Origin of the sequence: Halopseudomonas pachastrellae, assembly GCF_900114765.1 — a bacterium.
Taxonomy (GTDB): domain Bacteria; phylum Pseudomonadota; class Gammaproteobacteria; order Pseudomonadales; family Pseudomonadaceae; genus Halopseudomonas; species Halopseudomonas pachastrellae.
Genome location: NZ_FOUD01000024.1, coordinates 1 through 56,602 on the forward strand (window position 1 = coordinate 1; position 56,602 = coordinate 56,602).

Consider the following 56,602-nt stretch of genomic DNA (forward strand, 5'->3'; position numbering starts at 1 on the left):
CGCAAGGAAACCGTCGAGCGCAGCTTTGCGGACGCCAAGGAGCTGCACGGGCACCGTTATGCCCGATTCCGTGGACTGCGCAAGGTAATGAAACAGTGCCTGCTGGCAGCCGCCTGCCAAAACATGAAGAAGATTGCCCGCCTGCTGGCGATGCTTTTACGCCTGCAATCCGGGATAAGGCGCGGCACTTGCCTGCGAGGCTGGAAATGGAGCTGCTCGGACGGTTTTTAGCGGTTAGCAGGCTAAATTACCCGACACCTGCAAAATCATTACAAACACCCCAGAAAAACGAAACCCCGCGAAAACGCGGGGTTCGTCAGCAGTCTGGGACACGGCAAGCCGTGTCCCTGAGTTTGAGAGGAGAGCCCGGGACCTAGGGCCACGACATGTCGTGTCCGGTGACCGGCCCTCCCGAAACATCAATCCAGCGCTTGCAGGATCTTGTCAGCCAGTACACGGGAGCCGGCGGCGGTCGGGTGGATACCGTCGCTGATGATGTACTGAGCCTCCTTGCCGGCAAATGCAGCGCGCACATCAACAAACTTCACACCCATGCCCGGATAGGCCACGGCCTTGTAGTTCATGCTGTAGTTGTTGATGTCGTGCAGATCGATGGCGCTGCCAACGGCGTTGTAGTAGCCGAGGAAGATGATCTCTTCGATGCCGTCGTTGCGCATCTTCTGCACCAGCGCGGCGATGCGGTTTTCCAGGTCGTTGAGCAGTGGCATGCAGGCGCTCAGCGACGGACGGCAGCTGTTGAGCTGAATGTCGTTGCCGCCGCCGTTGAAGATCACCGTGCGGATGCCGCTCTTGTCGGCGCGGGCGTACTGGTTTTCGACCGAGTAGAGGCGTGAACAGAGAATGTTGCCGCCGGTCAGCTGGCAGCCCGAGCGGGCGTAGGTGTCGATGTTTTCATCCAGGTCCGCTTCCAGGTTTTCGTGGATATCGCCGGACAGGGCGAAGATCGAGTCGCCGAGGATCATGGTGTCGGGGGAGCTGATCGGGTTGGTTGCCAGCGCTGGCAGGCTGAACAGGGTGCTGAGGGTCAGGGCCGCAAGGCCGCGTTTGAACATGATGTGCATGGAAGTCCCTTCTTGTTGTTGTGCTTATGGGTCTCCAATAAGGCTGAATTCAATAGTGAAACAATTGGAGACATTTGTGCGTTATGCATCGCGCATCTTAGGCAGCACTGCCCCCTGATCAAGCACCCATACGGGCGATCAGGCGCGCTGGTTCTGTGCACCATTGCGGACGCATATGCGGCTTTTTGCACTGAGCTGGGTCGATTTGGCGGGGCTGGTGAAGTCGCTATCTGGCTGGGCTGTTAGGTAAAAAGGTTTTTAATATCAATTGGTTGTGTTGTTTGTTCGGCTTTTTTTGAAAAGGTGGCACCGGTTTTGCTGAAGTGAGTCAACGGCCAGCTCAGACAGCGTGGCCGACTGCTCGGACATGCAACGCAAGGCGGCAGAGTCGAGCAACACAATTCGAGAATCCAAGGCAAAGGCGCCTGCAACTGGAGACAGTTGCAGGTGCCTTTTTTGTTGTCTGCGAAAAAGCAGACCCGTGACAGAGGACTGGCCATGAATGCGTTCGTCGCCCCGATCAAGAAAGAAACGCTGATCATCATCGGCAATGGCATGGTGGGTCACCATTGCATCGAGCAGCTCGTCGAGCAGGGTGCGCTTGCCCATTATCAGGTGCACGTGTTCGGCGAAGAGCGCCAGCGGGCCTACGACCGCGTTCACCTGTCGGAGTACTTCGGCGGGCGCGATGCCGAGTCGCTGGCGCTCTGCGCTGCGGACTATTACAGCGAGCACGGCGTGCATGCGCATCTGCACGAGGCGGTGCTGGAGATTGACCGCGAGCAGCAAGAGGTGGTCACCGCCAACGGCCGTATTGCCTATGACAAGCTGATCCTGGCGACCGGCTCTTACCCGTTTGTGCCGCCGATTCCGGGTGCCGATGGCAACTCGCGACTGGTGTACCGCACGCTGGATGATCTGGATGCGATTCGCGCGGCAGCGGCTGGTGCACGCCGCGGTGTGGTGGTTGGCGGCGGCCTGCTCGGGCTGGAAGCGGCTAACGCACTCAAGTCACTGGGGCTGGAAGCGCACGTGGTCGAGTTTGCGCCGCGATTGATGCCGGTGCAGCTGGATGAAGACGGCGGCGCGGCGCTGAAGGCGCGGATTGAAGCGCTGGGTGTTGGCGTGCACCTGTCACGGGCGACCAGCGACATCGTCGCCGGAGAGGACTATGCCTACCGCATGAACTTCGCCGACGGCGAATCGCTGGAAACCGACCTGATCGTGTTCTCTGCCGGTATCCGCCCGCAGGATACGCTGGCGCGGGCCGCAGGTCTGACCGTTGCCGAGCGCGGCGGGGTGGTGATCGACGACGGCTTCTGTACCAATGATCCGGCGATCTTCGCGATTGGCGAATGTGCCTCCTGGCAGGGCCGGGTGTTCGGTCTGGTCGCACCGGGTTACAGCATGGCGCGCAACCTGGCCGCGCTGCTGGTCGGCCGCCCGCACGAGGCGTTCTCCGGTGCCGACATGTCGACCAAACTCAAGCTGCTGGGCGTTGACGTGGGCTCCATTGGCGACGCCCACGGTGCCACCGAAGGCGCGCGCAGCTACCGCTATATCGATGACATCAACCACAGCTACCGCCGTCTGGTCGTATCTGCCGATGGCAAGCGGGTGATTGGCGCGGTACTGGTCGGCGACAACAGCTATTACGACACCCTGCTGCAATATGCGCTGAACGGTATCAAGCTGCCGGCCGATCCGGCCAGTCTGATTTTGCCGGTGGGCGAGGGCGCGCCGACGCTGGGCGCTGATGCGTTGCCGGATACCGCGACCATCTGCTCCTGCCACAACGTCAGCAAGGGCGCGGTCTGCTGTCAGGTCGATGCCGGTTGCACTGATCTGGGCGAACTCAAGGCCAATACCAAGGCGGCGACCGGTTGCGGTGGTTGTGCTGCGCTGCTCAAGCAGGTGTTCGAGCACGAGCTGTCGGCCCGCGGCGTTGAAGTCGACAAGAGCCTGTGCGAGCACTTTGCGCACACCCGTCAGGAGCTGTACGGCATTGTCCGCGTCGAGGGCATCGAGAGCTTTGAGGCGCTGCTGAGCAAGCACGGCCGTGGTCAGCATGGCTGCGACATCTGCAAGCCGGCAGTCGGCTCGATTCTCGCCTCCTGCTGGAACCAGCCGATCACCGATCCGGGCCTGATTCCGCTGCAGGACACCAATGACACCTTCATGGCGAACATGCAGAAGAACGGCACCTACTCGATTGTGCCGCGTATCGCCGGCGGTGAAATCACCCCGGACAAGCTGATCGTGCTCGGTCAGGTGGCCAAGAAATACGACTTGTACACCAAGATCACCGGCGGCCAGCGGATCGACTTGTTCGGCGCAGAACTGCACGAGCTGCCGGATATCTGGGCTGAGTTGATTGAAGCAGGCTTCGAGACGGGCCACGCCTACGGCAAGTCGCTGCGGACCGTGAAGTCCTGCGTTGGCAGCACCTGGTGCCGCTACGGCGTGCAGGACAGCGTGGGCATGGCGCTGACCCTGGAAGATCGCTACAAGGGCCTGCGTTCACCGCACAAGATCAAGTTTGCCGTCTCCGGTTGCACCCGCGAATGTGCCGAGGCGCAGAGCAAGGACGTGGGCGTGATCGCGACCGACAAGGGCTGGAACCTGTATGTGGCCGGCAACGGCGGCATGCGCCCGCGCCACGCCGAGCTGTTCGCTACCGACCTTGATGACGCGACGCTGATCAAATACATCGACCGCTTCCTGATGTTCTACGTGCGCACCGCCGATCGCCTGCAGCGCACCTCGGTCTGGCGCGAAAGTCTGGAAGGCGGGCTGGAGTACCTGCAGGACGTGATCATCAACGACAGCCTGGGCCTCGGCGCCGAGCTGGAAAGCCAGATGCAACTGGTGATCGACCGCTACGAGTGCGAGTGGGCCAACGCCATCAGCGACCCGGAAAAACTCAAGCGTTTCCGCACCTTCGTCAACGACGAGCGTAAGGACCCGGATATTCACTTCGTCAGGGAGCGCGGCCAGCGTCGTCCGGTCAAGGCGTCCGAACTGCACCTGATTCCCGTCGCCGAGGAGGCCGCACAATGACTACTTTCAGCACATCTTCGCAAACCGCTACCCAATGGCGTGCGCTCTGCGCCCGTGACGATCTGGTTGCCAACTCCGGTGTGGTGGCCTGGCTCGACGGTGAGCAGGTCGCCCTGTTTCACCTGCCGAGCGAGGATCAGCTGTTCGCCATCGCCAATCGCGACCCCAAGTCCGGTGCCAACGTGATTGGTCGCGGCATTGTCGGCCAGCTCAAGGGCGAGCTGGTGATTGCTTCGCCGTTGTACAAGCAGCACTTCCGTCTGAGCGACGGCCAGTGCGTCGAATACCCCGATCAGCAGCTGCAGGTGTGGCCCGTCCGCCTGCAGGGCGATCAGGTCGAGATCGGATTGGCGGGCTGAAACCGCCAACCACACTGCGTTTCACTAACTGGAGAGTTGAATCATGTCTTACCTGATCCCGAATGAGTTTGTGACCAAGATGGTCGACTCCGGTGAGTCGAAAATCTTCATGTCTACCCGCGACACCCTGATCCGCGCCTACATGGCCGGGGCGATTCTGGCGCTGGCGGCGGTATTTGCCATCACCATCACAGTGCAGACGGGCTCGCCGCTGGTCGGTGCGGCCTTCTTTCCGGTCGGCTTCATCATGCTGTATCTGATGGGGTTTGACCTGCTTACCGGGGTCTTTGTGCTCTGCCCGCTGGCGCTACTGGATCGCCGTCCGGGAGTGACCGTACAAGGCGTGCTGCGCAACTGGGGGCTGGTATTTGTCGGTAACTTTGCTGGCGCCCTGACGGTGGCGGTGATGATGGCCTTTGTCTTTACCTACGGATTTTCTGCTGCGGCAGGTGAGGTGGGCGAGAAGATCTCCCACATCGGTGAGAGCCGCACCCTGGGCTACGCCGAGTACGGCCTGGCCGGCTGGTTGACTATCTTCCTGCGCGGCATGCTGTGCAACTGGATGGTATCGATGGGGGTGGTTGGCGCGATGATCTCCACCACGGTTGGCGGTAAGGCCATCGCCATGTGGATGCCCATCATGCTGTTCTTTTACATGGGCTTTGAGCACTCCGTCGTCAACATGTTTCTGTTCCCCTTCGGCATGATCATGGGCGGTGACTTCTCCGTCATGGATTACATGATCTGGAACGAAATCCCCACGGCGCTGGGTAACCTGGTTGGCGGTTTGGCATTCACCGGTCTGACGCTGTACACCACCCATGTCCGCACTGCACCTAGCCGCGCGCTCTGATCCGGCGCCGCAGGTGGCGACCTTGCAGCTGACGCTGGGGCAGTGCTCCAGTGCCGGCCGCAAGGTTTTGAATCAGGATCGCTGCGCGGCGCGGATTCCTGACGGGCCGCAACTGGCAGTCAAAGGCGCGGTGCTGGCGCTGGCCGATGGCATCAGCTCCAGTGTGGTCAGTCACGAGGCCGCGCAGGCGGCGGTGAACGGCTTTGTGCAGGATTACTACTGCACGGCCGATCCTTGGTCGGTCAAACAGGCGGGGGAGCGCGTGATCAGCGCGCTCAACTCCTGGCTGTATGCGCAAAGCAGGCGCAGCCAGTATCGCTACGACCGTGACCGTGGCTACGTCTGTACCTTCAGCGCGCTGGTGGTCAAATCCACCACGGCGCATCTCTTTCACGTTGGCGACGCGCGCATCTATCGGGTACACCAGCGCTCGCTTGAACAACTCACTGTTGATCACCGCGCCTGGCTTGGTGAGCAGAGCCAACTGACTCGGGCCCTCGGCGTTAACGAGCGGCTGGATATCGACTATCAGTCACTGGCGCTGGAACCGGGTGAGGTGTTTCTGCTGGCGACCGACGGGGTCTATGAGTTCATCGACCCGGCGCGGGTAGCTGAGCTGATTGGCGCCAGCGGCGGCGACCTGCAGCAGGCTGCCGAAGCCTTGGTTGCCGAGGCGCTGGCCAACGGCAGTGACGACAACCTCACCGTACAACTGCTGCGCATCGACAGCCTGCCCAGCGGGCAGGCGGCCGAGTTGCACCGCCAGTTTGCCGATCTGCCGCTGCCGCCAGTGCTGGAGCCGGGCAAGGTTATTGATGGCCTGCGGGTGATCCGTCAGCTGCATGCTAGCGCTCGCAGCCACGTCTACCTGGTGCAGGATCAGGCGAGCGGTGCGCAGATGGTGCTCAAGGCTCCCTCGATTGAGCAACAGCAGCACCGGGTGCAGCTGGAGCGACTGCTGACCGAAGAGTGGGTCGCACGCCGCATTGATAACCCGCACGTGATGAAGGCCGCGGCGGCGGGGCGGCCGCGCAGCTATCTCTACTGCCTGTGTGAGTACATCGAAGGCCAGACCCTGGCCCAATGGATGCGCGATAACCCGCAACCCTCGCTGGAGCGGGTGCGCGACATCGTCGAACAGATTGCCCGCGGCCTGCGCGCCTTCCACCGGTTGGAAATGCTGCATCAGGACCTGCGCCCGGCCAACATCATGCTCGATGCCGATGGCTGCGTGCGGCTGATCGACTTTGGCGCGGTGCAGGTGGCTGGCTTGCTTGAGGCAGGTGTGCAGCACCCGAGCGAGCGCCTTGGCACTGCTCAGTACAGCGCGCCGGAGTGTTTTGTCGGCGAGCAGGGCACCGTGCGCTCCGATCAGTTTGCGCTCGCGGTGATCACCTACCAGCTGCTCAGTGGCGAGCTGCCCTACGGCGCTGACTTGGCCCGAGCCCAGAGCCGGGCGGCGCAGCATCGGCTGCGTTATCGATCGGTGCTTGACCCGCAGCGCAGCCTGCCCGCGTGGCTGGACCCGGTCTTGCGCCGCGCGCTGAGTCTGGACCCGTACAAGCGCTATGAAGATCTGTCTGAATTCGTCTTCGAACTGCGTCAGCCCAGCGCTGCGTCGCTGGCGGTGGGCCGCGCGCCATTGCTGGAGCGCAACCCGGTGCTGTTTTGGCAGCTCACCTCACTGGGGTTGGGGCTGGCATTGCTGTGCAGCCTGCTGCGCTGAGCCTGCGCGCCTGAGGCTCTGGTCCCATGCCAGCACCGCCAGTGCAGCCAGCCCGAACCCCACGCCGACCGCGCAGGTGCCGGCCCAGCCAGCGTGGCTCCAGTCGCTGACACCTAGCCCCGAGTCGCTTGAAGCGCCGGTGAAGTAGCAGGTCATGTAGACGGCGTTGACCCGTGCGCGGGCCTGCGGCGCAAGCTGATAGATCACGCTCTGGTTGCTGATGTGGACAGCGGGCAGGGCAACATCCAGTACCAGCAGCGCGAGCAGAAAGGTGAGTAAGCTGCCGCTGCCGAGATGCAACCCCATCCAGCCAAGCAGCAGGATAGCGATGGCGATCAGCGACACCGGTTGCCCCAGCCCGCGATCAGACAACCGGCCAGCCAGACTGGCAGTGATAACGCCCGCCACGCCGATCAACCCGATCAGGCCGATTTGGCTGTCACGCAAGCCAAAGGGTGGTGCCGACAGCAGCAGCGCCATGGCGCGAAAACAGCGCGCTGACCGAGCCGAATACCAGGCCGCCAAGCAAGGCGCGGCTGCGCAGCCGTGGGTGCTATGCGGCCGGCCTGAATAACGAGCGCAGCGTTGCGCCATAGCTCTGCGGCGCCGGGTTGCGCGCCTGCGGCAGCACCCGCAACAAGGCGCCGGCCAGCAGCACCATCAACACCGCGCTGACCTGGTACACCGTCTCCCAACCGCCGATCTCCGACAGTAGCCCGGCAGCCGTTCGCGCGAGCAGAATCCCGGCCAGCAGGCCGCTCATCACCAAGCCGACGGCACGCCCGCTGCGCAGTGGGTCAGACAGGTTAGCAGCCATCGGTACCAGCGTTTGTGCGGCAACCGAGAACACGCCGGTGATCAGCGTGCCGACAATCAAGGCCGTAAACCTGCCGCCCCAGCCGCTGATTGCCAGCCCGGCCGCGGCTAGCAGAATCAGGCCAACGGCCAGTGCGCGCTGCTCCAGCTTGTCACCGAGCGGTACCAGAAGCAGCAGACCGAACGCGTACGCCACTTGTGAGAGGGTAACCGTCGCGGCGGCCAGGCCCTCGCTGATATTCAGCGCGCTGGCCATCGATGACAGCAGTGGTTGATTGAAGTAGTTGGCACCGGCGCACAGCCCGGTCGCCGTCGCCATCATCAGTAGCGTGGCGGTGGAGAGATAGTTCTGGGGGTTTGGTTTCACGCCGCGTGCTCCTCGCTGGCGGGCAAGCAAGCGGCAGCGTCGATCTCGATCAGCATGCCCTCCGGCGCCAGTCGCGGTACCGGAATCAGCGTGCAGGCTGGCGCAGGGTTGTTACCCGCTGCCTTGGCCAGGGCGGCGCTGATTAACGCCAGCCGCGCCTCAATGTGATCCACCACAAGCATGGTCAGTTTGGCGACCTGATCAAAGCGCGCTCCACCGACGGTCAGCGCGTACTCAAGGTTTTTCATGCACCGGGTCAGCTGGTCGGCAAACTCGGCGGGCAATACGCCGTTTGTGTCTTCGCCGCCCTCTCCGGCAACGAACAGCAGCGCGCGTTGGCCGGTGTGATCATCAGGTTGGAATAGCAGTTGGGCGCAGGGCCATACAGGCCGGGCGGGTTGATCGCCTGCAGTTGTGGCGCGGAGCGTTGATCGGGCATGACCGAGAGTCCTCGTACTGGGGCAGGGCGCAAGACCTGCGCACTCTAAAACTTCAGGTTAACTTGAGGTAAAGCATAAACAGTGTGAATCATGCACCAAGTTGGCGCGTTGGAGACGGCCAGCTACACTCGCTCGATACCTACAAGAACAATGATGGCCGCAGCGGTGTGCTGCGGGGCAAGGAATGCAATGGCTCAAGACCTATTTCTGTATGAAACCCTGTGCGAACAGCTGGCGGTGCGCATTCGCCGTGGCGGCTTTGCCCCGGGCGAGCGCCTGCCCTCGGTGCGGGCATTGAGCAAAGCCTTTGGGGTTAGTATCAACACCACGGTTCAGTCGCTGCGCAAGCTCGAACTGGACGGTTATATAGAGGTGCGCGAGCGCTCCGGGGCCTATGTGCGCGAGTGTTTGCCGGCAAATGAGAGCACTGGCGTTGTCAGCCATTTCCCGCTGCTGCCTGTCGAGGTCTCGCTCAGCGAAGACATTCTGCGCTACATGGAGCCGCATACCCTGGAGCAGACGCTGCATCTGGGGATCGCCTTACCCGATGCCAGCCTGATGCCCGTTGACCGCCTGATGCGGTTGTGGCGCGACAGCAGTCGCCGGCAGCCCCAGGTGCTCTGGGACTACAGCCATCCGAACGGCCTGCCGAGACTGACGAAGCAGCTGTCCCAGCGCAGTATCGGCTACCCCTCAGCCATTCAGGAGCAGGACATTCTGGTCACCAATGGCTGCATGGAAGCCATGGAGCTGGCGCTGCGCGCGGTCAGCCGGCCCGGCGATGTGGTGGCTGTGGAGTCGCCAACCTACTACGGCACCTTGCTGGCGCTGGGGGTGTTGAACCGGCGAGTGCTGGAGGTATCCACCCATCATCGTGACGGTATCTGCCTGTATACCCTGGAGCAGGCGTTTCGGCGAGGGCAGGTCAAGGCCTGCATTGTGTCGTGCAACGGGCAGAATCCGCTCGGGTATGTCATGTCGGCTGAGCGCAAGCAGCGTCTGGTTGAGCTGGCGGTGCGCTATCAGGTGCCGCTGATCGAGAATGACATTTGGGGCGATACTGCCTATGCCGGTGATGCGCTGCCGGCCAAGGCCTTTGATCAGCAGGGCATGGTTATCTACTGCACCTCTTTTTCAAAAACATTGATGCCCGGCCTGCGCCTTGGCTGGGTGGCAGGTGGGCGGTTTCATGATCGGTTGCGCGAACTCAAGCAGATCAGCAGTATCACCACCGCGGCGGCGCCGCAGCTGGTCATGGCGCGCTTTCTGGAGAGCGGTGCCTATGCCCAGCATCTGTTGCGCTTGCGCGGCCAACTGCAGCAGCAGGCGCTGGATGCGCTGGCGCTGGTGCGCCAGTCATTTCCGCCCGGCACCTGGGTGCAGCCGCCCGAGGGCGGTTGCGTGCTGTGGGTCAGGCTGCCGGAGCGGCGTGATTCCCGGGACCTGTTTCAGCAGGCCCTGAATGACGGCATTCATATCTTTCCTGGCAGTGTGTTTTCCGTAGGCCCCCGGCATTTCGATTTTCTGCGCGTCAATGTTGGTAGTCCGCTGACGCCGCTAGTGCGGGAGAAGCTGCTGCGTCTGGGCGAGTTGGCTACTGCGCTGAGGTAGGGGTGGGCGTCTGTACCAGTCAGATGCACCAATCTGTACCTGTTTTCGAGAAGGCGGGCCGCACTAGCATGGGGCGTTGCACTGAAGAACAAAAAGCCCACTGCCAGAGAGGGATGATTCATGGCACACCTGCGTAAGCTAGCACCCGCCTTTTCACTCAGTCTGCTGACTCTTGCCCTGTCCGGGTGTCTCAGTAGCAGCTCCGATTCCGACGACCCTGTGCGCCCCGACCTGTCGCTGGGCGTGCTCTCCAGCGCGCTGGACCAGGTTACCGGCGACGATGTGCTGGTCACCATTGAGGGTGATTTGGACGTTATTGATGCTGAAATGGATAACCTTGAGCTGTGGCTCTACGACACCGAAATCGAACCCACCCGATTGGTCGAACGTAACGGTCGGCTGGAAGTGCTGATCGAGGGCCTGACTCTTGGCGAAAACCGCCTCGAACTGCACCACAGCCGCTTTGGTGAGCTGTACAACATGACGCTCACTGCGTACCCCGAAACGGGGCCGATCTTCTCCGGCCCGCAGCAATATCCCTTTGTCTGCACCGTGGCCGCCGAGCTGGGCATCCAGCCGCTGGTGGATAACCAGGAAGGCGGCTTCCCGGTATACGAGGGTGAAACTGTTGTGGGCTACAGCCGCGATTGCACCATCGAGCCTCAGGTGCAGCTTCTCTACATGACCACCGAGGGTAGTTATGCCGATCTGCCGGCGGATCGCAGCCGCCCGGCGAACATGGCGACCACCACCCTGACCGATGGCCGCGAAGTGGACTTTGTGGTGCGCCGAGAGGTGGGCACCCTCAACCGCTTTATTTACAGCTTTGCCACGTTGGCTGACCGCACCGACGCCGACGATGCCGCCAGCACCGATCTGTGGAACGGCCGGCTGCTGTTTCATTTCCAGGGTGGCGTGGGCATTGGGCACAGCCAGGGGCGTCCGAGTGGCGATGCGCTGACCCCCGAGGTACTGGGGCTCGGTTATGCGGTGATCTACTCCACGGGCACCCGTGCCAGCACCCACTACAACCTGCAGGTGGGCGGCGAAACCGCGCTGATGACCAAGGAACACTTCGTCAAACGCTTCGGCGTGCCCGAGTACACGGTTGCGATCGGCGGGTCGGGCGGGGCGATTCAGCAGTACGTCTACTCGCAAAACCATCCGGGCCTGATCGACGCCGGTGTGCCGCAGTATTCCTACCCGGATATGGTGACGCAGACCATTCATGTCGGCGATTGCGAACTGCTGGAGTACTACATGGATGCCACCGACCGCAGCAACACGCGCTGGCAGACGACCGAGAATCGCAGCTTGCTGGTGGGCCTGCATGCCACCGACGCCTACCCTGATCCGCTGTACGACAACAAGCTGGCGCTCGGCTACGCCAGTGCGCCGGGTATGACCGAGTGCATTCCGGGCTGGCGCGGGCTGACGCCGCTGACCATGAACCCGAACTTTGGTCAGGCGCCTTACCAGGATCAGATGCAGCCGCCGGAGATCATGGCTGATGTGCATTGGACGCACTTTGATGATCTGCGCAACGTCTATGGCGTAGACGAAGACGGTGAGCCGCGTACCCTGTTCGACAACGTCGGCGTGCAATACGGCCTGCTGCCGCTGCGTCGGGGGCAGATTACACCGGCCGAGTTCCTGCGCTTGAACACCCTGGTGGGTGGCTGGAAGCAGCCGAGTGAGATGGTGCAGGAGGGCTCACCCTTCCTGCCGCCGCATACCGCAGCCAACTTTGACCCGTGGAGCAGCCGCAACATGAACCTGAGCGCCGACGGCATTGCGCCTGCGCCGCGTACCGAGGGCGACCTGCTGGCCATGAATGCGGCCTACGAGCAGGGGATCGTGTTTGACGGGCAGTTGAACATTCCGGTCATCGACTGGCGGCATTACCTGGAGGAGGTGCTGGATATGCACAACAGCCACCAGTCGTTCTCGGCACGGCAACGCATCCTCAACAAGATGGGCAACGCCGACAATCAGGTGATCTGGTTCACCGATGCCCGTCCCACCGATACCAGCGACCCGGAGGAGCCAGAGGCCCAACGCACCTTCAATCAGACCTGGATGGCGCTGGAGGTTCTGGATGAATGGCTGACCAACATCCGCGAAAACCCGGAGCAGAGCATCGCAGAGAACCGCCCGGCCACCGCGCTGGACAGCTGCTTCAATACCGATGGCAGTCTGATTGCCGAGGGTGATGCGGTGTGGGATGGCATCATCAACGAGCAGCCGGCGGGCACCTGTACCCAGCAGTTCCCGACCTATACCACCTCGCGGATGGAAGCCGGCGCGCCGATCGAGGGCAGTATCTTCAAGTGCGCACTGAAGCCGGTGGCCACCGCCCTGAGCGACGGTACCTATGGCACCTGGATGCCGGATGCCGGTGAGGTTGACCAGCTCAATGCGATCTTCCCGCAGGGCGTGTGCGACTACAGCCAGCCCGATCAGGGCCGGCCGGAGAGTTGATGTAACCTGGTCCTAGCCGGGCGCAAGCCCGGCTACCCGAAGGCGCCGTAAAGGCGCCTGTATTGTTTGCCAGTCCAACTGATCAATCGACCGACAGGTCTACTTCTCGGATGTACAGGCGACCTGCGTCGATGGTGGTGTCGTCGAGCATCTTTTGCTCCAGTACGCCGCCGGTGGACCAGGTGGCAAAGTCATCGTCGTTCAGCACGCCCAGGTGGCTGTCGTCGATGCGCCACAGGCCTTCCATCTTGTCGTGCGGGTAGTTGGCTTCAACCACCATGTCCAACGCCAGTGTCTTGTCTACCGGGTAGATGCCGACCGCAGCCAGGGCTTCCCAGCCACCTTCCAGTACTACTTGCTCCAGCGTCTTGCCATTGATGGTCAGGCCGAGATCCGGGTCTTGCACCATGCCGGGCAGCAGCGCCACGGTTTCCAGGTTGGTACCGGTGGACAGGTCAATACGGTAAACCTGCTTCTGCGCGTCGGGCGTGACACCAGCTGCGCCGTTCGGGCCACCGTAGAGGAAGCTGCCATCACGCTCCAGAACCAGAAAGTCGGTAGCGCTCAAGCCGACCATCTCCGAGTTGGAGTTGGCTGGCAGTTCCTGCCGGTAGAGGTACTGGCCGATCTCGTCGGTTTGCAGGTTGACGGTGACAATACGGGTGATGGTGAGCGAGCGTACTGTGCGGTCCGGCAGGTCCATGGTGGACTGCATCAGGCCGACCAGGGTGGACTCATCCGGGGTGATGGCCAGGCCTTCCATACCGCGGTTGGCGCGACGATAGGCGTACTCTGCCGGCAGGTTGATGCGGGTGCGCGTATCTGCCGTAAACGGGTTGATACGGTCAATCTCGCGGCCCTCGGCGTCGAAGTGAACCATGTGCGGGCCGTATTCGTCGCTGGCCCAGAAGCTGCCGTCGCGCAGCGCCACCAGACCTTCGCCATCCAGGCCGTAGTCGTCGAGTTTAATCGGGTTGGTCGCGGCGTCGTAGGGCTGCGTGGGGTCAACCACAATCGGCGTGCCATCGGGGTTGTAGGGCGTTTCACCGGTGCCGCCCAGCGCGGAGGTATTGGGCAGACCGGTGATCAGGGTGCCGTCCGGGCGCTTGAGTTCGATGGTTGCCAATTGCTCGACACCGCCGCTGGCGGTGATACGGAAGTGGCCGATGCGCGGAGTGTAATCGGCGACCGGGAATGACTTGCCGGAGCCATAGGCGCCACCCACAAAGTCGGCGTTGGGGCCGCGGTCGGTCATGGCGTAGAACTCACCGAGGTTACTCGGGTGCGCGGTCATGGCCGAGCCGTAGCCACCGTTACGCACCTCGAACGGGGCCATGGTCTTGCCGTCGATCAGGTCATCACGCAGCACCGCGAAGGGCAATTCGACCCCGTCCTGCGGGAAGGCGGCCAGGCGTGCCGCCAGCTCCTGTTCGGGGGTGGTTGCGTCGTCGTCGTCATTGTCGCTGTCGGAGTTACAGGCGCTCAGCAGGGCGCTGCCCAGCAGCAGCGCGGACAGCACTTTCCAGTTGGTCATTACATCATCCTTGTCATCGGCAGGGCGCCGGCGGATGCCGGCGAGGTAGACAGGGACAATAAAGACGGCAGGTGACAGCGCCGCGAACAATTGATGACGGTTTGTGTGAGGCTATTTCAGGCCCTAGTCAGCGTTGTCTGCGCTCAGCTCGATATGCTCGGCATGGATTTGCACCAGGCCTTTCTTCATCAGCCCGCCAATGGCCTTTTTGAAGTTGCTCTTGCTGACGCCGAAGGCATCGCTGATGGCCTCGGGGCTGCTGCGATCACTCAGGGCCAGATGGCCACCGCTGGCCTGCAGGCGGTCGAGTATCTGGTGCTGCAGCAGGTCAGCGGCCTGGGTGCCGACCGGTTGCAGGCTCAGGTTGATCTTGCCGTCGGGGCGGATCTCGCGAATGTAACCCTGCTCCTTGCGGCCGAGCTTGATTGGACGGAAGGCCTCGTTGCGGTGGATCAGGCCCCAATGTTCGCCATTGATGATCGCCTTGTAGCCCAGGTCAGTGCGCTCGACCAGCAGCAGGTTGACCGCGTCGCCGACCTTATAGCGCGCCGGGGTCTTGTCCAGGTAGCGATCCAGGCGCGTGGTCGCCAGTACCCGGCTGGTGTGCTTGTCCAGATACAGGTAGGCGACGCAGTACTGGCCTTCTTCCAGCGGCTTTTTCAGCTCGGCAAAGGGCAGCAGCACATCCTTGGGCAAGCCCCAGTCGAGGAACAGTCCAACGCGGTTGCGCGCAACCACCTTGAGGTTGGCAAAGTCACCGACCTGCGCGCGGGGGCGGGTGGTGGTGGCAATGATGCGGTCTTCGCTGTCGAAGTAGACGAACACCCGCAGGCGGTCGCCCACCTCGGTGCTCTGATCCTTGGGTACATAGCGGTTGGGCAGCAGAATCTCGCCATCTTCACCACCGTCCAGATACAGCCCGAATCCGGTGTGCTTGGTGATTTCCAGATTATTGAAACGCCCGATGTCGGCCATGCTGCTGCTCCTGATTGCTATAGCGGCGTATTCTAGCAGCCTCAGGACTGCTGTTTGGCCTGTTCGATCATGTCAGCCACGCTGCGCGCCTCGATACGGTCGGTGTCGAACAGATTTTCCAGGTCTGCGCGGGCCTGACGGGCGGTCTGCATCACCGCCGCTGCGTCGTCATAGACGGCGTGCTGCGCCGCCAGTACCTGCTCGTCGTGGCGCCGGAAGCGCGCCAGACGTGAGTCTGCCTGCTCTTCGCTGAGGCCCAGTCCGGTAAGAATCTGGCGGCTCATTTCCAGACTGGAGTGGAAGGTTTCACGCACCGGCAGCACGTTCAGGTCGATCAACTTGTGCACGTGCTGGCGGTTGCGGGCTCGGGCGATGATGGTGATTTGCGGATACAGGCGGCGCACGGTTTCGGCGGTACGCAGGGTGATGTCCGGGTCACTGCTGGTGATGATGAAGAACTGCGCCTTGTCGACCTGCGCGGCCCGCAGAATTTCCGGGCGCAAGGGGTCGCCGTAGTAGATCGGCATCTCGGCGCTGATGCTGCGAGACATCTCGATACTGTCTACCGAGGTATCCAGGGCAACGTAGGGCACGCGCTGGGCCCTGAGCACACGGGCGATGATCTGCCCCATGCGGCCCATGCCGGAGATGACGACGCGCGGGCTGTCGCTATCGATCTGCTGATACTCCTCGGGCACCTTGCGCGGCGTGGCCTGCTCCTTGGGCAGCAGCGCTGCGAGCAGCAGAATCAAGAGCGGAGTAACGGCCATCGACAGGGTGATCGCCAGCACCAGCAGGTTGTGCTGGGTGGCGCTCAGCAACTGATGTCCGCTGGCCAGTTGAAAGACCACAAAGGCGAACTCACCGCCGGCCGCCAGCACCATGCCCAGGCGCAGTGCGCTGCGGCGATCGAGCCCGGCGGCCAGGCGACCGGTCAGGTAGATCAGCGGCAGCTTGAGCACAATGATCAGTGTGGTCAGCAGCGCGACGGCAAGGCCGTTGGATTGCAGCAGCGATACGTCGGCCTGCATGCCCACGGTGATAAAGAACAGCCCCAGCAGTAGCCCCTTGAAGGGCTCGATCTGCGACTCCAGCTCATGCCGGTATTCCGAGTCGGCCAGCAGCAAGCCGGCCAGAAAGGCGCCAAGGGCCATGGATATACCCACCGACTCCATCAGCCATGCCGTGCCGATCACCACCAGCAGGGCGGTAGCGGTGGATACTTCCTGCAGGCCGGTGCGGGCCACTACCCTGAAGACCGGGCGCAGCAGGTAACGGCCGCCGACAATGATCACGGCGATGCTGCCAAGCACCTTGATGGTTTGCGGCAGTAGGTTGCTGTCACCGCTGCTGTCCGGCTGCACGCCGAGTAGCGGGATGAGGGCGATCAGCGGAATCGCGGCCATGTCCTGAAACAGCAGCACGGCAAAGGCCTGGCGGCCGTGCGGGCTGGTCAGCTCGCGGCGCTCTGCCAGCAACTGCAGGCCGAATGCGGTAGATGACAACGCCAGCCCCAGGCCCAGCACCAGCGCGGTGGCCGGCGGCTGCTCAAACAGCAAGAGAGCGAGCAGGCCTATAACGCTGGCGCACAGGCCGACCTGCAGCGCACCGGTTCCGAACACTGCCCGGCGCATCACCCACAGCCGGCGCGGCGACAATTCCAGACCTATGATGAACAGCAGCAGAACCACGCCCAATTCGGAAACATGGCTGATGTCTTCGGGGTGCGGTACCAGATCCAGCGCCCAGGGCCCGATGATGACGCCGGCGGCCAGGTAACCGATGACTGCGCCCAGACGCAGGCGCTTGGCCAGCGGCACGGCGATGACGGTGGCGAGCAATAGAACGACGATAAGCTGCAGGGCGCTGCCGGAGGAGTGCATGTAAAGGGGTACCTGAACAGGGGGGATGTGACACCAGCAGTTTAAGTGACAGCGCAGACACTGTGGCGGAAAATTTGCCGCGCGGTTGGGCAAAACTGCTACTGTGCCGCGCAAAGAACAGGGTAGGGGGTACGGCAGTGGCAGGATGGCGGGGCTATCTGCAGCAACTCGGCTGGTGGCTGGCGCACCGCCTCGGGCGTGGGCCGGAGCGCGTGTTGGCGCGCCAGCATGATGCACTGGGCGAGCTGCGGGTAACGCAGGCAGGAGAGCTACGTTATCTCTACTTTGGCGAGGAGACGGAACAGAGCTGCGCGCTGATCGGCAACCCGGCCTGGCTGGAGTACGACTACACCCGCGCGATGCTGCTGGCGGGTTTCTGGCTGCCGCAGATCGAACGGGCGCTGGCGCTGGGCCTGGGGGCCGGCAGTCTGGTCAGTGCCGTGCTGCAGCACCTGCAGCCGGCGCAGATGCGCGCGGTAGAACTCCGTCCCGGGGTGGTAGAGCTGGCGCGGCGCTGGTTTGCCCTGCCGGATGTGCCCGAGCTGCAGGTGGTGGTGACGAGCGCTGAGCAGTACATGGAATCACTGACCGAGCCGGTAGACCTGCTGATGCTCGATTTGTATCTGGAAGACGGTATTGCCGGTGCCCAACTGCACATCGACTTTCTGCAGCAATGCCACGCGGCGCTGCGCCCGGGCGGCCTGATGGTGGTCAACCAGTGGCAGCAGGGCAGCAGTGGCAAGCCCTACGCCGTCCACCGTCTGCGCGAGCTGTTTGGCGAGCGCTACCTGCAGGTGGAGGTCGTGGAGGGCAATATCATCCTGTTTATACCCCAGAGCGGTGAGCTGCCCCTTGACCGCCAGGCCATGAATGTCTGGGCCGACCGTCTTGCGCCGCAATTGGGCTACAGCCTGCGCCCCTACATCGAGGTGATGCGGCGGGCGGGGTAGGGTCTGTTGACGTTTCGTTCACCCGCCTGCCGGAGGCCATTTTTCGGCCAGGCAGGGCGGAGGGAGCGCTGTGTGGTCGCCCCACATAAGCGACCGACAACGCAGCAGACTCTAGAGCCTCAGACCTGCTGGCTCTTGCCGGTAAAGTGCAGCGCATCGCCGCAGCGCCGACACAGATAGCGGTTGCCCTTTTTTACCAGCGCATGGCGGCGCGCGGTAAAAGGCATGTGGTCCGGACAGGCGCAGCGATACAGATACTGGGTGCTGCGTCTGCGGGCCACAGCGTAGTTGTGGCAGCGATCAGCCGGCAGCTCAAACAGCCCGGTCATCAGCGCCTGCCATTCACGGCCATGCGGGCGAATGCGGTGGCCGTACAGCTGATGGGCAATCAGATGCGCTACTTCGTGGGCAACGGTTTGCTGCAGAAAGTGCGCGCTGTTCTCCCGGTACATCTGGCCATTGAAGCGCAGCAGGTTGCGATCAAGGTAGGCAACGCCGGCGCGCTGGCCGCGCAGGTCAAGATGGATGTCGGGGCGGGCAAAGGTGCGTTGAAAAAACTGCTCTGCCTTGACGTAGCAGGCTTCGGTACGGGCGATGATGCGCTCCATCAGAATACCGCGTTATCGAGGCCGGCGGCCATGTACATGCCCAACTCCTCGACCTGCTGTTCAAAGGCGTCCTGCCAGTCACCGCGCAGGGTCAGCGGCGCCTGCACCCAGTTCCAGCGCAGGCCGGTAACAATCGACTCGACCGCCCGGCGGGTGCCGGTGCCGTCCATCCCGGCGCGAATATAAAGCGCACAGGGCAGGCCCTGTTTTTCTTCCAGTACGGGGTAGTAGCAGCGGTCGAAGAAGTCCTTGAGCGCGCCGCTCATGTAACCCAGGTTTTCGGTGGTGCCCAGAATAATGGCGTCGGCCTGCAGCACGTCCTGCGGTTGTGCCTCCAGCGGCGGCACCCAGCGGGTCTCAACCTGCTCGATATCCGGATGGCGTGCGCCGCGCAGCGCTGCCTCGGCCAACTTGCGGGTGTTGGGCGAGGGTGCGTGCGCGACAATCAGCAATTGCTTGGGGGTCATGCCTTAGGGTCCGTTGACGGTTCGTTCACCAGCCTGCCGGAGGCCATTTTTCGGGCAGGCAAGGCGGAAGGAGAGCAGTGTGGTCGCTCCACAGAAGCGACTGAAAACGCAGCATGGCCGAAAAATGGCTCCGGCCCTACGGGTTGTGCCTGTAACGCCGCCACTCCGCGACGCTCGTCGTTTTTGTGCGCTCGCCCCGAAGGGGTGAAGCACAGGGATGTGCTGAACAAACTACACTCCTCGCTACTTGATTGGCGGCTTTACAGGCAGCAACAGGCAGGTGAACGAACCGTCAACTGAGCCTACCCCTGCCGGCTATTCCACAGACGTGCCACTGCGCGCTCGCTGCCCAGCCAGGCGACCAGCAGGCCGAGCGCTCCGAGCAGCCCGAAGACGGCCACGGGCAAGATGAAAAACGGATCGCTGCCGGCCGGCAACAGCAGCCCCAGCGCGCTGGCCAGAGCGATGAACAACAGGCTCATGATGACCAGAATGGCGCGGCTCTTGGGCGCGTAATGGTACGGAGCGTCGCCGGCTTCCAGCGGGTTGAGCAAGGGCGCGCAGAGGCGGCGGGCGTGGTCTTTGATGGTAGCCATGGCGGGGCGAAGTTCCTGTCTGCGATTGTCGGCCAGTGTAGCGTCATGTGCCCTGTGTTTTGAAGGTTCAGGCAATCCGGGCTGGTCAGCGCGGCCCGGATTGCGGTAGGGTGTTTACAGCTGAATATAAATATTGCACATAAATTTGCACCCCCAAATCCTGCCTGGACCCGACGCCACCAAGGAGATTCGGTTCCATGCTTCGACTCGTAGTGCCCATTGCGGCCCTGCTGTGCGGCATCGCTCTGTTGCTGCTGGGTACCGGCCTGCTCAATACGCTGCTCGCCCTGCGCGGTAGTGCCGAAGGTTTCAGCGACCAGACGCTCGGTCTGCTGGGTTCCGCCTACTTTGCCGGTTTTATTCTCGGTACCTGGTTATGTCCGCGGCTGATTCGCCGCATGGGACATGTTCGTGCCTTTACCTTTCTCGCTGCGGCCGAGGCGGCCTGCGTGCTGATCCACCTGTTGTGGATGCTGCCTGGCGTCTGGCTGCTGCTGCGGGTGATGACCGGGGTTGCGCTGGTCGGCATCTACACCGTGATCGAAAGCTGGCTCAACACCCAGGCGCCGCCGGAGCGGCGCGGACAGGTATTTGCCTGCTACATGGCGATCAACCTGGGCTCGCTGGCGCTGGCCCAGCAACTGCTGAATTGGGACAGCCCGCTTAACTTCACGCTGTTTGTGATTGCCGCGATGCTGGTGGTGCTGGCGGTGATGCCGGTATCGGCCACCCGCCTGTCGCAACCGGTCATTACCGATACCCCGGCCCTGTCACTGCGCCGTCTCTGGGAGGCCGCGCCCGTGGCCTGTGCCGGGGCTTTGCTGTCCGGGCTGGGCATGGGCGGCTTCTGGGGGCTTGGTGCGGTGTACGCCACGCGCATGGGCATGGATACCGCGCAGATTGCCGGGTTTGTATCGCTGGTGATTGTCGCTGGTGCGCTGGCCCAGTGGCCCATGGGGCGGCTGTCGGACAGCATCGACCGGCGCCGTGCGCTGGTGATCATTGCCGGCAGTGCCGCAGTCGGCGGCCTGCTGATGGCGGCGCTCGGCCCGTTCGGGTTGTGGCTGCTGCTGGGTGCAGCGGTGTTTGGTGCCGGCTCCTTCTCGGTCTACCCGGCGGTGGTGGCGCACCTGATCGATCATTTACACCAGGAAGATATTCTCTCGGGTAACGCGGCATTGCTGATGCTGCACGGCGTTGGGGCGGCAATAGGGCCGGCACTGGCAGGCCTGTTGATGAGCGCCACGCCGGTGGCCTTGCCGCTGTTCTTTACGCTGATGTTTGCACTCTGTGCCCTTTATGCCGGCTGGCAGCTGCGGGCCGGCCGTGACCGTATTGTCGATGGCGCCGCCCACCAGGTGCCCATGGTGCGTACCTCCACCGCCGTGCTGGAGATGATGCTGGAAGAGGCGGGTGGTGATGAGCCTGACGCCGCTGCGCGCACCGAAGAGCCTGCCGCTGAAGCCGAGCAGGCACCCGACACCGATTCCGATGCAACAGGGAGACCTCAATCATGATGTTGGCTACTGACCTGGATGGAACCTTTCTTGCTGGCGACCCCGACAATCGTCAGCGCCTTTACCAACTGATCAGCGCGCACCCGGGGATCACCCTGGTGTTTGTTACCGGCCGCGGTCTTGAGGTGGTGGTGCCGTTGCTCTCGGACCCGGCGATACCGCAACCCGATTACATCATCTGCGATGTCGGTGCGACCGTGGTGGATGGCAAGACCTTGCAGCCGGTCTACCCGGTGCAGAGCGAGATTGATGCGCGCTGGCCGGGCGAGCAGCTTATTCTGCAGAAACTGGCCGCCTTCCCCGGGCTGGAGCGTCAGCAGGTGCCGCAGCAGCGCCGCTGCTCCTGGTTCTGTGAGCCGGATGCGGTAACCGACGAGCTGCGCGCTGCTGTCGAGGCGCTGGACTGCGACCTGCTGTTTTCCGCCGGCATGTATCTGGATTGCTTGCCCCGTGGCGTCAACAAGGGCAGTACCCTGCAACGGCTGGTTGAGCACCTGGATGAGTCGCTGGACGATGTGCTGGTAGCCGGCGACACCCTGAATGACCTGTCGATGTACGAGCAGGGCTTCAAGGGCGTGTGCGTCGGTGAGTCAGAGGCCGCCCTGCTGGAAGCCACCGGTGACCGCGCCAAGGTACTGCACGCCCGTCTGAGCGGCTGCGGTGGGATTCTAGAGGCGATATCGCATTTCGGCTTTCTTGGCCCGCTGGGCGTGGATTCAGAGCTGCGCGACCTGCAGATCAAGGGCAAGGCGGACCTGGTGATGGTGTACCACCGCCTGCCTTACGAGGAGGTGGAGCAAGACGGCAAGGTGATACGCCGCCCGCCGTCCTCACCCAACGGGATTCTGCCGACGCTGCTGAGCTTTTTTGCCGGTGATCAGCAGGGCTCCTGGGTGGCCTGGTCGATCCATGACCCGCGCCGGCGCGAAGGCTTTGAGGTGCACACCAAGGTGGATGCCGAGCGCTATCCCAATCTGGTTGCCGCGCGGGTGGCGCTGACCAAGGAAGACGTCGACGTGTTCTACAAGCGCTTCTCCAAAGAGGCGTTCTGGCCGACCCTGCACACCTTCTGGGAGCGCGCCGTGTTCCGTGAAGAGGACTGGGCGGTATTTCTCAAGGTCAATCGCCTGTTTGCCGAGCGCACGGCCGCTGAGGCGGCGCAGGGCGCGGTGGTCTGGCTGCACGACTACAACCTGTGGATGGTGCCCGCGTTCTTGCGACCGCTGCGTCCGGATCTGAATATCGCCTTTTTCCATCACACCTACTTCCCGTCGGCGGACGTATTCAACGTGCTGCCCTGGCGCCGCGAAATCATCGGCAGCCTGCTGCAGTGCGACTACATCGGCTTTCATATTCCCCGTCAGGCTGAGAACTTTGTTGACGTGGTACGCGGTGTCGCGCCGCTGGAGGTGGTGGAAGAAACCGGCTGTGCGCCGCGCTACCTGACTTACGGCTGCGCGGTGGGGCTGGAGCGCATGGCCACGCGCATCAAAGTGCACGGCCGCGAGATCGGACTGGGCGCGCATCCGGTCGGGCTGGATGTTGATCGTGTGCAGCAGGTACTTGACAGCGAGGTCTGTCAGGAGCAGATCACCATGCTGCGCAAGGAGCTGGAAGGTATCCGCGTGGTGCTGTCGGTCGAGCGGCTCGATTACACCAAGGGCACCTACGCCAAACTGCTGGCCTTTGAAGCGCTGCTGGAGGCGCACCCGGAGCTGATCGGCAAGGTCAGCCTGATCACCATCTGCGTGCCGGCGGCCCGCGAGATGACCATCTATGCCGAGCTGTTGGGCCAGATCGAGCAGGCGGTGGGGCGCATCAACGGACGGTTCTCGCGGGTTGGCTGGACGCCGGTGCAGTTTTTCTACCGCGCCGTGCCCTTCGACCAGCTGGTGGCCTATTACCTGATGGCGGATGTGATGTGGATTACGCCGCTGCGGGACGGGCTGAATCTGGTTGCCAAGGAATACGTGGCAACCCAGGGGCTCTGTGGTGGCGCCGGGGTGCTGGTGCTATCGGAGTTTGCCGGTGCCGCCGCCGAGCTGCACGGGGCGCTGTTGACCAACCCGCATGATCCGCATGACCTGCGCGACGGCCTCTATATCGGCCTGACACTGGGCCGTGCCGAACGCGAAGCGCGGCTGCGCGAGCTGTTTGGGGTGGTGCAGCACAACGATATTCGTCGATGGGGCGATGAGTTCTTGCAGGCGGTACGTGGGGTGCACCGCGAGGCGCTTGAGCATAGCGACGAGGTGGCCTAGCCGCAAATGAACAGGGCCGGCCACGTGGCCGGCCCTGTGGGCTAACAAAGCATTAGGAGCGCTTTGTTAAGGTAGTACCTGATTGATCTGGTACACGGTGGTGGTGCCACTGACTTCGTGACCGACGATCAGCAGAGCTTCACCGTTCGGTGAATCCTCGGCAGAGACAAACACCAGACCTTCGGGCCCCAGGTCACCGGCATCGGCCAGCACGGACTCGGTGTCTTCAGTGTTCCAGTCGGCGCGGGTGTTCAGGTAGTCCACCATTTCAGGCGCGGTCGGGTCGGTGATATCCCATACCATCACGCCGCCCATACGCTCCAGACCCAGGAAGGCAAAGGTCTTCTCGCCCAGCTGGCCGATAGTGACGCCTTCGGGCTCCGGGCCCTTGTTATCACTGCGGTTGTCGAACACGTCACCTTCATCGTGGGTCGAGTTGAAATAGTCGGCGCAGGGGATATCGCGGCTGGCGCCCAGCATGCAGTCGGCGCTGGCAATGTATTGCTCGAAGGCATCACCCGAATCCCACACCAGCGCACCATCGGCATCGCGGATCGAGAACGAGCGAGCGCCGTAGGCGTACAGGTTGTCGTACATCAGGCGGTCACCCGCGACGTTTTCATTGCCGGCGGCATCGAACATCACCGGGTTGCCGGCGGCGTCCTTGCGATAGCCATCGGTCCAGGCAACGGTCAGGCGGCCGAGCAGCTCGTCTTCACGGCAGTCGCCGGGATCTGCGGCAGTGGCACCGCAGTAGCTGAAGGTGGTGGGGTTGAGCAGGGCGCCGGCTGCCAGTTCACGCAGTTGCGGCGGCAGGTCGTCGCCGGCGCGGCGGTCAAAGCCACTGGCGTGCACCAGGTGCTTGACGCGGAATTCCTCGACAAAGCCCTTGCTGGCATCGCCGGCCCAGTAGGCGTCATCATCCTCGCCCCAGGCGCGTGAGTCGCCTTCGTTGGCGGTGACCAGATAGGTGTTGCCACCGGCGCTGTAGGCGGCAATGGCATCAGGCTGGTACATGCCGAGCACACCGGGCCAGGTGGTGATGTTGATTTCGCCGTCTTCGTCACTGACATCAAGGCCGTTGCCTGCTACTCCGTGGTCCTTGTAGCCCAGTGGCAGGATGTCGGTAACGGTGGCGCTGGCAATGTCGATCTTGGCCAGTGCGTTGTTCTCCTGCAGCGCAACCCAGGCGGTAGTGCTGTCCTCGGAGATGGCGATGTACTCGGGCTCCAGGTCCTGCTCGACGCTGGCATTGGGGCCAAAAATACGCACGCCAGCCTGGATCAGCTCGTCGCGGCGAGCGTTGAAGCTGCTGAAGGTGGCGGTTCTGACTTCGACGATCTCATCGTCGGTCAGGCTCAGGATGCTGATGGAGCCGACCGGGTCAACGCTGTAGTCGTTGTTCGGCTCACCTTCGTTGGCGGTCAGCAGGTACTGGCCATCGGGGCTGAAGGTCAGCATATCGGGCTGTGCGCCGACCTGCGCGGAGCCAAGCAGCTCAAGGGTTGTGGCGTCGTACAGGGCGACAAAGCCGTTGTCTGTCTTGGGTGAGGCTTCGATGGCTACAGCCAGGTAGCCGCCCTTGTAGGCGATGCTGTTGACCACGGCGTCAGCGGCGACGTCGGCAGCGGTCAGGGTATCGATCAGCGTCGGGTTGGCCGGGTCTGTTGCATCCAGCACATCGACCGCACCTTTTTGTGCATTGACGATGAAAATGCGCTTGTTGACCGGGTCAAAGGCCGGGATCTCGGCGGCGCTTTCGGCGAAGATGCCGGCGCTGTAGCGGCCCAGGAAGCTCAGGTTGATGCTGTCAGGGGTGACTGCCGCTGGCGGTTCGACCACGGCGTCGTCATTGTCACTGTCGCTGTTGCAGCCGGCCAACGCGGCCAGCATGGCGGTGGTCGTCGCGGCGAGTACCCATCTGTTCATTTTTTACTGTCCTTGCTGAGGTCTTGGAAGGTGACAGTGATACGCACTTGGCGTGACAGGGGCTTGTCGCTTTGATGGCAAAGTGATGACGGTTTGGGTGAGGTGGCTGGCGCTGATACACTCCGGCGATGACCGAGGTATACCCGCAAGACCTGGTGCCGGATGATTTCAGTGCGCAGTTGCGCGCGATCTTGCAGGCCCACCCCCAAGGGATAAGCGAACATCAGCTGTTGCAGGTGCTGGCCCAGCAGCTGCCCGGCTCTTTGTTTGCCGAGCCCGGTGCATTGCGCGAGCCGTTGCAGCTGTTTCGTCTGCACTTTCTGCTGTTCAACCGCCTGTACCACCTGGCTGATGAGGTGGCCGAGGAGCAGTTGAGTTTGGACATCCATGTATTGAAGATCGCCCTGCGCGCACGTCCGCCGGGCGAGGCGGCGGTGCAGCTGGATGATCCGCTGCGCCGTTATTACCAGGACTGGGAGCAGTGGCGCCAGACCAACGCCGATGATGTGCAGCACCTGCTCGACGGCTTCTGGCGCGGACGTGGAGCAATCTCCGACGCTGAAGTAGAACAGGCCCTGGAGGTCATGGGCTTTGACCGGGCGCCCGCACCGGCAGCCCTGAAGCAGCGCTACCGCAGCCTGCTCAGCCGGCATCACCCGGACCGTGGCGGCAGCACGGCGCAGGCGCAGGAAATCAATCGCGCGATGCTAATTCTGCAACGCTATTACCGCAAAACCTGAAGTCGCCAATCTCTCTAAGCAGGGTCTGATCTACCGCACGCTTTTTGACTATAGTCAGTACAGGGCTGCGCCAAGGCGCGTCCGGTACTCCTGTCGGAGCTGTCCGGCCGGGGCTTAATAATAATGAGGAGGTCAGACCATGATCCATCATGTAGTGGGGCTGTTTACCCATCCTGACGAGGAGTGGAAGGAAATCAGGGGTGAGGAAGAAAGCATCGGACACATGTACCTAACCCATGTGTTGCTGCTGGCAGCCATTCCGGCTGTATCCGCCTATATAGGCACCACCCAGATCGGCTGGACCGTCGGCACGCCGGAGGCGGTTAAACTGACCCAAGCCAGTGCGCTGCAGATGACAGTGCTGTCCTACCTGGCAATGCTGGCTGGTGTGGCCGTCATGGGTGCCTTTATCCACTGGATGGCGCGTACCTACGACGCCAGCCCGACCTTCAACGACTGCGTGATCTTTGCTGCCTACACCGCAACACCGCTGTTCATCGCGGGCGTGGCTGCGCTTTATCCGAGCCTGTGGCTGGGTATGCTGGTTGGCACGGCAGCCATCTGTTACACGGTTTACCTGCTCTATCAGGGCATTCCCATCTTCATGGACATTCCCAGTGATGAGGGCTTCCTGTTCTCCAGTTCGGTGCTTGCGGTCGGATTGGTTGTACTGGTGGCCATGATGGCGACCTCGGTCATCTTCTGGGGCTTTGGCGTGGGGCCTGTGTACCTGCGTTAATCAAGCCTATAGGGCTATCTTCTCCAGGCCTGCCTGAGCCGGCATCAGCCCCCGTCAGTCGCACTGACGGGGGCTGATGTTTTTATGGTCAGCGCTTTCCAGTAAACTGCCGGCTTTTGCCAGACCGGTGCCCTGTCCATGAGTCGTCTCAGCGTCAACCAGAACAAGCTGCAAAAACGTTTGCGTCGCCTGACCGCCGAAGCGGTTACCGACTACAACATGATCGAGGATGGCGACAAGGTCATGGTCTGCCTCTCCGGCGGCAAGGACAGCTACACCATGCTCGACATGCTGCTGTACCTGCAAAAGGTCGCGCCGATCAAGTTTGAGCTGGTTGCCGTCAATATGGACCAGAAGCAACCGGGCTTTCCGGAAGAGGTATTGCCGGCCTACCTGGACAGTATTGGTGTGCCGTACCACATCCTTGAACGCGACACCTACTCGATCGTCAAGGAGAAGGTGCCCGAGGGCAAGACCACCTGTTCGCTCTGCTCGCGCCTGCGCCGGGGCAACCTGTATACCTTTGCCGATGAAATCGGCGCGACCAAGATGGCGCTCGGGCACCACCGTGACGACATCATCGAGACTTTCTTCCTCAACATGTTCTACGGCGGCAACCTCAAGGCCATGCCGCCCAAGCTGCGTTCGGATGATGGCCGCAACGTGGTGATTCGCCCGCTGTCGTACTGCAACGAAGCGGACATCGAAGCCTATGCCCAGCTGCAGGGTTTTCCGATCATCCCCTGTAACCTCTGTGGCTCGCAGGAGAACCTGCAGCGCAAGGTGGTCAAGGACATGCTGCAGGGCTGGGAGCGTGCCACGCCCGGCCGACTGGAGAATATCTTCCGCTCGCTCAAGCATGTGCAGCCCTCGCAGCTGGCTGATACCGCCCTGTATGACTTTGCCAGCCTGCGTATCGATGAGCAGGCGGCGTCCCGTGTGCTCAACGTCATGAACCTCTGATAGCGGGAGCTGTCGATGCAGGACTATCGCTGGCTGCACGAGTACTGCCTGAATCGCTTTGGCTCGGCGCAGGCGCTGGAGGCGCTGTTGCCCCAGCCGCGAACCGCGGATGAGCTGCGTGCCATTGCCGATGATCGCTACCTGTCGACCATCGCGCTGCGGGTATTTCGGGCGGGGCTGAGGCATAGCCTGGTAGACGCCAAGTGGCCGGCCTTTGAAGAGGCCTTCTTTGGGTTTGCCCCGGAGAAAGTCGTGCTGATGAGCGCCGAGCACATCGAGCGGCTGATGCAGAACACCCGCCTGATTCGCCATCTTGGCAAGTTGCGCAGCGTGCCACGCAACGCCCAACTGGTGCTGGATATTCGCGCCGAGTACGGCAGTATGGGCAACCTGATCGCTGACTGGCCGGAGGACGATATCGTCGGGCTCTGGCGTTTACTGGCCAGGCGCGGCGCGCAGTTGGGCGGACAATCCGCACCGCGCCTGCTGCGCATGCTGGGCAAGGATACCTGGGCTCCCAGTGAGGATGTGGTTGCCGCGCTGAAGGCGCAGGGCATTATCGACAAGATGCCCAGCAGTCAGCGTGATCAGGCTGCAGCGCAGGCAGCCTTCAATCAATGGCGTGAGCAAAGCGGTCGGCCCTTGTGTCAGCTGTCTGCGATGCTGGCGTTTACCGTGAACCATTGATCAGAAAAAGGCAGCTGATCTGTGGCTTGGCGTGGCAAGTTAAAGTAAATTCTTGACCTTGGGCGCTTGAGCGTCCATTTTTTAATCAAATCCCTCGGGCTGGAGGTTGCCGGATGCGGCACAGTGCGCTGTTGATCCTGTTTCTGACCGCTGTTCTGGCAGGCTGCTCCAGTGCGCCCAAAAGTCCTCCCGTCGCAGTGTCTGCACCGGTGCGTACCTTGCCCACGGTGACCCCCTCCGACTCTTCGCAGATCCTTGGTAATGATGTGGTCTTTCAGGCTTTCAGTCTGGTCGGTACCCCTTATCGTTGGGGCGGCACCTCGCCCGAAACCGGTTTTGACTGCAGCGGCCTGATTCAGTACGTCTACCGCGAAGCGGCCGGTATGAGCCTGCCGCGTACCACCTCCGATCTCTATAACCTCAACGTAGCCCGTCCTGCCGAGAGCGCGCTGGCGCCAGGCGATCTGGTGCTCTTTGCCATGAATGGCGGGCGGGTAAACCACGCCGGTATCTACATCGGTGAAGGCCGCTTTCTGCATGCGCCCAGCACGGGCGGCGTGGTGCGCGTTGATGAGCTGGAATCCTCGTTCTGGCAGCGTACCTTCAAGGGTGCACGCCGCGTGATCGGAAATCACTGACCCGCTGTCTGGAGTCGATAATGTTTATTCAACCGGGGCCTCTGCGGGGCCGGCATGTTTTGCTGGAGCCGCTTGAGCTGGCGCACACTGCTGCGCTGCAACGCGCCGTTGCTGATGGAGAAAGCTGGAAGCTCTGGTACGCCAGTGTGCCCACGCCCGAGTCCATGCCAGAGTACGTTGAGCGTGCGGTGCAAGGTATGGAGCAGGGCAACCTTGCCTACGCGGTGCGCAGCCTTGCCAGCGGCGATATCGTGGGCTGCACGCGCTATTACGACGTGGATGCCGCCAACCGCCGGGCGTTGATTGGCTACACCTGGTATGCCGATGCGGCCCGGCGCACACCGGTCAACAGCGAGAGCAAGTTGCTTCTATTGCAGCACCTGTTTGAGGATGCCGGCGCCATCGCCGTTGAGTTGCGCACGCATTTCTTCAACCAGGCGTCGCGCACCGCTATCGAGCGGCTGGGGGCCAAGCAGGATGGTGTTCTGCGCAGCCACCAGATTCTGCCTGACGGCTCTATTCGCGATACCGTGGTGTACTCCATCGTCGCCAGCGAATGGCCGGCGGTGAAGAACAACCTGCTGAGCCGTCTGGCAGGCTGACGGGTGCAACTGGCGCCTGCGGGTGTTGATGCGGCGCGTTGCCCTTTCTGCGCGGGCGCCAATGCCTGCGCTGCCGAGACGGGTAGCTGCTGGTGCTTTGACCTGTTAGTTCCCGAGGCTCTGTTGGCCCTGGTGCCGAGTAAACAGCGCAATCGCGCCTGTATCTGCCAGAACTGTGTGCGTGCCTTCACCCGCGACCCTGACGGCTTTACAGAGCGCTATCGCAAGCGCTGAGTCAGCGCTTGCGCAGTAACACGACATCCGCTCCCACCATCTCCAACTCGGCCTGCCAGTGTTGCGCCAGCCAGTGAAAGCTGTGCTCGCTGAAAAAGCTGATATGGGTCGGGTCGCTCTTGTAGTGCCAGGTGCTGAAGGCCTCCGGGCTGGTTACCCGCTTGGTCATCAGCCCGAGCCAGCCGCCGGGCTTGAGACAACGCCAGAGCTGCTCCAGCACCGCACGCGGCGCAGCCAGATGCTCCACTACCTCGGTTGCGGTGATGAAGTCCCACTGCTGTTCAAGCGCTGCCGGGTTGGGGTGGTAGTAGAGGTCATGCAGGCTGACCTGATGCCCTTGCTCACGCAGCATCAAGGCCAGGGCCGGGCCCGGACCACAGCCAAAGTCGAGACCGCAGCTGGCCGGCGGCAGGCGCTGCAGCAGCGGCTCGGCCAGGCGCGAGAGAAAGCGCCGGTAGCCCGGATCATCCGGGTGGTTTTCGTGGCGGTCGTACTCGGCCTTTTCCTGCTTGGCAGTCAGTTGCCATTGCGCGGGCACGTGCACCATCAGACACCGCTCGCACTGCCAGTAGCTGCGCTTGCGGTCGCTGAGCATCCAGTGGGCCGGCGAGCTGCAGAGGGGGCAGGGCAGGGCCTGGTGCTGCGCTGTCACAGTGGCTTGATACGGTCTATCAGTTGCCCGGAGTCAGCCAGTTCCAGGAACTCGTCGCCCATGCGCTGGCTTTCACTCATTGCCTTGCGCCAGTACTTCTCGCGGCCGTCGTTATCGTAGACATAGCGGTTGAAGTCCTTGCGGTCCGGTAGCTTGCGGTGCGGCAGGCGTTCCAGATATTCGGGTGATGGCGCGAGCAGCAGTACGTCACGCAGTTGCTGGGCGTTGTGCTTGCGCCAGGGAATGGTCTTGTCAAACCAGCCAGGGATGACCCGGTCGATAAAGTGCGGATAAAGGATCACGCCCGGCGCGGTGTAGGGCAGGTCAAGATGGTAGTCGAGCAAGCCGCCGTCGCGGTAGACGCCGGGCTCGGCACCGGGAATGTCGCGCACCGCTTCCATCACCATGGGTATAGAGCCGGAGGCCAGCAGGGCCGAGCGCAGGTTGTTACTGGTCAGCTCGACATGCGCGCTGGTGAAGTCGCGCAGCTCTTCAAGGGCCGGCAGCTGGCGCGGGTCGTGCAGAATGACCCGTTCAAAGAAGCGGCCCAGGTGCCGGCGACCCAGCAGGTTGGCACCGATCACGCCGCCCAGGCCGAGGGCCAGGCGGGTACGTGAGTCATCGCGCAGCAGGCCGCGGCTTTTCACCACGACGATGTTCAGGCGGTAATGCGGGTTGCTGAGAATGGCGTCAAATTGCCCCTGCAGCAGCTCGTCGATCATCTGGCCGCAGGCAGCACTGATGGTCTGGATAGTGACGCCCTTGGGAAAGCGCATGGCGGTGTACAATTCGCCAAGCTGGCGCAGGGTCTGCACCGGGTCCGGCATGCAGGCACTGGCGAAGCGCCAACTGCCGATGGAGGCGCCGATCAGGCTGCGCGGCTGCGGTGCGCGCGGCAGCCATTCGCCGAACAGCGCCAAGTCCAGCCCTTGAATGCCGAGTGCCTTGGGGCCGCCGGCGGCACCGGGAATCATGTGCACATCGGCTGGCTGCAGGCCGTTTTCGCGGATGTGCTGAATGGCGCGCTGCCCTGCGCGGAGCGTCAACGCCGGTGCTTTAACCTGTATCGCTGTCATGCTGAGCGGGTTCCCTGTGGCTGCGCGCCCGATTTTAAGGTTGGTTTCAGCTGGTGGCTATAGTCTGAACCTGTCAGAAGGCGGTACCGAACGGTTCGGCACCACCAACACCAAGAGAGGAAATGACTATGTACAAGCAACTTGTTTCTCTGTCCTGCGCCGCCATCCTGGGTCTGGGTAGTGCTGCCGTGCTGGCAGACGACGATGTACGCATGGATGAGGTCCCCGGCCTGGTTGAGCAGGGTACCATTCAGTCACTGGAAAGCCTGAACGAAAAGGCACTGTCGGTGCAACCCGGCACCATCACCGATACCGATCTGGACAAGCACTATGGCCGCTATGTCTACGAAGTTGAAATCCGCGATGCCCAAGGGCAGGAGTGGGACATTGACCTGGATGCGAGCAATGGCGACGTTCTGGAACACCGCCGCGACGACTGATCCGCGGCGCATCAGCCGCCCACTGGCGTGGGCGCTGGTGCTGATTCCACTGAATGTCAGTGCACACGACCTGAGTCAGGACGAGGCGCTGGCACTGACCGAGCAGGGGCACATTGTGCCCCTGCAGGTGCTTGTGGATGATGCGCTGGAGCGATTCCCGGGGCGCCTGCTGGAAGCCGAGCTGGAACTTGATGACGGCATCTACATCTATGAAATCGAGGTGGTCACCCGTACGCGGCGGGTCATGGAACTGGAATACGACGCGACCACCGGCGAACTACTGGACGTGGAAGAGGATGATTGATGCGGCTGTTACTGGTTGAGGATAACGTGGCGCTGGCCGACAGTCTGCTGGCGGTGCTCAAGCGTGCGGGCTACGCAGTGGATTGGCGGGCCGATGGGCGTGATGCCCTGCTGCTCGGTGAGCAGGAACCCTATGATCTGGCCATTCTTGACCTTGGTTTGCCGGGCATGGACGGTCTGGAGATCCTGCGCAGTTGGCGGGCTGGCGGCAGCTCACTGCCGGTGCTGATCCTCACCGCCCGCAGCCGCTGGACCGAGCGCGTTGAAGGGTTGCAGGCCGGCGCCGATGACTACCTGACCAAGCCGTTCCACAACGAAGAGCTGGTGTTGCGGGTGCAGGCGCTGCTGCGACGAGCCCATGGCCGTGAGCCGCAAACCCTGCTCAGCGCTGCCGGTTTGCAGCTGGATGAAGCGCATCAGCAGGTCGTGCGCGCCGGGCAGGAGCCGGTCAGCCTGTCGGCGAGTGAGTTCAAGCTGCTGCGCTACTTCATGCTTAACCCGGGTAAGGTGCTGTCCAAAACCCGATTGGCAGAGCACCTGTACGACTACGAAGACGAGCGCGATTCCAATGTCATCGAGGTGCTGATCAACCACCTGCGCCGCAAGCTGGGCCGCGAGGCGATTGAAACGCGTCGCGGGCAGGGCTATGTGCTGGTGGGGGCTGGTGCGTGAAATCCATCAGCCGCCGTTTGACGCTTAGTCTGGTGCCGCTGTTGCTGGTCAGCGTGCTGCTGATTGTGCAGGGCGGTGTCTGGTTGTATGACCGGGCGCAGCGCGATTACCTGACCCAGCTGTTGCAGCGTGAGGCCGACAGCATGCTGGCTGCCCTGAGCCGTGGCAGCGACGGTCTGTTTCTGGATATGGATAAGGTTGACCCTGACTATCGACGCCCCTACTCGGGGCGTTATTTCGTTGTGCAGGGGCAGGAGAAGTGGCGTTCACGCTCACTCTGGGATCACCGTTTGCCGTTGCCGGGAGATGGCCTGCAGACCGAGTTGCTGCCAGGGCCGGATGGTCAGGAGCTGCTGGTCTGGTCCGGGGAATATCTCAAGGGCGGTGAGCGGCTGACCATCAGTGTAGCCATCGATTATGAGCCGTTGCTGGTTGAGTTTCGTCGGGCCAGCTGGTGGCTGAGCGGGCTCGGCGTGCTGGTAGTGCTGGTGGCTGCGGCGCTGCAGCACTGGTTTCTGCGCCGCTCGCTCGGGCCGCTGCGCAAGGTGCAGGGCGAGCTGGCGGAGTGGCGCAGCGGGGAGCGCCTGCAGCTGAACGAGCAGGTGCCGGAGGAACTGGCGCCGCTGGTGGCCGAAATCAACCACCTGGGCCAGCAGATTGAGTCCGTGCTGGAACGCGCGCGCAACAGCGCGGGTGATCTGGGCCATGCCCTGAAAACGCCGCTGGCGGTCATCGAGAGCCGTCTTGAGAGCCTCTCAGGGCAGCTGCCGCAGAGCGATTGGCAGGAGCTGCAGGCGCAGGTGCAGAGTATCCGCGCGCAGTTGGAGCGTACCCTGCAGCGCGCCCGGCTGGCGCCGGATCAGGCCCGCGGGCAGCGCTTTGCGCCGGGCGCTGACCTGACCGCTCTGGTGCAGACTCTGGAGAGTCTGTACCCGAATGGCCCGCAGATTCAGCTGCAGGGCGAGTTGTCCGGCAGTTGGCCCTTTGATCGCGAAGACCTGCTGGAACTGCTGGGTAATCTACTGGATAACGCCTGCAAATGGGCGCGCGCCGAGGTGCGGGTTGCCTGGCACTTGCGCGCCGATCAGCTCGATCTGGAGGTGGCCGACGACGGACCCGGTATTGCTCCGGCCGAATGTGACCAGGTGCTCGGACGCGGCGCGCGCCTGGATCAGCAAGCCCCGGGGCATGGGCTGGGCCTGGCGATTGTGCGGGATACGGTCGCGACCTATCAGGGCACGCTGGCGCTGGAGCAGGCCCCGGAAGGGGGCTTGCTGGTGCGTATCAGTCTGCCGCTGCAGCGCCGCCGGGGCAGCGCCTGAGCAGGCCTCAGAGCGCCGAGGCGTCGATGTCGACCAGTAGCAGGTGGCGGCTATCGTCGATGAACAGTCCGGAGGTCATGCAGTACTGGTTGGTGGTGGCGTCGCGGTAGCGGTTGGACAGGATCACGCGGCTGTCTTCGCCGGCCTCGGCCAGAATCTGATAGAAATACGGCCGCCAGGACCAGTTGTGGTCCAGATAGCGAGGGTCGGTCTGCCAGGCGCCATCGCGCCAGTCAAAGTTGGGGGAGATCTGCGTGCCCTCTGCGTCGCACAGAAAACAGCGCAACAGCCACGGGTAATTGCGTGGGTCGGGCAAGCGCGCAGGTTGGGCGCCCTGTTGTAGCCATTGGCGCAGTTCGGCAAACAGCTCTGCCAGTGAGCGGCGCAGGTGTGCCAGCTTTTCGCGCTCTGCCAGCTTGGCGTGAACGTAATGATCGCGCATCCGCGAGAACTGCTGCTGTACGGCTTCGCTGGGCAGGAAGTTCTCCGCCGGCTGACCAAACAGGTAGCCCTGCACGTAGCGGGCGCCGCACTCCAGCGCAAAGTGCAGCTCCTGCTCTGTCTCCACCCCTTCGGCGATGATCCAGCAGCCACTCTTTTCTGCCATCAGGGCCAGTGCGCGTACAAAGTCGCCGCTGTTGCCGTTGCCGGCGGCCGCCTGACGGAACAGCTGGATGTCCAGCTTGAGGATGTCGGGCTCCAGCGCCAGTACGCGGTCGAGCATGGAGTAGCCGGCGCCAAAGTCGTCAATGGCGATGCGAATGCCAGCGGCGCGGTAGCGTTGCACGACTTCACGCAGCTGCTCGATGCTGCCCTGCAGCTCGGTGATCTCAAACACCACCTGATCACTGGCAATGCCCATTTCTTCAAGCAGTTGCAGGCTGGGCAGTGGCTTGCCCGGTTGCAGCTGGCTGATCCAGGCGGGCGAGATGTTCAGGCTGAGAAACCCTTCGGGGGTATCGCGGAAGCGTTCCAGCGCCTGTCGGCGGATGCTGCGGTCCAGCTCCAGCAGGTCTTCCTGCGGCGTGGCCGGGTCGGTGAACAGCGGGCCGGCGCTGCGGACATTGCCCTCATCGTCGCGCAGGCGCGCCAAGGCTTCGTAGCCGGCAATGCGGCCAGTGGCGGTGTCGATCAAGGGCTGGAAGTAGGGCAGTGGCTGGCCTGTAAACACATCATTCTCCGGGGTCGGGACGTCGGGCGCTGACTGTATGCAAGATTATAGCCAAGCAGCTGGATGCTGCCGTGCTCAAGGACTTTGGGTCCGAGTGGCTGTCATTAAGGAAGCACTGATTAATTCTACATGCCCTCTGGCGTTCAGGCTGGGCTGCAATCAAGGCGTTATTTCGAAGGCATGTCGGGACCTGTCGAGAAATCACAACGCAGAGTGCGGCCCAGCCTGCACGCCCCGCAGGGCGAGCGCTCAAGCATGCATCTGCTGCGTTGCGCTGTTTGCCAATAGAACCGCTATTGGCTGCACATCGCGCCTTGCATCTGCACGCTTGAGCACTCGCAGAGAGCGTGTGGAATTAATCAGTGCTTCCTTAAGCTGTCATTGTGCGCTTGCAGTGCACGATTCTGCGCTTTTGGTATGACGATTGCACTAATCAGGGGAGTTGCAGGCTTGGTTGCGCGCCAACTTGGTGCCTTGCTGTTGCGGCAAGTGATCAGGATTGCATCTAACACTATGAAAAATAAATACAAATTAAATAAACCCTGAAAACCCGATTGCATCGACGCATTTTGCTGTTCGGGAGATATTGCACCAAATGTATGCGTATTGATGCGTCATGCACACATGGGGTGCGAATTGTTTGCAAGAGGCTGCTTGAATGGAAAACCTGCACAGCGCTGTCGAAACTCTGGTTCACGGTGCAAACACCCTGTTTATTCTGATGGGCGCGATCATGGTCCTGGCCATGCACGCCGGCTTTGCCTTTCTTGAGGTGGGTACGGTGCGGCAGAAGAACCAGGTCAACGCACTGTCAAAGATCATCAGCGACTTTGCCATTTCCTGCTTGGCGTATTTCTTCATTGGTTACTGGATTGCCTACGGCGCGACCTTCTTTACCGATGCCGCCACGCTGTCGCAGAACAACGGCTATGCGCTGGTCAAGTTCTTCTTCCTGATGACTTTTGCTGCGGCGATTCCGGCCATCATCTCCGGCGGTATCGCCGAGCGCGCCAAGTTTGCTCCGCAGCTGTGCGCATCGCTGCTGATTGTGGGCGTGGTCTATCCCTTTTTCGAAGGTATTGTCTGGAACGGCAACTACGGCTTCCAGGGCTGGCTTGAGGCGACCTTTGGGGCCGGTTTCCATGACTTTGCCGGCTCAGTGGTTGTGCACGCGGTAGGGGGCTGGATTGCCCTGGGCGCCGTGCTGCTGCTGGGGGCGCGAAACGGCCGTTATCGCGGTGGCCACGTGGTTGCCATGCCGCCGTCCAATATTCCGTTCCTGGCGCTGGGTGCGTGGATTCTGACCATCGGCTGGTTCGGCTTTAACGTGATGTCTGCGCAGACACTGGATGGCATCAGTGGCCTGGTGGCAGTGAACTCGTTGATGGCGATGGTTGGTGGCACGCTGGTGGCGCTGCTGGTAGGTCGTGCTGACCCGGGCTTTATTCATAACGGCCCGCTGGCCGGTCTGGTCGCGGTGTGCGCAGGCTCCGACCTGATGCACCCGCTGGGCGCATTGGCGACCGGTGCGGTGGCTGGTGGTCTGTTTGTCTGGACCTTCATCCTGACCCAGAATCGCTTCAAGATCGATGACGTGCTGGGTGTCTGGCCGCTGCATGGTTTGTGCGGCGTCTGGGGCGGCCTGGCGGCGGGTATCTTCGGCACCGAGGCGCTCGGCGGTCTGGGCGGTGTGAGCTTTATATCGCAGCTGATCGGTTCGCTGGCCGGTGTGGTGGTGGCCTTTACCGGCGGTCTGCTGGTCTACGGCGTAATCAAGTCGGTCGCCGGTCTGCGTCTGAGCGAAGAAGAGGAATACCAGGGCGCCGACCTGTCGATCCACAAGATTGGCGCGACCTCGGACGACTGATTGCTTTGCATTGCACCCGTGCTCTTGGCCTCGAATGTTGCGGGGGCAGGGGCACAAAAAAACCGGGCTGAGGCGCCCGGTTTTTTTCCCGCAAATAGCGGCGATTTACTCTTCCAGACCACCCATGGCGGTGATGTTGAAGCCACCGTCAACGTAGGTGATTTCACCGGACATGCCCGAGGCCAGGTCGGAGCAAAGGAAGGCGCCGACGTTGCCGACTTCTTCGATGGTGACGTTACGACGCAGCGGGGTTTGCGCGGCGTTGTGCGACAGCATCTTGCGGAAGCTCTTGATGCCGGAAGCGGCCAGGGTGCGGATCGGGCCGGCAGAAATGGCGTTTACGCGGGTGCCTTCCGGGCCCAGGCTGGTGGCCAGGTAGCGAACACCGGCTTCGAGGCTGGCCTTGGCCATACCCATAACGTTGTAGTTGGGCATGGTGCGCTCAGCGCCGAGGTAGGACAGGGTCAGTAGACTGCCGTTGCGGCCTTTCATCATCTCGCGACCGGCCTTGGCCAGGGCGACAAAGCTGTAGGCGCTGATGTCGTGGGCAATGCGGAAGCCTTCGCGGGTGGTGACTTCGGCGAAGTTGCCGTCCAGCTGGTCGCCGGGGGCGAAACCAACGGAGTGAACGATGCAATCCAGGCCATCCCACTTCTTGGCCAGCTCGACGAACACCTGTTCGATTTCGGCGTCATCAGCCACATCGCAGGGGAAGCACAGCTCAGGACCGGAGCCCCAGCCGGCAGCGAATTCTTCAACCCGGCCTTTCAGCTTTTCGTTCTGATAGGTGAAGGCCAGTTCGGCGCCCTCGCGGTGCATGGCGGCGGCGATGCCGGAGGCAATGGACAGTTTGCTGGCTACGCCAACGATGAGTACGCGCTTTCCGCTGAGAAATCCCATAGTGCTTTCCTGTTTAGTGCATGGCCGTATCGGCCCTGTTATCGGTTTGCGGCAGGGCAAAGGCCGCTTCCAGCAGCTGACGAGTATACGCGTGCTGCGGAGAAGCGAAGATGTCGCCTGCCGGTCCCTGTTCTACTACTTCGCCCTGGCGGATCACCATCAACTGATGGCTGAGAACCTTGACCACAGCCAGGTCGTGACTGATAAACAAATACGTCAGATTGTACTTCTGCTGCAGACTGCGCAGCAGCTCTACCACTTGCCCCTGTACCGTGCGATCCAGTGCCGAGGTCGGCTCATCCAGCAGGATCAGCTTGGGCTTGAGCACCAGTGCCCGGGCAATCGAGATCCGTTGGCGCTGGCCGCCGGAAAACTCGTGCGGATAGCGGTGTCGGGTCTCCGGATCCAGGCCGACTTCCTGCAAGGCCTGAATCACCATCTGTTCGCGCTCTGCCTCATTGCCGATGCGGTGAATCTCCAGCCCCTCGCTGATGATCTGGCCGACCGACATGCGCGGGCTCAGACTGCCATACGGGTCCTGAAACACCACCTGCAGCTCGCGGCGCAGTGGGCGTACTTCCTGCTGGCCAAGCCCATCCAGGCGCTTGCCGTCACATTCGATCAGGCCCTGGCTGTCGATCAGCCGCAGAATCGCCATGCCCAGGGTTGTTTTGCCCGAGCCGCTTTCACCGACAATGCCCAGGGTCTGCCCGCGGGGCAGACTGAAGCTGATGTCGGTGACCGCCTTGACGTGATCAACGGTACGTCGCAGTACGCCTTTTTTGATCGGAAACCACACCCGCACCTGCTCCGCCCGCAGAATATCGTCTGCATTCGGATCGACCGGCACCGGCTCTCCGCTGGGGTCGGCAGCCAGCAGCTGACGGGTGTAATCGTGCTGCGGCTTGCTGAACAGAGTAGCGCAATCGTTCTCTTCGACGACGTCACCGCGATACATGACACATACCCGGTGGGCAATTTTGCGGACCAGGTTCAGATCGTGGCTGATCAGCAGCATGGCCATGCCGAGTTTTTGCTGGAGTTCCTTGAGCAGTTCGAGGATTTTCAGCTGTACCGTGACATCCAGTGCGGTGGTCGGCTCGTCGGCGATCAGCAGCTCCGGTTCATTGGCCAGTGCCATGGCGATCATCACACGCTGGCGCTGGCCGCCGGACAGTTCATGAGGATAGGCGCCCAGGCGCTTGCGCGGCTCCGGAATGCCCACCAGCTCCAGCAGCTCCAGCGTGCGTTCACGCGCCTGCGCCTTGTTCAGCCCCTTGTGCAGGGCGAGCACCTCACCAATTTGCCGCTCCACGCTGTGCAGTGGATTGAGCGAGCTCATGGGCTCCTGAAAGATCATGGATATGCGGTTGCCGCGGACCTTGCGCAGCTGGTTTTCACCAGCTTTGAGCAGGTCATTGCCGTGAAACTCGATGCTGCCGCTCGGGTGTGAGGCGAGCGGGTAGGGCAGCAGGCGCAGAATGGAGTGCGCGGTTACCGACTTGCCCGAGCCGCTCTCACCGACCAGCGCCAGGGTCTGGCCGGGCTGAATATCAAAGCTGACATCCTTGACCGCCAAGACGCTGTCATCGCCCTGACGAAAGGCCACGCTGAGATTGCGGATGCTGATCAAAGGTTGTTCGCTCATCTCATTTCCTTGGGTCAAAGGCATCACGCAGTGCTTCGCCGATAAACACCAGCAGGCTGAGCATCAGCGACAACACGACAAAGGCGGTAATCCCCAGCCAGGGCGCCTGCAAGTTGCTCTTGCCCTGGGCGATCAGCTCACCCAGTGATGGCGCGCCGGGTGGCAGGCCAAAGCCGAGGAAGTCGAGCGAGGTCAGAGTGATGACGCCACCGGTCAGAATGAAGGGGAAGAAGGTCAGGGTGGCGACCATCGCGTTGGGCAGGATATGCCTGAACATGATCACCTGGTTGCTGGCGCCCAGAGCGCGGGCAGCGCGCACGTACTCCAAGTTGCGCCCCCGCAGAAATTCGGCACGCACCACATCCACCAGTGCCATCCATGAGAACAGCAGCATGATGCCCAGCAGCCACCAGAAGTTGGGCTGCACGAAGCTGGCCAGAATGATCAGCAGGTAGAGCACCGGCAGGCCGGACCAGACCTCGATAAAGCGTTGGCCGAACAGGTCGATACGCCCGCCGTAGAAGCCCTGCACCGCACCGGCAATGACGCCGATGATCGAGCTGAAAATGGTCAGCGTCAGGGCAAAGAGTACCGAGATGCGGAAGCCGTAGATTACCCGCGACATCACGTCTCGCGCCTGATCATCGGTACCCAGCCAATTATCCGCCGAAGGCGGCGCCGGGGCAGGCACTTGCAGGTCGTAGTTGATGGTGTCGTAGTGATAGGGGATGGGCGGCCAGAGCATCCAGCCATCGCCAGCCTCGGTGATCAGCTCCTGCACGTAGGGGCTGCGGTAGTCAGCCTCGATCGGAAACTCGCCACCAAAGGCTGTCTCGGGATAGCGCTTGAACACCGGAAAGTACAGCTCGCCCTGATAACCCACGGCCAGTGGCTTGTCGTTGGCAATCAGTTCGGCGCCGAGGCTGAGCACGAATAGCACCATGAACAGGTGTAGCGACCACCAGCCGCGGCGATTGGCACGAAAGCGCGCAAAACGGCGCTGATTGAGCGGGGACAGATTGAATAGACGCATGGATCAACCCTCCCGGCTGGAAAAGTCGATACGCGGATCGACCAGGGTGTAGGCGATATCGCCGATCAGCTTCACCACCAGACCGACCAGCGTGAAGATGTAGAGAGTGCCGAACATCACCGGGTAATCGCGGTTGATCGCCGCTTCAAAGCCGAGCAGGCCCAGGCCATCGAGAGAGAAGATCACCTCGATCAGCAGCGAGCCGGTGAAGAAGATGCTGATCAGCGCCGACGGGAAGCCGGCAATGATCAGCAGCATGGCGTTGCGGAATACGTGGCCGTAGAGCACGCGGCGCTCGGACAGGCCCTTGGCGCGGGCGGTAACCACGTACTGCTTGCCGATCTCGTCGAGAAAGCAGTTCTTGGTCAGCATGGTCAGGGTGGCAAAGCTGCCCACCACCATGGCAAAGATCGGCAGTACCAGATGCCAGAAGTAGTCGAGAATCTGCTCGCCGGTACTCATCTGCTCGAAGTTGTTGGAGGTCAGCCCGCGCAGCGGGAACCAGTCCAGATAGCTGCCGCCGGCAAACAGCACGATGAGCAGGATCGCCAGCAAAAAGCCGGGGATGGCGTAGCCGACAATGATCAGCGAACTGGTCCAGACATCAAAAGCAGAGCCGTGCTTGATGGCCTTGCGAATGCCAAGCGGGATGGAGATCAGGTATGTCAGCAGGGTGGTCCAAAGCCCCAGCGAAATGGAGACGGGCATCTTCTCCAGAATCAGATCGGTCACCTTGGCGTCGCGAAAGAAGCTGTCGCCAAAATCGAACTGCAGGTAGCCCTTGATCATCAGCCAGAAACGCTCATGGGCGGGCTTGTCGAAGCCGTACATGCGCTCGATCTCGGCGATGATGTCCGGGTCCAGCCCCTGCGCGCCGCGATAGTTGCCGCCACTGGCGACTTCGCTGCCGCCGCCGCCAACTCGGCTGGTGGCGCTGCCCTCAAAGCCTTCAAGGTTGGCAATCATCTGCTCGACCGGCCCGCCGGGCGCGGCCTGGATGATCAGGAAGTTGATCAACAAAATGCCGAACAGCGTCGGGATGATCAGCAGCAGGCGACGGATAATGTAGGCAAGCATGCTTATTCGGCCTCTGGCGCGGCGTCGCCTGCGGTGTCTGCGGCGCTGGCTTGTGGTTCCACCACTTGCTCCTGCTCGCTGCGCAGGCGCTCATCCTTGGCAGGGTCTACCCACCAGGTGTAGAGCCCAAGGTCGTACTTCGGCGGTTGCTCCGGGTGCCCGAACTTGTTCCAGTAGGCGGCGCGATAAACCTTGGTGTACCAGTTGGGTACGACCAGGTGCAGCGAGCGCAGCGCGCGGTCCAGGGCGTGGGTGTAGGTGACCAGTGAGTCGCGCGAGTCGGCTTGAATCAGGCCCTCAACCAGGGTGTCGATCGCCGGGTCTTTCAAGCCCATCAGGTTACGGCTGCCCGGGTTGTCTGCACTGGAGGAGTGCCAGTATTCCCGTTGCTCATTGCCCGGTGAGTTGGACTGGCCGAAGCTGGTGACCACCATGTCGAAGTCACGCGAGCGCAGGCGGTTGATGTATTGCGATACATCGACGCGGCGCAGTTCCATATTGATGCCGAGCGAGGCCAGGTTGCGCTTGAACGGCAGCAGCACGCGCTCAAACTCGGCCTGTACCAGCAAGAATTCAAACTGCAGGGGCTCGCCGTCGGCGTTGACCAGTTGATCGTCGACAATCTGCCAGCCTGCCTCTTGCAGCAGTGCATAGGCTTCGCGACGTTGATCACGGATGGTGCCGCTGCCATCGGTTTTCGGGGGCGTCCAGACCGGGCCAAAAACGCTGGCGGGCAACTGGTCACGCAGGGGCTCAAGTAATGCCAGCTCGTCAGCGTCGGGCTCGCCCTGGGCAGCCAGTTCAGAGTTGTCGAAGTAGCTGGTGGTGCGAGTGTAGGCGCCATGGAACAGCTTGGCGTTCGACCATTCGAAATCGAACAGCAGTGCGATGGCCTGGCGTACCCGGGCATCGGCGAAGTAGGGCTTGCGCATGTTGAAGACAAAGCCCTGCATGCCCTGAGTGTTGTTGTTCGGGATTTCTTCCTTGATGATCCGGCCGGCGCTCAGGGCGGGGCTGCTGTAACCGGTTGCCCAGTTCTTGGCGGCCATTTCCTGGTTGAAGTCGAACTGGCCGGCCTTGAAGGCCTCCAGCGTGACGTTGCCGTCGCGGTAGTAGTCGACGACGATCCGGTCGAAATTGTAAAAGCCGCGCTGCACCGGCAGGTCTTTGGCCCAATAGTCTTTCACTCGCTCAAAACTGACACTGCGACCGGGGCGCACCTGACCAATCTGGTAGGGGCCGCTGCCCAGTGGCGCTTCCAGCGAGCCCTTGCTGAAGTCGCGACCTTCCCAGTAGTGCTTGGGCAGCACCGGCAGTTGGCCCAGCACCAGCGGCAGTTCACGGTTGCCGCTGTGCTTGAAGTGGAAGGTGACGCTGTGTGGGTCGTCGGCGACGACCCTATCCACATCGCCGTAGTAGGCGCGATAGAAGGGCGCGCCTTGCTCGATCAGGGTGTTGAAGGTGAAGACCACGTCGTCGGCGGTGATCGCTGCGCCGTCATGAAAGCGCGCTTCGGGGCGGAGCTTGAATCTGACCCAGCTGCCGTCCTCGGCCTTCTCGATGCTTTCGGCCACCAGCCCGTATTCGGTGAAGGGCTCGTCGAGTGAGTGGAAGGTAAGGGTGTCGTAGATCAGGCCAAGCTGCTCGGCAGATGTGCCGCGGCTGATGTAGGGGTTCAGCGAGTCGAAACCGCCAAAGCCGGACAGTCTCAGTGTGCCGCCCTTGGGCGCGTCCGGATTGACGTAATCGAAGTGAGTGAAGTCGGCGGGGTACTTGGGTGCCTCATCATAGAGCGTAACGGCATGTTGTGGTGCGGCCTGCAGGGCGCCTGCGGCGCACATCAGCAGCGCCAGGCTGCAGGATTTCAACGAGAGTCGCATTCAGGTCCCTTGTTCTTCTATTGTTGCGCCGGCGCCTGCCACCAGCTGCGGATCGACAGCGAGTAGGGTGGAATCTCCGGGGTGCGGAGCCAGCTGCGGTAGGCGATGCGATGGTAGTCGATATACCAGTTCGGAATCGTATAGTGCTGCCACAGTAATACTCTGTCGAGGGCGCGTGCGGCGGCAACCTGCTCACTGCGGCTGCTGGCGGCGCCCAGGCGCTCGACTAACTGGTCGACCACCGGGTTGTTGATGCCCGCATAGTTGCGGCTGCCCTTGACGTTGCGCTGGCTGGAGTGGAAATAGCCAAACTGCTCCAGCCCCGGCGACAACCCCTGGGGCAGTGTGGTGAGGATCATGTCGTAGTCAAACTGATCCAGCCGTGCCTTGTACTGCGCCCGGTCCACGGTGCGAATCTGCATGTCGATGCCCAAGCGTGCAAGGTTTGCCCGATAGGGTTGCAGGATGCGTTCCAGACTTGAGTTCACCAGTAATACTTCAAAGCTCAGTGGCTCGCCGTCATCGTTTTCCAGTCGCCCGCGGCGCAGTTCCCAGCCCGCTTCGGCAAACAGCTCCACCGCCTGGCGCAGGGTGTCGCGGGGAATTCCCCGGCCATCGGTCACAGGTAGACTGAATGGCTCAAGAAAGAGTTCCGGCGGCAGCTGATCGCGAAAGGGCGAGAGGTAAAGAAACTCCTGGCCCGCCGGGATGCCGGTGGCGCTGAAGGGGCTGTTGGGGTAGTAGCTCGTTGAGCGCTGATAGGCATCGTAGAACAGCACCCGGTTGGACCATTCAAAGTCGAACAGCATGCCCAGGGCCTTGCGCAGGGCCAGGCTGTCAAAGGGCGTGCGGCGGGTATTGAAGAACATGGCCTGGGTGGGACTGGGGATCTCATGCGGCACGGCGCGCTTGATTACCTCGCCGTTGGTCACCGCAGGGAAGGCATAGGCGTTGGCCCAGTTGCTGGCCTTGTGATCGATGTAAATGTCGAATTCGCCGGCTTTGAAGGCTTCAAAGGCGACGCTGTTGTCGCGATAAAACTCCACTTCCATGCGGTCGAGGTTGTACTTGCCACGGTTGATCGGCAGGTCACGGCCCCAGTAGTTCTCTACGCGCTGAAAACTGATACGTCGGCCCGGGTCCACACTGCTGACGCGGTACGGGCCGCTGTTCAGACCGGCCTGAAAGGTGGTGCTGGCAAAGTCGCGCCCCTGCCAGTAGTGGGCTGGCAGCACCGGCAGCTCACCCAGGCGCAGGATCAGCAGCGAGTTGCCGGGGCGGTTGAAGACAAAACGGATGCGCCGCTCACCCAGAATGTCGATGCGGCTTACATCCTGCAGCACCGAGCGGTAGTTGGGGTGCCCTTGCTCTTTGAGCAGCCGATAGGAGAAGGCCACGTCCTCGGCGGTGATTGGCTCGCCATCGTGAAAGCGCGCCTCTGGCCGCAGGTTGAATACCACCCAACTGCGGTTGTCGGCAAACTCCAGGCTTTCGGCGATCAGGCCGTAGGCTGAGTAGGGCTCGTCACCGGAGGGGTCGTAAACGCCGCTGCCCACCATCAGCGGCTCGTTCAGTTCGCTGATGCCGAATTGGCCAAAGTCGCCGGTATTGATCGGGCTGGTGCCCTTCAGGGTGTACGGGTTAAGTGTGTCAAAGGTGCCGCTGCCCATGACCCGCAAGGTGCCGCCCTTGGGCGCGTCAGGGTTGACGTAGTCCAGGTGCTCGAAATTGGCGGGGTACTTGGGTTGGCCGTAAAGCGAGTAGCCGTGCTGGCGGTAGAGGGTCGCCCAGGCGGGTTGGGTGAGGGTAAACAGTAGCGCCAGGCACAGCATTCGAGACAGCAGGGGCATGACATTCCGCACGATAAGGTGGCCGATGGCTGACGGCATTGCCCTGGCTGCACGTCGAGTGACAGCTGGTGTCGGCGCGCCGTCAGCGATGGTGCCAACGCTACCATTGTGCGACGCCGTGCGGAAGCCCGGCGCGGTGTTTAGGAATGCACTGATTAATTCCGCATGTTGTCTTGCCTGAACGCCCCGCAGGGCGTGCGCAATTGATCAGTACGTGCTCAGCGCACGAACAGGGTGAGCTGCTGACCCGGTTGCAGGTAGCGGCCCAGCTGGTTCCAGTCGCGGATCTTGTCGACATCGACATTGAAGCGCTGGGCGATGGTGTACAGCGAATCGCCGGAGCGCACGGTGTAGGCCACACGGCGCGCATCGCCGCCAGAGCTGGTGCCACCGGTCTGCAGTACCAGCGTTTCGCCGACGGTCAGACCGTTGCTGCTGAGGTTGTTGTCGCGCTTGATGCGATTGACCGTAGTGCCGTGGGCACGGGCAATGGTCCAGAGGTTGTCGCCGGGCTGGATGCGGTAGCGCAGCGAGTCGGCACCCGCCAGTGTGTTGGTAGCAGGCGCGGCAGGGCTGCCGGCCAATTGCGGCAGCATCAGCGTTTGGCCTACGCGCAGCAGGCTGCCGTTGATGTCGTTGACGTCACGGATCACGCTGACACTCAGCTGGTGGCGTTGGGCAATCTGGGACAGCGTGTCGCCGCTGCGCACGCGGTAGTGCTGGTAGTTGACGCGCTCGTTGGCAGGCAGGCTGGCCAGCGCGGCGGTGAACTGCTCAACATGGTCGACCGGGATGAGCAACTGGTACTCGCCGTTCGGAGCGGTTACGCGCTGGTTGAAGGCCGGGTTCAGGCTGAGCAGCTCGTCGGTGGACAGGTCGGCCAGTTCGGCGACCTTGTGCAGGTCAATCTGCTGGTCAATGGCCACGCCGGCAAAGTAGGGCTCGTTGGCCAGGCTGGGCAGTACGGTGCCGTAAGCTGTTGGGCTGTCGACGATCTGAGCCAGGGCCAGCAGCTTGGGCACGTAGTTCATTGTTTCGCGCGGCAGCTGCAGGTTCCAGTAGTCGGTTGGCAGGCCGAGGGCTTCATTACGTTTGATAGCACGGCCAACGCAGCCTTCGCCGCAGTTGTAGGCCGCCAGGGCCAGCAGCCAGTCGCCGTCGAAGTAGCCGTTGAGCAGGGTCAGGTAATCCAGCGCGGCGCCGGTGGAGGCGGTAATGTCGCGGCGGCCGTCGTACCACCAGTCCTGACGCAATGAGAAGTTGCGCCCGGTGGACGGGATAAACTGCCACAGGCCGGCGGCCTGGGCGCTGGAGATCGCCTGCGGGTTGTAGGCGCTCTCGATAAAGGGCAGCAGGGCCAGTTCCAGCGGCATCTGGCGCTCGTCAAGTTGCTCAACCACGTAGTAGAGGTAGCGCTGGGCACGGGCGGAGGTCAGCTCGAAATAGCGTGTCTGGCTGGCAAACACGATGCGTTGCTGGTCGATACGCGGGTTGTCGATAGAGGCCGGGTCAAGGGTGAAGCCGGCGCGAATGCGGCCCCAGAGGGTATGGGGTTTGGTGGCTTCGGGGATCGGGGCGCGAACGGAGGGGGGAACGATTGGAGCAGGGAAGGGAGACGTCACAAGAGGCTCGACGGGCTGGTCGAGCTGCCCCGTCTGCCGGTAGCCCTGGCTGTCGGTGGTTTGACAGCCACTGATCAGCAGCATCGCTCCGAGGGAGGCTGCTGACAGCAATTTGGGCAAGATGGCAGATTCCGTAATTCGCATGTATGACCCCAAAAAAATGAGGTCGATTCTATGGGCGGGGTTTTAGTCGGTCAACGGCTAAAAGCTGTCCTTCCATGACCTTACGGTTGCAAAGGTTTCTACGCCCGGCTTCAGAGCGCGGTTTGCCTGCTTGCTGGCGGCCTGCGTCACAGCGTCGCACTCGGCCCGCAGGAAGGGGTTGGTGCGTTTTTCCAGTGCCAGATCGGTTGGCAGTGTCATGCGGTCGGCAGCGCGCAGCTCTTCGACCACTTCCAGACGTACACGAATGTCGGCGTTGTCCGGCTCCACCGCATGGGCAAAGCGCAGGTTGGCCAGGGTGTATTCGTGGGCGCAGTAAATGCGGGTGTTGTCTGGCAGCGCTGCCAGGCGCGAGAGCGACTGGTGCATCTGCTCCGGGGTGCCCTCGAACAGGCGCCCGCAGCCACCGGCAAACAGGGTGTCGCCGCTGAGCAACCAGGGGTCGCCGGCGTTGTCGCAGAAAAAGGCGATGTGGCCCAGGGTGTGACCGGGTACGGCGATGACCTCAAGCTCCAGACCAAACAGCTGCACCCGGTCACCGTCGGCCAGGGCGCGGTCGCGGCCTGGGATGTTCTCGTCTGCTGGGCCCCAGACGCGGCACTCGGTGCCAGCCTTCAGCGTATTGATACCGCCGACGTGGTCTGGGTGGTGGTGGGTCACCAGAATATGGCTGAGGCTGTACTCGGGGTTGCGCCCCAGCCAGGTGATGACAGGGCGGGCGTCACCCGGATCGACCGCGGCAACCTGATGTCGCTGCTCGTCGATCAGCAGCCAGATATAGTTGTCATTGAACGCCGGTAGCGCGATAAAGGTGGACATGGGCAGGCTATTCCTCAGGAAATTCTTGGTTTCATTGTCGACCATGGTGCAGCCTACCATTGCATGATCCCGATGTGCTGTACTCGGGCAAATACACGGAGCGGGGTGGCACCCCGGTGGAGATAGCATGGCACGCGGTGAGGCTGCAGGGTCAATCAGTCAGGCTGATCTGATGCGCCTGGTGCAGGAGGCGCGCCAGTGGCTGGCGTCGCCGGCTGGCTGCATGCTGCTGGACGCCGAGCGACAGGTGCAGCGTGAGGTGCTGTCTGCGTGCTTTGGCCAGCATCTGGTGCAATACGGGTTGGCGCCAGAGCTGTTGACGCCGGAGGTGCGGGTGCTGCGCCATTGCTGGCTGCTGGATATGAGCGGTGAGGGCGAAAGCATTGCGACCGAGGAGGCGCACTGGCCCTTTGCACCGCAGGCGCTGGATGTAGTGGTATTGCACCACGGTCTGGACTTCAGCCTGTCGCCGCGCGCGCTTCTGCGCGAGGCCAGCCAGGCGGTGCGGGCTGGCGGTCATCTGCTGATTTTTGGCTTCAACCCGCTGAGTACCTGGGGCTGGCAACACTACCTGGGGCGGGACTGGTTTGGCGAGGCCGGCTTTGTCAGCCCGGCGCGGCTGGAGGATTGGCTGGAGCTGCTGGGGTTTGCGGTGGAGAAACGACTGGATGGGTGTTATCGTCCGCCGCTTGCATCGCCGACCTGGTTGCGGCGCCTGGCTTTCCTGGAATCCTTTGGACAGCGCGGCGGGCTGCCTGGCGGCGGATTCTACTGCCTGCTGGCGCGCCGCCAGATGCTCGGCGCCACGCCGCAGCGCGAGCGCGGCCGGGTCTTCCCTGCGCTGGTGATGCCGCCTTTGGCAGCCGGCAGCCGGCGGGCGCATAAACGGAATGGCCGATGACCCAAGCGATTGAAATCTTTACCGACGGTGCCTGCAAGGGCAATCCCGGCCCGGGTGGCTGGGGCGTGCTGCTCCGGCTGGGCGAGCATGAAAAGCGCCTCTACGGCGGCGAGCTGGAAACCACCAACAACCGCATGGAGCTGCTGGCTGCCATCCGTGGCCTGGAAGCGCTCAAGCGTCCGGCGTCGGTGGTTTTGACCACCGACTCCCAGTACGTAATGAAGGGCGTGCGCGAGTGGATGCCTAACTGGAAAAAACGCGGCTGGAAAACCGCCAGCAAGCAGCCGGTAAAGAACGTCGATCTCTGGCAGCAACTCGATGCGCTGGTCAGCCAGCATGAGGTGGAGTGGCGCTGGGTGCGCGGCCATACCGGCCACCGCGAGAATGAACTGGCCGACGAGCTGGCCAACATGGGTGTGCAGTACATCCTCAGTGAACGGAAGGGTTAACGCATGCGTGAAGTGGTACTGGATACCGAAACAACGGGTATCGAGCACAAGGAAGGGCATCGGATTATCGAGATCGGTTGTGTCGAGGTGATTGGCCGCCGCCTGACCGGGCGGCACTATCACGTCTACATCAACCCCCAGCGGGAGATCGACGAAGGCGCCCAGGCGGTGCACGGCATTTCCAGCGAGTTTCTCGCCGACAAGCCGCTCTTTGCCGATATTGCTGATGACTTCATGAACTTCATCAGCGGCGCGCGGCTGGTGATTCATAACGCTGCGTTTGACGTTGGCTTTATCGACAGCGAGCTGACTCGCCTCAATCGCGGGCACGGGGTTGTGGCAGAGCACTGCTCGGTGCTGGACACCCTGGCGATGGCGCGGGAGAAGCACCCGGGACAGCGTAATAGCCTGGATGCCCTGTGCAAGCGTTATGGCGTAGACAACTCCCAGCGTGACCTGCACGGCGCCTTGCTCGATGCCGAGATTCTGGCCGACGTCTACCTGACCATGACCGGTGGCCAAACGGCGTTGTCTCTGGCTGCCAACGGCCAGGGCGACGGCGAGGGCGGCGACACGGCCAGCGCCATTCGCCGTATCGACCCGGCGCTGCGCCAGCAGTTGCAGGTCTTGCGCGCCAGTGACGCCGAGCTGCAGGCCCACGAAGCCCGATTAGACGCGCTGGAAAAATCAGCCGGCTTTGCCTTTTGGCGCGGCGCCCCGGAGCAGTAACCTTTGCAGTGATGTTTTTTTAGGTTTGGCGGGGAAAAGCGAAACCTAGTCGCTCTGACTGGCTCTCTGTTGGTGTGGTGTGCACCGAGTTCTGTCCCGTTTACGCGGGCGAGTAGCGCAGGGATGGCGGGAAATAGGGCGGCAGCATGTTTGAGGAGCGCAGCGACGAGTTCTGCCGACCCCCGCTAGCCCGAGCAACGCAGCGAACCCGAAGGGCCGCGTAGTCGGGTGCCCCGGGGGATCGCTAAGGGGGGCTGGGCAAGCAGCCCTCCTTGGCTCGCCGTAAAAGGCGAAAAGCAATCCACCCTGCGGCGCAATCGTTACAACCAATACGTCACCGCAAACAACCCCACCCCACCCAGTACCAGCGTATAAGGCAACGCCATAAACACCATGCGGCCGTAGGACAGGCGCACCAGCGGTGCAATGGCTGAGGTCAGCAGGAATAGGAAGGCTGCCTGACCGTTAGGTGTTGCCACGCTCGGCAGGTTGGTTCCGGTGTTGATGGCGATAGCCAGGTGTTCGAATTGCAGCGGGGTAATTTCACCGGCATCCAGTGCCTGCTTGACCTCGCTGATGTACACCGTGGCGACGAATACGTTGTCGCTGATCATCGACAGCACGCCATTGGCGATAAAGAACATGCTTGGCTGCTGCTCCGGCGGCAGGGCCAGCACCGCATGGATGATGGGGCTGAACAGGTGCTGTTCGTGGATTACCGCGACAATCGCAAAGAACACCACCAGCAGAGAGGTGAAGGGCAGAGCCTCCTGGAAGGATTTGCCGATCTGGTGCTCGTCGATAATGCCGTTGAATGAGGCGATCAGAATGATCACCATCAGGCCGATAAAGCCGACTTCGGCCAGGTGCAGGGCCAGACCGATGACCAGCAGTACAGCGGCCAGCGCCTGGATCAAGAGCGCGGCACGTTGCGGGCTGCGGCGCTTGGCCTGCTCGGCGGCGGCAAACTCCTCCAGCACCCGGCGTACCGGGCGTGGCAAGCGGGCGCCATAACCAAACCAGCAGGTCTTCTCCAGCAGCAGGCAGGTGAGCAGGCCACAGGCCAGTACCGGCATGCTGACCGGCGCCATCAGCCGGAAGAACTCGACAAAATCCCAGCCCGCGACGCCTGCTATCAGCAGGTTCTGGGGTTCGCCCACCAGCGTACATACGCCGCCCAGGGCGGTACCCACGGCGCCGTGCATCAGCAGGCTGCGCAGGAAGGCGCGGAACTGCTCCAGGTGTTCGCGGTGGCGCGGGTCTTCGTCCGGGTCGAGGGTGCTGCCGTCACCGGGGCCGGCTGAAGCCACCTTGTGATAAACCCCGTAAAAGCCGACCGCGACCGTGATGATCACGGCTGTTACCGTCAGTGCATCGAGAAAGGCAGAGAGCACCGCGGCGACCAGACAAAACAGCAAGGCCAGCACCGATTTGGAGCGCACGCCCAGGATCAGCTTGGTGAAGGTCAGCAGTAGCAGATCCTTCATGAAATAGATGCCGGCCACCATGAACATCAGCAGCAGGATGACCGGGAAGTTGCCCAGCACTTCGCGATACAGCGCATCCGGCGTGGTCATGCCGATAACTAGTGCCTCGAGTGCCAGCAGGCCGCCCGGTAACAGCGGGTAGCACTTCAGCGCCATGGCCAGGGTAAAGATGAACTCCACCACCAGCAGCCAGCCTGTCAGGTAAGGACCGAGCAGCCACATGGCGATCGGGTTGAGCAGCAGAAAGGCGACAATGGTGCGCTTGTACCAGCCCGGCGCCTGGCCGAGAAAGTTTTGCGCCAATGCCGGGAGAAGGGCATCAGACATGGTGAAAGTCCTGTTTCAAGTGGGAAAGTGCGTTGAACAGAACGCTGGATTGGGTCAGTGGCCTGTTCGACGGACTCTCACCGAGGCGCCGGAAGCTTACCGCAAATTGCCGTGTGATGTGGTCCCTCGATGGTCGGTGTTGCAGGGGTCTTTGGTCCCGGGCGGGGTGGGAGGGCGCAGGAGGCCTCACCAAGTCGCATTTTCAGTATCTTAGGCGAGTTTGCTGAGTTTTTGGTTATGGTGTTTGCCTGTCGGCTTGTTATAGTCACGTTACTCTATTCGTCTGGTAGCAGTATCTGACCTGGATCATGTTCAGGTCGGTTGCCGGGCGCATCCTCAAAAAAAGAAGGTCTGAAAATGCCGGAGTTCAAGACACTGCTGGTGGAGCAACTGGGCAAGGTGGCTCACATCCAGATTAACCGTCCAGACAAGATCAACGCGATGAATCGCGCGTTCTGGGAAGAGATGATCCAGTTGTTCGACTGGGTTGACGAGACTCCCGAAATCCGCTGCGCGGTGATTTCCGGTGCGGGCAAACACTTCTCCGCAGGTATCGATCTGCAAATGCTGGCTGAAGCGGCTGCCGGCATGAGCCCGGATATCGGGCGCAAGGCCGAGGCCATTCGCCGTAACGTCTTGAAGCTGCAAGAGTCATTCAACGTTATTGACCGCTGCCGCAAGCCGGTTATCGCCGCGATTCACGGCTATTGCATTGGTGGCGCCATTGATCTGATTACGGCCTGTGACATGCGTTACAGCACCGAAGATGCCCACTTTTCCATCAAGGAAATCGACATGGGCATGGCTGCCGACGTAGGCACTTTGCAGCGATTGCCGCGCATTATCGGCGATGGCATGATGCGGGAGATGGCCTACACCGGCCGTGCGGTACTGGGTGCCGAGGCCGCGCGCATTGGCCTGGTCAACCGCACCTGGCCGGATCACGAACAATTGCTGGCTGGCGTGCTTGAACTGGCGCAAGAGATCGCCAGCAAGTCACCACTGGCCATTCGCGGCACCAAGGAAATGATCCGCTTCAGCCGCGACCACAGTGTCGAGGAGGGTCTCAATTATATTGCGACCTGGAATGCAGCCATGCTGCAGTCCGACGACCTCAAGAACGCAGTGATGGCACACATGAGCAAGCAAACGCCAGAGTTTGCCGACTGATCGGCCAGGGCTCAGCGCAGGGACGGTGGGGGACTGATAGCTATGTTAACCGGTAGCACGTCGCTAGATCTTGTCAGGGATGAACTCTTCACCAGCATGGGTGAAGTAGAGGATCTCCTGCAGCAGTTTCTGGAAGACAGACAAAATGGCAGCCTGCTACAGCAGTCCATAGAGGGCCTGCAGCAGCTGCGTGGCACCCTGGCGCTGATCGAGCTCAAGGGGGCGGCCCAACTGCTCGACGAGATGATCGAGTTGGCCACCGATATTCCGGTGCACGAGGGCGAGCAACGTAACGAGCCGCTGGCTGCGCTGTGTGATGCGCTGTTCTTGCTGCAGCGGTATCTGGACCAGGCGCGCCAGGCTGGCAGTGAGCGCCCGGAGTTGCTGCTGCCGATGATCAACCAGCTACGCCGTCATCGCAGCGGCGCAGCGCCCTTGCCAGACAGTCATTTCTATCCTCTGCCGGTGGCGGGCCTGCCGCTGAATCTGCGCCCCGGTGTAACAGAGGCGCCGAACCCGAAAACCTTCGCCCGTTTGCGTCAAATGTATCAGTTGGGGCTGCTGAGCCTGCTGCGCGAAGACGCTGCGGCTGCCACGCCGCTGATGCAGCGCGCGCTGCTGCGCTTTGAAACCTGCATGAGCAGCCGTATGGCTACGCTGTGCTGGGTTGCAGGCGCGGCGCTTGAGGCAGTCGAGCAGGCCGGGCTTGAGCTGACACCGGCGCGCAAGCGCCTGTTTTCCCAGCTTGACCGTGAAATCAAGCGCCATGCTGCGTCGCATGACGTGCAGATCAATGACGCGCTGCTGCGTGAACTGCTGTATCTGGTAGCCCTGGCTGACTCCAGCTGCATGCGCTGCCAGGACGTGGCCCGCGCTTACCAGTTGCCCGATCCGGGCTTCACCGAAATCGAGATTCAGGACGCGTTCGCGCGGTTGCGCGGCCCCGGCATTGATGTGATGCACTCGGTTGCCGAAGCGCTGCGCGAAGAAATCACTGCCATCAAGGATCTGCTGGATCTGCTGGCGCGTAACGCCGGTGATCCTGAGCAGTCGCTGGAAACCCTTAATGGCAGCCTCGAGCGTCTGTGGAAAACCCTGAACATGCTCGACATTCGTGCCGAGTCCGACGGAATCAAGGCCGCTGCCGCCCAGCTCAGCCGCTGGGAGAATGGTGACATTGCAGCACTGGAGCAGGTGGCCGATGCGGTGCTGCGGGCGGAAACAGCCGTTAACCGGCTGGACGCGGCGGGTGATGAAGGCGAGATGGCTGCCGCCGACGGTAATGGCTACGGTGAGCCGCTGGAGCTGAAGGAAGCACGCATCGTCCTGATCGAGGAGTCGCAGGCCGGGTTGGCGCTGGCCAAACGGGCTATTACCGCCTACATGGAATCCGGTAACGATGCCATGCACCTGCTTAACGTACCGCCGTCATTGGAAACCGTGCGCGGTGGGCTGGTGTTCCTCGGCATGACACGTGCCGCCAATGTAATTCACATGGCTGCCAGCTTTATCCGTGAAACCATGCTTGAGCGCAAGCAGGTGCCGCAGGATGCGCAACTGGAAGTGCTGGCCGATGCCTTGACCAGCATTGAATTTTATCTCGAGTCGGCCGAGCGCGCCGCCGTCGCGACCGGCGATGTACTGGCGCTGGCGGAGGAAAGCCTGGCTGAGCTCGGCTACGCCGTATCGGGGAACCCCTCTGCATGAGATCTTTCCGGCTGTTTGAACCAGCCACCCGCTTGCAACCGGCCGCCTCTGAGGGGGTAGTCGTGGTCTATCACCAGAACCAGTTCGCCATGTTCGAGGGGCGCCTGCTGCTCGACCCGGATCAGGTAATGTACTTTGGCGATACCGGCCACCGCCTGATGCTGGGCCATGTCGACGGTCGGCCCTGTGAACTGATTCACCTGAGCAATACGCTGGATATGCCCGGCGTCAGCTGGCACCGCCTGTACACCTTGATTGGTCAGGTGGATGACGCCCTGTTTCGCCTGCTGGGTGTAGCTCAGCAACTGGATGCCTGGTATCGCGGTCATCGTTTCTGCGGCAGCTGTGGCGGCGCGATGCAGCCGCGCGAGGACGAGCGGGCCATGGAATGCCGGGCCTGTGAACGCCGTGACTACCCGAAGCTGGCGCCCTGCATCATCGTGCTGATTACCCGTGGTCGGGAGATTCTGCTGGCCCGCGCACCGCACTTTCCGCCGGGCTTTTTCAGCACTCTGGCCGGGTTTATCGAGCCGGGCGAGTCTGCGGAGGAGTGCCTGCACCGCGAGGTCAAGGAAGAGGTCAATCTGGAAGTCGACCAATTGCGCTATCTGGGCAGCCAGAACTGGCCCTTCCCCAATTCGCTGATGCTCGGGTTTCACGCCGAGTATGTCAGCGGCGAGATTGTCCCGCAGCCCGGCGAGATTGAAGAGGCGCATTGGTGGTCGGTTGACGACCTGCCACGCCTGCCTCCCAAGGGCACCATTTCGCGCTGGCTGGTGGACTGTTATCTGGCCGAGCTTGACGGCGCGCCTGTTCCCCCTGTTCCCGCCTGAGCTGCGCAAGGAGTTGCTGGGTATGCAATTTTTCGGACTGGCCTTGATCGCTGCCGTGCTGGCAGCGCTCCTGGTATTGCTGGTCGTACGCTATGGCTGGCACCTGCGCTGGCTGGCGGGCTGGGTGAAAGGCAATGTGCTGTTGCTGGGCTTGGTGCTGGCGACCGTGATGGGGCTGCTGGCCTGGGATCTGCAATATTTCAAGGTGATTGAGCCGCGTACCACGGCTGGCACCCTGACCTTCAGCAAGGTGGGTAACCAGCAATATGAGGCGGTGCTGTCCGAGGCTGGAGAGGAGCGCCGGGTGCGCTTGAGCGGTGACCTCTGGGAGCTGGAAGTGGAGGTGCTGCGCTGGCATGGGCTGGCCGGTCTGATCGGCCTGCAGGA

At 62.2% G+C, this 56,602-nt stretch carries 53 protein-coding genes (1 of these 53 cut by a window edge); 29 read left to right on the forward strand and 24 right to left on the reverse strand.

The genetic code is table 11. The features are described from left to right. Positions 1-231 (forward strand): transposase (locus BM116_RS18725; protein ID WP_175494052.1); only part of this gene is annotated, 231 nt, incomplete at its 5' end. Positions 232-419: 188 nt separating this feature from the next. Here BM116_RS18725 and BM116_RS16780 read toward each other — a convergent pair. Then, a complete protein-coding gene (locus tag BM116_RS16780) occupies positions 420-1,082 on the reverse strand; it encodes an SGNH/GDSL hydrolase family protein (protein ID WP_083728812.1) in 663 nt (220 codons plus the stop codon). Between the two features lie 498 nt (positions 1,083-1,580). Between BM116_RS16780 and nirB the strand changes: the two genes are divergently transcribed. Genes nirB through BM116_RS16800 form a run of 4 tightly spaced genes read left to right on the forward strand, consistent with a single transcriptional unit; the run spans position 1,581 to position 7,080 of the window. Continuing rightward, positions 1,581-4,142, forward strand: coding sequence for a nitrite reductase large subunit NirB (gene nirB, locus BM116_RS16785; protein WP_083728814.1), 2,562 nt, complete (start codon positions 1,581-1,583; stop codon positions 4,140-4,142). Further along, a complete protein-coding gene (gene nirD / locus BM116_RS16790; RefSeq protein ID WP_083728816.1) occupies positions 4,139-4,501 on the forward strand; it encodes a nitrite reductase small subunit NirD in 363 nt (120 codons plus the stop codon). The genes nirB and nirD overlap by 4 nt, the downstream gene beginning before the upstream one ends. A gap of 43 nt (positions 4,502-4,544) precedes the next feature. Further along, complete coding sequence (locus tag BM116_RS16795; RefSeq protein WP_083728818.1) at positions 4,545-5,354, forward strand: formate/nitrite transporter family protein; 810 nt, start codon at positions 4,545-4,547, stop codon at positions 5,352-5,354. Next, a complete protein-coding gene (locus BM116_RS16800) occupies positions 5,323-7,080 on the forward strand; it encodes a bifunctional protein-serine/threonine kinase/phosphatase (protein ID WP_083728820.1) in 1,758 nt (585 codons plus the stop codon). The genes BM116_RS16795 and BM116_RS16800 overlap by 32 nt, the downstream gene beginning before the upstream one ends. On the opposite strand, the gene BM116_RS19000 is transcribed toward BM116_RS16800, so the two are convergent. The 4 genes from BM116_RS19000 to BM116_RS19350 all read right to left on the reverse strand — a co-directional run bounded on the left by BM116_RS19000 (position 7,036) and on the right by BM116_RS19350 (position 8,702). Then, positions 7,036-7,560, reverse strand: coding sequence for an MFS transporter (locus BM116_RS19000; protein WP_211276314.1), 525 nt, complete (start codon positions 7,558-7,560; stop codon positions 7,036-7,038). The genes BM116_RS16800 and BM116_RS19000 overlap by 45 nt on opposite strands. A 73-nt stretch (positions 7,561-7,633) precedes the next feature. Next, complete coding sequence (locus BM116_RS19005; protein ID WP_211276315.1) at positions 7,634-8,263, reverse strand: MFS transporter; 630 nt, start codon at positions 8,261-8,263, stop codon at positions 7,634-7,636. Continuing rightward, the gene (locus tag BM116_RS16810) at positions 8,260-8,547 is read right to left on the reverse strand and encodes a RidA family protein (RefSeq protein WP_407920321.1); all 288 of its coding nucleotides are present in this window, start codon (positions 8,545-8,547) and stop codon (positions 8,260-8,262) included. The genes BM116_RS19005 and BM116_RS16810 overlap by 4 nt, the downstream gene beginning before the upstream one ends. Next, positions 8,520-8,702 carry a hypothetical protein gene (locus BM116_RS19350; protein ID WP_407920322.1) on the reverse strand — a complete coding sequence of 61 codons (183 nt, stop codon included), beginning with the start codon at positions 8,700-8,702 and terminating at the stop codon, positions 8,520-8,522. The genes BM116_RS16810 and BM116_RS19350 overlap by 28 nt, the downstream gene beginning before the upstream one ends. A 190-nt stretch (positions 8,703-8,892) precedes the next feature. Here BM116_RS19350 and BM116_RS16815 point away from each other — a divergent pair, with 190 nt between their 5' ends. Both BM116_RS16815 and BM116_RS16820 read left to right on the forward strand, forming a co-directional pair. Beyond that, positions 8,893-10,314: an aminotransferase-like domain-containing protein gene (locus BM116_RS16815; RefSeq protein WP_083728822.1), complete on the forward strand. Its 1,422-nt coding sequence runs from the start codon at positions 8,893-8,895 to the stop codon at positions 10,312-10,314. A gap of 120 nt (positions 10,315-10,434) precedes the next feature. Next, positions 10,435-12,795 carry a DUF6351 family protein gene (locus BM116_RS16820; RefSeq protein WP_083728824.1) on the forward strand — a complete coding sequence of 787 codons (2,361 nt, stop codon included), beginning with the start codon at positions 10,435-10,437 and terminating at the stop codon, positions 12,793-12,795. An 82-nt stretch (positions 12,796-12,877) separates the two neighbouring features. Here BM116_RS16820 and BM116_RS16825 read toward each other — a convergent pair whose 3' ends face one another. The 3 genes from BM116_RS16825 to BM116_RS16835 form a co-directional block, all read right to left on the reverse strand. After that, positions 12,878-14,329 (reverse strand): esterase-like activity of phytase family protein, encoded by a 1,452-nt coding sequence (locus tag BM116_RS16825; protein WP_083728826.1) that lies wholly within the window; start codon positions 14,327-14,329, stop codon positions 12,878-12,880. A 123-nt stretch (positions 14,330-14,452) separates the two neighbouring features. After that, entirely contained in the window at positions 14,453-15,304 is an 852-nt protein-coding gene (locus tag BM116_RS16830; RefSeq protein ID WP_083728828.1) for a CvfB family protein, read from the reverse strand. 41 nt (positions 15,305-15,345) lie between these two features. Further along, on the reverse strand, positions 15,346-17,187 hold the full coding sequence (locus BM116_RS16835; protein ID WP_083728830.1) for a monovalent cation:proton antiporter-2 (CPA2) family protein: 1,842 nt from the start codon (positions 17,185-17,187) through the stop codon (positions 15,346-15,348). Between the two features lie 137 nt (positions 17,188-17,324). On the opposite strand from BM116_RS16835, the gene BM116_RS16840 reads away from it, so the two are divergent. After that, entirely contained in the window at positions 17,325-18,137 is an 813-nt protein-coding gene (locus BM116_RS16840; protein WP_090475270.1) for a spermidine synthase, read from the forward strand. Between the two features lie 119 nt (positions 18,138-18,256). Here the strand turns inward: BM116_RS16840 and BM116_RS16845 are convergent, their stop codons facing one another. From BM116_RS16845 to BM116_RS16855, 3 genes are all read right to left on the reverse strand, one after another. Continuing rightward, complete coding sequence (locus BM116_RS16845) at positions 18,257-18,745, reverse strand: SprT family zinc-dependent metalloprotease (protein WP_407920323.1); 489 nt, start codon at positions 18,743-18,745, stop codon at positions 18,257-18,259. Further along, the gene (locus BM116_RS16850) at positions 18,745-19,212 is read right to left on the reverse strand and encodes a flavodoxin family protein (RefSeq protein WP_083728836.1); all 468 of its coding nucleotides are present in this window, start codon (positions 19,210-19,212) and stop codon (positions 18,745-18,747) included. The genes BM116_RS16845 and BM116_RS16850 overlap by 1 nt, the downstream gene beginning before the upstream one ends. Before the next feature lie 302 nt (positions 19,213-19,514). Further along, a complete protein-coding gene (locus tag BM116_RS16855; protein WP_083728838.1) occupies positions 19,515-19,808 on the reverse strand; it encodes a hypothetical protein in 294 nt (97 codons plus the stop codon). 197 nt (positions 19,809-20,005) lie between these two features. Between BM116_RS16855 and BM116_RS16860 the strand changes: the two genes are divergently transcribed. Continuing rightward, a complete protein-coding gene (locus tag BM116_RS16860; RefSeq protein WP_083728840.1) occupies positions 20,006-21,325 on the forward strand; it encodes an MFS transporter in 1,320 nt (439 codons plus the stop codon). Then, on the forward strand, positions 21,322-23,586 hold the full coding sequence (gene ggpS, locus BM116_RS16865) for a glucosylglycerol-phosphate synthase (protein WP_090475272.1): 2,265 nt from the start codon (positions 21,322-21,324) through the stop codon (positions 23,584-23,586). The genes BM116_RS16860 and ggpS overlap by 4 nt, the downstream gene beginning before the upstream one ends. A 66-nt stretch (positions 23,587-23,652) precedes the next feature. Here ggpS and BM116_RS16870 read toward each other — a convergent pair whose 3' ends face one another. Continuing rightward, positions 23,653-25,515 carry a choice-of-anchor I family protein gene (locus BM116_RS16870; RefSeq protein ID WP_083729226.1) on the reverse strand — a complete coding sequence of 621 codons (1,863 nt, stop codon included), beginning with the start codon at positions 25,513-25,515 and terminating at the stop codon, positions 23,653-23,655. Positions 25,516-25,643: 128 nt separating this feature from the next. Between BM116_RS16870 and BM116_RS16875 the strand changes: the two genes are divergently transcribed. The 7 genes from BM116_RS16875 (at position 25,644) to BM116_RS19355 (ending at position 30,118) form a co-directional block, all read left to right on the forward strand. Then, on the forward strand, positions 25,644-26,255 hold the full coding sequence (locus BM116_RS16875) for a DNA-J related domain-containing protein (RefSeq protein WP_083729228.1): 612 nt from the start codon (positions 25,644-25,646) through the stop codon (positions 26,253-26,255). Between the two features lie 139 nt (positions 26,256-26,394). Beyond that, on the forward strand, positions 26,395-26,994 hold the full coding sequence (locus BM116_RS16880) for a Yip1 family protein (RefSeq protein ID WP_083729230.1): 600 nt from the start codon (positions 26,395-26,397) through the stop codon (positions 26,992-26,994). A gap of 138 nt (positions 26,995-27,132) precedes the next feature. Then, complete coding sequence (gene ttcA / locus BM116_RS16885) at positions 27,133-27,957, forward strand: tRNA 2-thiocytidine(32) synthetase TtcA (RefSeq protein WP_083729232.1); 825 nt, start codon at positions 27,133-27,135, stop codon at positions 27,955-27,957. A gap of 15 nt (positions 27,958-27,972) precedes the next feature. Next, positions 27,973-28,644 (forward strand): DNA-3-methyladenine glycosylase I, encoded by a 672-nt coding sequence (locus tag BM116_RS16890; protein WP_083729234.1) that lies wholly within the window; start codon positions 27,973-27,975, stop codon positions 28,642-28,644. Between the two features lie 113 nt (positions 28,645-28,757). Next, on the forward strand, positions 28,758-29,282 hold the full coding sequence (locus BM116_RS16895; RefSeq protein ID WP_083729236.1) for a C40 family peptidase: 525 nt from the start codon (positions 28,758-28,760) through the stop codon (positions 29,280-29,282). A 20-nt stretch (positions 29,283-29,302) separates the two neighbouring features. Continuing rightward, entirely contained in the window at positions 29,303-29,884 is a 582-nt protein-coding gene (locus BM116_RS16900) for a GNAT family N-acetyltransferase (protein WP_083729238.1), read from the forward strand. A 3-nt stretch (positions 29,885-29,887) separates the two neighbouring features. After that, complete coding sequence (locus tag BM116_RS19355) at positions 29,888-30,118, forward strand: cysteine-rich CWC family protein (RefSeq protein ID WP_090475274.1); 231 nt, start codon at positions 29,888-29,890, stop codon at positions 30,116-30,118. A gap of 1 nt (position 30,119) precedes the next feature. Here the strand turns inward: BM116_RS19355 and BM116_RS16910 are convergent, their stop codons facing one another. Both BM116_RS16910 and BM116_RS16915 read right to left on the reverse strand, forming a co-directional pair. Beyond that, positions 30,120-30,713, reverse strand: coding sequence for a class I SAM-dependent methyltransferase (locus BM116_RS16910; RefSeq protein ID WP_083729240.1), 594 nt, complete (start codon positions 30,711-30,713; stop codon positions 30,120-30,122). Positions 30,714-30,766: 53 nt separating this feature from the next. After that, positions 30,767-31,846, reverse strand: a complete 1,080-nt coding sequence (locus BM116_RS16915; protein WP_083729242.1) for a patatin-like phospholipase family protein — start codon at positions 31,844-31,846, stop codon at positions 30,767-30,769. Between the two features lie 128 nt (positions 31,847-31,974). On the opposite strand from BM116_RS16915, the gene BM116_RS16920 reads away from it, so the two are divergent. Genes BM116_RS16920 through BM116_RS16935 form a run of 4 tightly spaced genes read left to right on the forward strand, consistent with a single transcriptional unit; the run spans position 31,975 to position 34,583 of the window. Then, a complete protein-coding gene (locus BM116_RS16920; RefSeq protein WP_083729244.1) occupies positions 31,975-32,286 on the forward strand; it encodes a PepSY domain-containing protein in 312 nt (103 codons plus the stop codon). Continuing rightward, positions 32,252-32,590, forward strand: a complete 339-nt coding sequence (locus tag BM116_RS16925; RefSeq protein WP_083729246.1) for a PepSY domain-containing protein — start codon at positions 32,252-32,254, stop codon at positions 32,588-32,590. Before BM116_RS16920 ends, BM116_RS16925 begins: the two co-directional genes overlap by 35 nt. After that, entirely contained in the window at positions 32,590-33,261 is a 672-nt protein-coding gene (locus BM116_RS16930) for a response regulator transcription factor (protein WP_083729248.1), read from the forward strand. The genes BM116_RS16925 and BM116_RS16930 overlap by 1 nt, the downstream gene beginning before the upstream one ends. Then, positions 33,258-34,583 carry a sensor histidine kinase gene (locus BM116_RS16935; protein ID WP_090475276.1) on the forward strand — a complete coding sequence of 442 codons (1,326 nt, stop codon included), beginning with the start codon at positions 33,258-33,260 and terminating at the stop codon, positions 34,581-34,583. The genes BM116_RS16930 and BM116_RS16935 overlap by 4 nt, the downstream gene beginning before the upstream one ends. A 7-nt stretch (positions 34,584-34,590) precedes the next feature. Here BM116_RS16935 and BM116_RS16940 read toward each other — a convergent pair whose 3' ends face one another. Further along, on the reverse strand, positions 34,591-35,754 hold the full coding sequence (locus BM116_RS16940; protein WP_083728973.1) for an EAL domain-containing protein: 1,164 nt from the start codon (positions 35,752-35,754) through the stop codon (positions 34,591-34,593). Between the two features lie 658 nt (positions 35,755-36,412). Between BM116_RS16940 and BM116_RS16945 the strand changes: the two genes are divergently transcribed. Beyond that, entirely contained in the window at positions 36,413-37,621 is a 1,209-nt protein-coding gene (locus BM116_RS16945; RefSeq protein ID WP_083728975.1) for an ammonium transporter, read from the forward strand. Between the two features lie 105 nt (positions 37,622-37,726). Here the strand turns inward: BM116_RS16945 and fabI are convergent, their stop codons facing one another. From fabI to gloB, 8 genes are all read right to left on the reverse strand, one after another. Next, on the reverse strand, positions 37,727-38,521 hold the full coding sequence (gene fabI / locus BM116_RS16950; RefSeq protein ID WP_083728977.1) for an enoyl-ACP reductase FabI: 795 nt from the start codon (positions 38,519-38,521) through the stop codon (positions 37,727-37,729). 13 nt (positions 38,522-38,534) lie between these two features. Then, on the reverse strand, positions 38,535-40,169 hold the full coding sequence (locus tag BM116_RS16955) for an ABC transporter ATP-binding protein (protein WP_083728979.1): 1,635 nt from the start codon (positions 40,167-40,169) through the stop codon (positions 38,535-38,537). A 1-nt stretch (position 40,170) separates the two neighbouring features. After that, on the reverse strand, positions 40,171-41,202 hold the full coding sequence (locus BM116_RS16960; protein WP_083728981.1) for an ABC transporter permease: 1,032 nt from the start codon (positions 41,200-41,202) through the stop codon (positions 40,171-40,173). Between the two features lie 3 nt (positions 41,203-41,205). After that, a complete protein-coding gene (locus tag BM116_RS16965) occupies positions 41,206-42,279 on the reverse strand; it encodes a microcin C ABC transporter permease YejB (RefSeq protein ID WP_083728983.1) in 1,074 nt (357 codons plus the stop codon). 2 nt (positions 42,280-42,281) lie between these two features. Continuing rightward, positions 42,282-44,159: an extracellular solute-binding protein gene (locus BM116_RS16970; protein WP_083728985.1), complete on the reverse strand. Its 1,878-nt coding sequence runs from the start codon at positions 44,157-44,159 to the stop codon at positions 42,282-42,284. A gap of 17 nt (positions 44,160-44,176) precedes the next feature. Continuing rightward, the gene (locus tag BM116_RS16975; RefSeq protein ID WP_235846786.1) at positions 44,177-46,009 is read right to left on the reverse strand and encodes an extracellular solute-binding protein; all 1,833 of its coding nucleotides are present in this window, start codon (positions 46,007-46,009) and stop codon (positions 44,177-44,179) included. A 218-nt stretch (positions 46,010-46,227) separates the two neighbouring features. Then, positions 46,228-47,751 (reverse strand): LysM peptidoglycan-binding domain-containing protein, encoded by a 1,524-nt coding sequence (locus tag BM116_RS16980; RefSeq protein ID WP_235846787.1) that lies wholly within the window; start codon positions 47,749-47,751, stop codon positions 46,228-46,230. Between the two features lie 81 nt (positions 47,752-47,832). Then, entirely contained in the window at positions 47,833-48,612 is a 780-nt protein-coding gene (gene gloB, locus BM116_RS16985) for a hydroxyacylglutathione hydrolase (protein WP_083728997.1), read from the reverse strand. A gap of 127 nt (positions 48,613-48,739) precedes the next feature. On the opposite strand from gloB, the gene BM116_RS16990 reads away from it, so the two are divergent. Genes BM116_RS16990 through dnaQ form a run of 3 tightly spaced genes read left to right on the forward strand, consistent with a single transcriptional unit; the run spans position 48,740 to position 50,691 of the window. Continuing rightward, complete coding sequence (locus tag BM116_RS16990; RefSeq protein WP_083728991.1) at positions 48,740-49,513, forward strand: class I SAM-dependent methyltransferase; 774 nt, start codon at positions 48,740-48,742, stop codon at positions 49,511-49,513. Further along, positions 49,510-49,962 carry a ribonuclease HI gene (gene rnhA / locus BM116_RS16995; protein WP_083728993.1) on the forward strand — a complete coding sequence of 151 codons (453 nt, stop codon included), beginning with the start codon at positions 49,510-49,512 and terminating at the stop codon, positions 49,960-49,962. The genes BM116_RS16990 and rnhA overlap by 4 nt, the downstream gene beginning before the upstream one ends. 3 nt (positions 49,963-49,965) lie before the next feature. Beyond that, on the forward strand, positions 49,966-50,691 hold the full coding sequence (gene dnaQ, locus BM116_RS17000; protein ID WP_083728995.1) for a DNA polymerase III subunit epsilon: 726 nt from the start codon (positions 49,966-49,968) through the stop codon (positions 50,689-50,691). Between the two features lie 320 nt (positions 50,692-51,011). Here dnaQ and nhaB read toward each other — a convergent pair whose 3' ends face one another. Then, positions 51,012-52,505 carry a sodium/proton antiporter NhaB gene (nhaB, locus tag BM116_RS17005; protein ID WP_083729364.1) on the reverse strand — a complete coding sequence of 498 codons (1,494 nt, stop codon included), beginning with the start codon at positions 52,503-52,505 and terminating at the stop codon, positions 51,012-51,014. A gap of 357 nt (positions 52,506-52,862) precedes the next feature. On the opposite strand from nhaB, the gene BM116_RS17010 reads away from it, so the two are divergent. The 4 genes from BM116_RS17010 to BM116_RS17025 all read left to right on the forward strand — a co-directional run. Then, complete coding sequence (locus BM116_RS17010; RefSeq protein ID WP_083729366.1) at positions 52,863-53,675, forward strand: crotonase/enoyl-CoA hydratase family protein; 813 nt, start codon at positions 52,863-52,865, stop codon at positions 53,673-53,675. A gap of 96 nt (positions 53,676-53,771) precedes the next feature. Next, positions 53,772-55,382 carry a FimL-related protein gene (locus tag BM116_RS17015; RefSeq protein WP_083729368.1) on the forward strand — a complete coding sequence of 537 codons (1,611 nt, stop codon included), beginning with the start codon at positions 53,772-53,774 and terminating at the stop codon, positions 55,380-55,382. After that, positions 55,379-56,215 carry an NAD(+) diphosphatase gene (gene nudC / locus BM116_RS17020; protein WP_083729370.1) on the forward strand — a complete coding sequence of 279 codons (837 nt, stop codon included), beginning with the start codon at positions 55,379-55,381 and terminating at the stop codon, positions 56,213-56,215. Before BM116_RS17015 ends, nudC begins: the two co-directional genes overlap by 4 nt. A 22-nt stretch (positions 56,216-56,237) precedes the next feature. Further along, on the forward strand, positions 56,238-56,602 hold the 5' portion of the coding sequence (locus BM116_RS17025; protein ID WP_083729372.1) for a hypothetical protein. Its footprint extends 283 nt past the window's final position; the window shows 365 of its 648 coding nt (coding positions 1-365); the start codon lies at positions 56,238-56,240; its stop codon lies beyond the right edge, outside the window.

Bases quoted from the DNA above. Each gene is read 5' to 3' on its own strand.
- BM116_RS16780 (WP_083728812.1), bottom strand. From the start codon at position 1,082: ATGCACATCATGTTCAAACGCGGCCTTGCGGCCCTGACCCTCAGCACC.
- nirB (WP_083728814.1), top strand. From the start codon at position 1,581: ATGAATGCGTTCGTCGCCCCGATCAAGAAAGAAACGCTGATCATCATC.
- nirD (WP_083728816.1), top strand. From the start codon at position 4,139: ATGACTACTTTCAGCACATCTTCGCAAACCGCTACCCAATGGCGTGCG.
- BM116_RS16795 (WP_083728818.1), top strand. From the start codon at position 4,545: ATGTCTTACCTGATCCCGAATGAGTTTGTGACCAAGATGGTCGACTCC.
- BM116_RS16800 (WP_083728820.1), top strand. From the start codon at position 5,323: ATGTCCGCACTGCACCTAGCCGCGCGCTCTGATCCGGCGCCGCAGGTG.
- BM116_RS19000 (WP_211276314.1), bottom strand. From the start codon at position 7,560: ATGGCGCTGCTGCTGTCGGCACCACCCTTTGGCTTGCGTGACAGCCAA.
- BM116_RS19350 (WP_407920322.1), bottom strand. From the start codon at position 8,702: ATGCCCGATCAACGCTCCGCGCCACAACTGCAGGCGATCAACCCGCCC.
- BM116_RS16815 (WP_083728822.1), top strand. From the start codon at position 8,893: ATGGCTCAAGACCTATTTCTGTATGAAACCCTGTGCGAACAGCTGGCG.
- BM116_RS16820 (WP_083728824.1), top strand. From the start codon at position 10,435: ATGGCACACCTGCGTAAGCTAGCACCCGCCTTTTCACTCAGTCTGCTG.
- BM116_RS16825 (WP_083728826.1), bottom strand. From the start codon at position 14,329: ATGACCAACTGGAAAGTGCTGTCCGCGCTGCTGCTGGGCAGCGCCCTG.
- BM116_RS16830 (WP_083728828.1), bottom strand. From the start codon at position 15,304: ATGGCCGACATCGGGCGTTTCAATAATCTGGAAATCACCAAGCACACC.
- BM116_RS16835 (WP_083728830.1), bottom strand. From the start codon at position 17,187: ATGCACTCCTCCGGCAGCGCCCTGCAGCTTATCGTCGTTCTATTGCTC.
- BM116_RS16845 (WP_407920323.1), bottom strand. From the start codon at position 18,745: ATGGAGCGCATCATCGCCCGTACCGAAGCCTGCTACGTCAAGGCAGAG.
- BM116_RS16850 (WP_083728836.1), bottom strand. From the start codon at position 19,212: ATGACCCCCAAGCAATTGCTGATTGTCGCGCACGCACCCTCGCCCAAC.
- BM116_RS16855 (WP_083728838.1), bottom strand. From the start codon at position 19,808: ATGGCTACCATCAAAGACCACGCCCGCCGCCTCTGCGCGCCCTTGCTC.
- BM116_RS16860 (WP_083728840.1), top strand. From the start codon at position 20,006: ATGCTTCGACTCGTAGTGCCCATTGCGGCCCTGCTGTGCGGCATCGCT.
- ggpS (WP_090475272.1), top strand. From the start codon at position 21,322: ATGATGTTGGCTACTGACCTGGATGGAACCTTTCTTGCTGGCGACCCC.
- BM116_RS16870 (WP_083729226.1), bottom strand. From the start codon at position 25,515: ATGAACAGATGGGTACTCGCCGCGACGACCACCGCCATGCTGGCCGCG.
- BM116_RS16875 (WP_083729228.1), top strand. From the start codon at position 25,644: ATGACCGAGGTATACCCGCAAGACCTGGTGCCGGATGATTTCAGTGCG.
- BM116_RS16880 (WP_083729230.1), top strand. From the start codon at position 26,395: ATGATCCATCATGTAGTGGGGCTGTTTACCCATCCTGACGAGGAGTGG.
- ttcA (WP_083729232.1), top strand. From the start codon at position 27,133: ATGAGTCGTCTCAGCGTCAACCAGAACAAGCTGCAAAAACGTTTGCGT.
- BM116_RS16890 (WP_083729234.1), top strand. From the start codon at position 27,973: ATGCAGGACTATCGCTGGCTGCACGAGTACTGCCTGAATCGCTTTGGC.
- BM116_RS16895 (WP_083729236.1), top strand. From the start codon at position 28,758: ATGCGGCACAGTGCGCTGTTGATCCTGTTTCTGACCGCTGTTCTGGCA.
- BM116_RS16900 (WP_083729238.1), top strand. From the start codon at position 29,303: ATGTTTATTCAACCGGGGCCTCTGCGGGGCCGGCATGTTTTGCTGGAG.
- BM116_RS16910 (WP_083729240.1), bottom strand. From the start codon at position 30,713: ATGCTCAGCGACCGCAAGCGCAGCTACTGGCAGTGCGAGCGGTGTCTG.
- BM116_RS16915 (WP_083729242.1), bottom strand. From the start codon at position 31,846: ATGACAGCGATACAGGTTAAAGCACCGGCGTTGACGCTCCGCGCAGGG.
- BM116_RS16920 (WP_083729244.1), top strand. From the start codon at position 31,975: ATGTACAAGCAACTTGTTTCTCTGTCCTGCGCCGCCATCCTGGGTCTG.
- BM116_RS16925 (WP_083729246.1), top strand. From the start codon at position 32,252: ATGGCGACGTTCTGGAACACCGCCGCGACGACTGATCCGCGGCGCATC.
- BM116_RS16930 (WP_083729248.1), top strand. From the start codon at position 32,590: ATGCGGCTGTTACTGGTTGAGGATAACGTGGCGCTGGCCGACAGTCTG.
- BM116_RS16945 (WP_083728975.1), top strand. From the start codon at position 36,413: ATGGAAAACCTGCACAGCGCTGTCGAAACTCTGGTTCACGGTGCAAAC.
- fabI (WP_083728977.1), bottom strand. From the start codon at position 38,521: ATGGGATTTCTCAGCGGAAAGCGCGTACTCATCGTTGGCGTAGCCAGC.
- BM116_RS16955 (WP_083728979.1), bottom strand. From the start codon at position 40,169: ATGAGCGAACAACCTTTGATCAGCATCCGCAATCTCAGCGTGGCCTTT.
- BM116_RS16960 (WP_083728981.1), bottom strand. From the start codon at position 41,202: ATGCGTCTATTCAATCTGTCCCCGCTCAATCAGCGCCGTTTTGCGCGC.
- BM116_RS16965 (WP_083728983.1), bottom strand. From the start codon at position 42,279: ATGCTTGCCTACATTATCCGTCGCCTGCTGCTGATCATCCCGACGCTG.
- BM116_RS16970 (WP_083728985.1), bottom strand. From the start codon at position 44,159: ATGCGACTCTCGTTGAAATCCTGCAGCCTGGCGCTGCTGATGTGCGCC.
- BM116_RS16975 (WP_235846786.1), bottom strand. From the start codon at position 46,009: ATGCCCCTGCTGTCTCGAATGCTGTGCCTGGCGCTACTGTTTACCCTC.
- gloB (WP_083728997.1), bottom strand. From the start codon at position 48,612: ATGTCCACCTTTATCGCGCTACCGGCGTTCAATGACAACTATATCTGG.
- BM116_RS16990 (WP_083728991.1), top strand. From the start codon at position 48,740: ATGGCACGCGGTGAGGCTGCAGGGTCAATCAGTCAGGCTGATCTGATG.
- rnhA (WP_083728993.1), top strand. From the start codon at position 49,510: ATGACCCAAGCGATTGAAATCTTTACCGACGGTGCCTGCAAGGGCAAT.
- dnaQ (WP_083728995.1), top strand. From the start codon at position 49,966: ATGCGTGAAGTGGTACTGGATACCGAAACAACGGGTATCGAGCACAAG.
- nhaB (WP_083729364.1), bottom strand. From the start codon at position 52,505: ATGTCTGATGCCCTTCTCCCGGCATTGGCGCAAAACTTTCTCGGCCAG.
- BM116_RS17010 (WP_083729366.1), top strand. From the start codon at position 52,863: ATGCCGGAGTTCAAGACACTGCTGGTGGAGCAACTGGGCAAGGTGGCT.
- BM116_RS17015 (WP_083729368.1), top strand. From the start codon at position 53,772: ATGGGTGAAGTAGAGGATCTCCTGCAGCAGTTTCTGGAAGACAGACAA.
- nudC (WP_083729370.1), top strand. From the start codon at position 55,379: ATGAGATCTTTCCGGCTGTTTGAACCAGCCACCCGCTTGCAACCGGCC.